The sequence below is a fragment of the Clostridium celatum DSM 1785 genome, assembly GCF_000320405.1.
Classification (GTDB): domain Bacteria; phylum Bacillota; class Clostridia; order Clostridiales; family Clostridiaceae; genus Clostridium; species Clostridium celatum.
Genome location: NZ_KB291647.1, coordinates 1 through 50,853, shown reverse-complemented (window position 1 = coordinate 50,853; position 50,853 = coordinate 1). Strand labels below are relative to the sequence as shown.

The window sequence follows — 50,853 nt, the reverse complement described above, 5'->3', positions numbered from 1 at the left end:
TGTTGCCCATGCTGGGCACACACAAAAAAAAGCCATGTAGTCATATATCCCACATGGCTTCAAATAAATTATGATTTCACTTAATTTATCATTACCAGAGATACAATCCTACGCTAATAGACTTGTATCTGCTTTTTAATAAATTAATTATCTAGCATAATATACTTCTTACTTCTTCAATAATTTTTTCAGCTGTCAATCCATACTTATTCATTAATTCATTAGGAGTTCCAGATTCACCAAAGGTATCTTGAATACCTACCATTTTAACTTTAGTTGGATACTCACTACATACAACTTGCGAAACAATAGCACCAAGCCCACCAATTATAGAATGTTCTTCTGCAGTTACTATTCCCTTAGTTTCCTTTGCTGCCTTTATTATTATTTCTCTATCTATTGGCTTAATTGTTGACATATTAATAACTCTTACATTAATACCTTCTGCCTCTAAAGCTTTTGAGGCTTCTATAGCCTTTTGAACCATCATACCAGTTGCAATTACTGTTACATCATTACCAGCTCTAAGTTCTGTTCCTTTTCCTATTTCAAAGTTATAATCATCACCAAATATATCTTCAGTATTGCATCTTCCAAATCTTAAATAGACTGGACCATATATTTCTGCAGCTGCCTTTGTAGCTTGCATTGCTTCTCTATGATCTGCTGGCACTATAACAGTCATATTAGGAAGCGAATTCATTAAAGCTATATCTTCAATAGATTGATGTGAACCACCATCCTCACCTACTGTTATACCTGCATGAGTTGCTGCTATTTTAACATTAACTTTAGGATAACATATTGAATTTCTTATTATTTCAAAGGCTCTTCCAGTTGCAAAAACTGCAAATGTACTTGCAAAAGGTACACATCCTACATTAGCTAATCCTGCTGCCATTCCCATTAAGTTTTGTTCAGCTATTCCAACATTAAAAAATCTATTACTAAACTCTTTCTTAAAATCTGCTGTTTTTGTTGATTTAGAAAGATCCGCATCTAACACTACAACATTTTTATTCTCTTTTCCTAATTCAACTAGTGCCATTCCATATGATTCTCTTGTTGCTTTTCCCATCTTTAGATCCTCCTAATTATTTATATCAATTAACGCTTTTTCAGTTTGTTCCTTATTAGGTGCTTGTCCATGCCAACCTGCTTCATTTTCCATAAATGAAACACCCTTACCTTTTATAGTCTGCGCAATTATTATACTTGGCTTTCCTTCTATTCTATCTGTTATATTCATAGCTTCATGTATTTCATCAAAATCATGACCATTACAAGTAACTACATTAAATCCAAAGCTTTTAAACTTTTCATCTAATGGACTTACTCCCATTACATCCTCATTATTACCATCAATTTGTAATCCATTATTATCTATAATAACTACTAAATTATCTAGTTTATAATGAGATGCTGCCATTGTAGCTTCCCATACTAATCCTTCCTGTAGTTCTCCATCACCTAAAACTGTATATACCTTCGCTGTACTTTTCTTATACTTAAGCCCTAATGCCATACCTACAGCATTTGATACACCTTGTCCTAATGATCCTGTAGATACATCAACTCCTGGTATCTTTTTAGCATCTGGATGTCCTTGAAGCATTGCTCCAAGTTTTCTTAAGTTTTTTAATTCTTCTTTATCGAAAAATCCTTTTTCAGCCAGTACTGAATAAAGTGCTGGAGCTGCATGTCCCTTACTTAATACAAATCTATCTCTATTTTCATCTTTTGGATTATTTACATCAACATTCATCTTTTCATAATAAAGATATGTAAGTATATCTGCACAAGATAATGATCCCCCTGGATGACCAGACTTTGATTCATATAACATTTCTATAATATTTGTTCTAATATCTTTTGATTTAGAAATTAACATTTCCTTATTCATTTTATCCACCAACCAATCTATCTTATTGTCTTTCTCTCTACTAAATACGGACTCAAATTTATTATATGTTTTGATTTATTTTTCTTATTTATTTCATTCATCAATAACTTACAAGATTCTTCTCCCATCTTGTATATAGGTTGAGCTATTGTAGTTAATTCAGGCTCAATAAAAGAACAAATCCCTATATTATCATATCCTAGTATTCCTATATCATTAGGTATAGAGTACCCTTTTCTAAGCAAACATTTCATGCCTCCAATTGCCATAACATCACTGCTGTAGAATATTGCATCAATTAATTTATTTTTCTTTATTAAATTTTCTGTTGCTCTTATTCCACCTTCTAATGAAAATTCCTCTTCTAATATAAGTTCTTCATCAAATATTTTATACTCTTTCGCTGTTTCACAAAAATATTCTAATCTCGAATTAGCTAATACTCCTTTATTATTTCCTCCAACAAAAGCTATATTTTTATATCCTTTTTTAATTAAATACTCTATTCCAAGTTTTATTCCACTTTTGTTATCACAAAATACTCCATTAATATTTTCTTGCTCATCAATATGCCTATCTAATATAACAAAGGGAATTTCATTACTCTTTAATAATTCTGTAGAATTATTTTTTTCCCCACTTGATGCAATTACTACCCCATCTATAAGCTTGCTTATAAGTAGCCTTACATATTCCTCTTCCTTACTTCCATTATTAAAAGTGTTACAAAGAATCATACTATATCCATACTTTTCTGCTTCAGATTCAATAGCCTTTGCCATTTCTGAAAAGAATGGATTTTCTATATCTGGAATTATAAAACCAATAGTGTAAGTCTTCTTAGTACTAAGACTTCTTGCCAAAGAATTGGGTATATAATTCAATCTTTTTGCGGCCTCTAATATTTTATTTCTAGTTTCTTCAGATACATTTATATCTTTTTTATTTAATACCATAGATACTGTTGTTTTTGATAAATTTACTTCTTTTGCAATATCTAATAGTGTTGTTTTGCTCATAATCTACACCTCATAAACTAATGCCCTAAATCATAAATTTAGTTTTAGTAGGCTATAAAGCTTAATAACTTTATTTCCCCTAAGCTATATATTACACCATTTTAATAAATTGCGAAGCAATTTATTTAGGTAAGGGTCTAGAGTTAGCGAAAGGTTAAGAGTAAAGAAATAAAAGTGAAAAATTAATGTTTAAACCTCTTAATAATTTTCTAAAATCTATTTTTTAAATTCAGCATGGCTGAATTTATTCATTCCCTCTTCACTCCTAACTTTTACTTATTGACTTACAATTTTTAAGTCGGCTGCAATCTCCTTATCAACCTTTTCACCATTATATATTTTTTCTGCAAGTTGAACTCCTAATGCTCCAATTAGATCTGGTTGTTGAGCTACTGTTGCTGTCATTTCTCCCTTTTCTATTGCATCTAAAGCATCATCTCCACCATCAAAACCTATAATAATTGCATTTATATTACTAGCTTTAATAGCTTTTGCTGCTCCTAGTGCCATTTCATCATTATGAGCAAATACTACCTGTATATCCTTATTACCTTGTATTACATTTTCCATAACTGAAAGTCCTTTTTGTCTATCAAAATCAGCTGCTTGACTAGATACAAAACTTACATTTGAATTATAATCTAAAATGCTGTGGAAACCCGCTCCTCTATCTCTTGTAGCTGAAGCTCCAGGAATACCTTGCAGCTCAACTACATTTATCTTTTCTGAATCTCCTAATTGTTCTAATGCAAATTCAGCTGCCATAGCTCCGCCTTTAACATTGTCGGAAGCTATATGACTTGTTACTTCTCCACCATTTGCTTGTCTATCTAGAGTTATTACTGGAATATTACTTTCATTTGCAACTTCTACAGCCTTAACAACAGCATCACTATCTGTTGGATTTATTAGTAATGCTACAACACCTAGTTGTATCAAATCTTCTACATTTGATCTTTCTTTTACAGGATCATCTTGTGAATCTAATACTATTAGTTCATATCCTAATTTTTTAGCTTCCTCCTCTGCTCCATTTTTCATAGTTACAAAGAAGGGATTATTTAAAGTTGATAATACTATACCTATCTTTTTACTATCTTCATTTTTTGAGCATCCCATAAATGAACCCATTGCCATAATAGTTACTAACCCTAATGCCAATATTCTTTTTAAACTTTTCATGGTATATCCTCCCTTATTTGTAATTATGCTTTTTTTCTGCTTTTCTTATCTAATAATACAGCTATTAATATAACTAACCCTTTTACTATTGATTGATAGAATGGTGATACATTCATTAAATTTAATCCATTATTTAATACACCTATAATAAGTGCACCAATTATAGTTCCTGTAATTCTACCTTCTCCTCCAGCTAATGATGTTCCTCCAATAACAACTGCTGCTATTGCATCTAATTCAAAGCCTGTACCTGCATTTGGTGAAGCTGAACCTATTCTACTTGCTATGATAACCCCTGCAATTGATGATGCAAAACCTGAAATAACATATACAAGTGTCTTTACTTTAGTTGTATTTATACCTGATAATCTTGCTGAATCTTCATTTCCACCTAAAGCATATAAATATCTACCAAATCTTGTTTGTGATAAAACATATATAGCTATTATTAAAACGATTACAGTAATAATGACTGGAATTGGCATAAATCCTATTTTTCCGTTTCCTATGTTTACGAACTTTTCTGGTAATTTAGATATCGGAGTTCCATTTGTAAATACTAATGTTGCACCCCTAAATATTGTCATAGTTGCAAGTGTTGCTATAAATGCTTGTAACTTTCCTTTTGCTATTAGTAACCCATTAATTAATCCTATTACTATTCCAACTGCTCCTGCTGCTAAAACTGCTAAAAGTACATTGTTCGTTGATTTAATTATAGATGCTGCTAATGCTCCACTTATAGCTACTGTTGAACCTACTGATAAATCTATTCCTCCTGTTAAGATAACAAAAGTCATACCTACAGCAATTATTGCATTAGTAGAAACTTGAGTAAAAACATTGGTTATATTTGATAAAGTCATAAAAGCTGGTGATACAAAAGTTATTACTGCACATAATATTACTAACCCTATAAGAGATTTGTATTTATCTAAGTTTTCTTTAAATTTACCGTTCATATTAAATTCCTCCCTAACCATTAATTCATTCCAACTGCTAATTTCATAATACTTTCTTGTGATGCTTCACTTCTACTTAGCTCGCCAGATATTTTCCCTTCACTCATTACCATAATTCTATCACTAATTCCTAAAACCTCTGGTAAATCTGATGATATCATTATTATCGCTTTACCTTGAGCTTTAAGTTCATTTAATAATTCATATATTTCTTTTTTAGCACCTACATCTATCCCCCTAGTTGGCTCATCTATTATAAGAACTTCTGGTGATAACATTAACCATTTTGCTAAAATTACTTTTTGTTGATTTCCTCCGCTAAGGTTTTTTATTAATTGATCTCTATTTGGAGTCTTAATCTTCATTTTTTTTATGTAATAATCTACATCTTCTTTTGCCTTATTCTTATTTATTACTTTAAAAGAGTTCTCGTACTTTTTAAGGTTTGACAGTATCATATTTTCTGCCACTGATAAACTAAGAACGCAGCCTTCCTTTTTTCTATCTTCTGATAAATAACAAATTCCATAATCTATGGCTTCCTGAACACTCTTAATATTTACTTCTTTACCATTTAATTTAATCGTTCCTGAATCCTTTTTGTATTCTCCAAATATAGTTTTTGCAAGTTCTGTTCTTCCTGAACCCATAAGACCTGCAACCCCTAATATTTCTCCTTCTTTTACATTAAAGTTCGCATTATTAACTCCAGCTTTTGAAGTTAAATTTGAAACCTCCAGTATTTTACTTCCCTTTTTAGTTTCTCTATATGGAAATTGATCTTCTATAGTTCTTCCAACCATCATTGCAATTAACTTATCATTATCAATATCCTTAATTAATGCATTTCCTGCATACTTACCATCCCTTAAAACTTCTACTCTATCACATATTGCAAATATTTCTTCCATTCTGTGGGATATATAAATAATTGCTATACCCTTTCTCTTTAAATTATCTATAACTTTAAATAAATTTTTTGTTTCTACTTCTGTTAATGCAGTAGTAGGCTCATCCATTATTATTACCCTTGCATTTTTAGTTAAAGCTTTTGCTATTTCAATCATTTGTTTTTCACCAACATTAATGCTACCTACTAGCCTATTTGGATCTATATTACATCCTATTTGTTCTAGAAAAAGCTTGCTTCTCTCAACTAATAATTTCTTATTAATCTTTCCAGTAAATTTATTAAACTTTTCATTTCCTAAAAATATATTTTCAGCCACTGTTAAATTATTAATAACACTCATTTCTTGATGTATTATTGTTACACCATACTCCTCTGCTGATTTTATCCCCTTTATTTTAGCTTCTTCACCATCAATAAATATCTTCCCCTCATCTTTTTGGTAAACCCCACTTAATATTTTCATTAATGTTGATTTACCTGCTCCATTTTCACCCATTAGTGCTGTAACTTCACCACCGTAAGCTTCAATATGAACATTATCTAACGCTTTAACACCTGGGAATATTTTAGATACTCCCTCCATTTTTAACATTGGTATTTTTTTACTCATTCTAAATACCTCCCTTTACCTAATAACTAAAATACAACTCCTGATTTTAAAATTATATTTGCATATGGTGTTTGTTCACCAGTTCTAACTACAGCTTTACATTCCTTTAAATTATTCTTTAATTCTTCATGAGATATAAATGTTATTTTTACATCACCTATAAGTTTTTTTATTTCCTCAAATGTTTCTGGATTTATCTCTTTAGTTTCATTTGCTATAAGTACTTCTTCAATTTCTAATTCCATTAAGGTTACTTTCAGTGTTTCTAAAAATGTTGGTACTCCTGCAATTAAGGCTAAATCTATTCTTTCAGTTTCATTTGGTATAGGTAATCCACAATCTCCTATAGCTAACTTATCTGTATGTCCCATCTTTGAAATTACTGTACTTAAATTACTATTTAATAATGATGTCTTTCTCATAACTAATCCTCCGCATAAATCTCTTCTATTTCCTTTAAATATGGAATTGATGGCTGTGCACCTTTTCTTTGAACTGATATTGATGATACTTTATTTCCAAAGTTTACAGCCTTTATTAAACTTTCTTTATTTATATTTTTAAAATCTAACTTAGAGCTTAACCCCCCAATAAAGCTATCACCAGCTGCTGTTGTATCTATTGCATTAACCTTATATGCTGGTACTAATTCACAAAAATCTTTTCCTATTACAGCTGCTCCTTTAGAACCTAAAGTTATTATTACAAAGTTAACTCCCTTTTCCAAAAATGCTTGTCCAGCTTTATTTGCATCTTCTAAAGTTTCAACTTTTATTCCTGTTAATACCTCTGCCTCTGTTTCATTTGGCACTATAATATCTGTTACTTTCAAAAGTTCTTCATTTATTTTCTTTGCAGGAGCTGGATTTAATATTGTTATCTTTCCAAGCTCCTTTGCTTTTAAAAATGCTTTTAAAGTCATTTCTTCAGATGTTTCAAATTGAGATATCAATATATCATATTCTTTAATCTTTTCTACTGAAGCTTCAATTTCATATTCATCTATTGTCATATTTGAACCTGCTACAACTATTATTGAATTATTGCCATTTTCATTAACCATAATAATTGCCATTCCCGTTGCTTCTCTTTTATCCTCAAAAACATATTACATCTATATTATCTTCTATTAATTTATCTTTAAGAATTTGTCCATTTTCATCTTTTCCTATTTTAGCTATCATGGCTACTTCTGCACCACATCTTTTAGCTGCAACTGCTTGATTTGCACCTTTTCCTCCAGCTATCTTTTCAAATGATTTTGATAGAATAGTTTCTCCTACTCTTGGTATATCATTAACCTTTACAACTAAGTCCATATTCATACTTCCAAGTACACATACCTTATTCATAAATTCATCACCTCTATATTTATAACTCTATTTACCTACTGAATCGGTTTACTAAATCGGTTAACTTTATAATACACCTTATGTAAACGTTTTGCAATAGTTTTGAAAAATTTATTTTATTCTTTTTAAATTCTTAAATATCATTTCTTATTTAAACAAAAAAGATATTTTCAAGCTGATATAACTCACTCAAAAATATCTTTTATTTAATAATCTAATCTATAAGCTCTTCTTTTCCATTATGAATACTTATTAATTCAAATATTCCTTCAAAAATAAGTTCAAATCCTAATATTAATATATGCTCTGTAACCTTTCCTAATGGATCAAAAATTAATAAAATTGATAATGTGAATTCTATTATTGCTTTTATTAATGATAAAAATCCATTTTTCCCTTTATAAAAATAATATAATGCTTCATTTAAATAATTTGCTGATTTATTTAAACCAGATAACCCCCAAAATATACAAACTACAACTAAAGCATTATCTAGTTGAAGTAACATAGCAATAGCAACTGCTATTATTACAATTGATCTCTCTAATTTTTTCTTCTCTAAACTTGCATAATCCTTTTCCTTAATGCCTTCAACCATCTTTATTGTTCCCTTTATTAAAAGCACTATCGCACATATACTAGGCAACCATACATATATTTCTTGATGATAGATAGTACAAATAACACCATTTATAATTATTAATATTGTTGATATATAATCCCATATTTTATTATTCATATTATTTCCACCTTTCAAATTCATGTATAATCATTAGTTTACACAAGTTTACCAAAATTTATTGTTTTTTTATATAAATATATAGTAAGTTTTTTATAAAAAAACCATGTAGGCATATACCCACATGGTTTTAAAATAATTTCAATAAAATGTTAAACTATTAACCATTTTGTATTTCTCTTACATTCCACTTAATAAATAACATAAGTCCAATATTAAATATAGCAGTTACTATAAGTATTATTCCGATTGGTATTCCCATATCAATAACCTGTCCAAACAACAATTGACCTGGTGCCACACTTACAGTTGCTACTGCTGTTGAAAATGCTGATACACGACCTAACATTTCACTTGGTACTTGTTTTTGTATGAATGTTAATGTTAATATATTCGATAATGCTAAAGATAGCATTATTGCTAAACCTCCAAAGGCAAAAAGCCCTGCTAACGCATAATTATTTAACTTTATAAACCCTAGCGTAGACATTAAGATAACTCCTGCTATCATAGGAAAATATGTATAATGAACTTTTTTCATTGAAAACATATTAGGTTTTATACTTATCACAAATCCGCCTAATATCATTCCTAAAACACATATACCTTCTACTATTCCATAAATCTCTGATGAAAGTCCTAAAAATATATTTATAAAGTATGGTGCAACTATTGATAATATTGGTACTAAGAAAATATTACAAAATGCATAAGAAGCTATAATTCCAAGCACAACTTTCTTTTCCCTTTTTAAATAAATAAAGCTATCTTTCATATCTAAAAATGATTTTTTAATAAAGCTTATTGACAGTAATTTTTCTTTTTCATTATCAATAGCTATTTCATTATTGTTAATATCCTTACTTTTCACTACATCAGGAATATCTAAGAACATTTCCATTATTGCAGAAATTAAAAAGCTTACTGCATTTATTATTACTATTATTTTTATTCCTAATATTCCATAAAGAAGACCTGCCAGTATGGGACCTACAAAATTAACAATTGATCCTACTTGATTTATTATTCCATTTGCAGAAGTAAGCTTATCCTCACTTACTATTTGTGGAATTGAGGATGTTACTGCTGGTCCATATAATGTAGCACATATAGACAATATAAACATAACAGTTCCAACTATTAATGCACTATCATTTCCTTTAAGTAACACAAAAGCATATGCTCCAATTAGTAGTGAACAAAATAAATCTAAATAAACCATTATTTTTTTTCTATTTATATTATCAGAAAGTCTACCTGCAATTGGTGCAAATAAAATATACGGTATTGTTGATATTGCTAATATGTTAGCAAAGGTAGCAGTACTCCCTGTAAATTCTAATAAATATAGAGACATACTAAATCTTTGAATTGCATTTCCAAAAAGAGAAATAATCTGTCCTATAACTATTATTATAAAGTTTTTATTTTTCATCTGTCCCCCTAAATAAGTCATATTCCATACATATTGGATATTGTCCATCTTCACTTATTGTAAGGTTCGCATCTATTCCATATATAGTATTTAAATTTTCTTTATTAATTACATCCAATGGTCTTCCTTGACAAATAATCTTTCCCTTTTTAAGCCCAATAATATTATCTGCAAATCTACAAGCATTGTTAAGTTCATGAAGAACTATAACTACTGTAATATTTTTTTCTTTATTAAGCTTTTGAAGTACCTCTAACACTTCTAATTGGTAAGACATATCTAAATAAGTTGTTGGTTCATCAAGCATTATTATTTCAGTTTCTTGAGCTAATGTCATAGCAATCCAAGCTCTTTGTCTTTGCCCACCTGATAAGTTTTCAACTCCTCTATCAGCAAATTCACTAAGTCCTGTTTCTTCTATTGCCCAATCAATAAGTTCCTTATCATGACTAGTAAGACCACCAATCATTTTTTGATGAGGAAATCTACCAAAAGCAACAAGTTCTCTTACTGTAAGCCCATCTGGACAAACTGGTCCTTGTGGTAAAAATGCAACTTCTTTTGCTATATTTTTTTCTTTTACTTTTTTTATATTTTTATTATTAATGAAGATATCACCGCTTTTAGGCTTATTAATTCTCGCTATAGTTTTAAGTAAAGTTGATTTACCACATCCATTTGCTCCAATTATTATGCTTATTTTCCCTTTTGGTATAGATAAACTCATATCTTCAATTATAGTATTATTTTCATATGCCACACTTAAGTTCTTTACACTAATAGCTTCCATAATTATTTCTCCTTCATCATTAAATAAATAAAATATGGTACTCCAAATATTGATACTGTTATTCCTACTGGAATCTCAATTGGAGAGAATAAGTTTCTTGAAACTGCATCTGCAAGAATAACTATAATAATACTTATCATTGCTGAAACTGTAATAAATTTCTTGTGATAAGGACCAACTAACTTTCTTGCAATATGAGGAGATATAAGTCCTAAAAATCCTATATTACCTGCAAAAGCTGTTGCTGTTCCCGCTAAAATAACTGCAAAAGTTAAGAACTTTTTTCTTTCCTTTTCTAAATTTAAGCCTAATGATATTGCTAACTCATCTGAAAGATTTAAAACATCTAGTTTTTTATGATTTAATAAAACTACCATAAACATTACTGCTACTATTGGAATTATTACCTTTGCATAGCTCCATCCTGATCCCCAAAGACTTCCTGATGTCCAAACTAATACTCTATTGTAGTCTCCAACACCACCTCTAAAGGTAAAGAATGTTATAAATGCATTAAGTCCTGCATTTAATCCAATTCCAATTAACAAAAGTCTTTTAGGCTTTATTCCTTTTCTACTAGACATCATATATATTATAAATGCCGTAACTGCAGCCCCTATTATAGCCATGGCAGGTAATACAAATATTGATAATTGCCCTAGTTCACTATAGTATGCTCCAGTTGAATATGTAATAAATAATACTGCTGCTACAGCTGCCCCAGCATTTATACCTATTATTCCTGTATCTGCTAAATCATTTTTAGTTACAGTTTGAAGAATTGCTCCTGCTGTTGATAATGCAATTGCCACAAAGATACCAACTAACATTCTTGGAAGTCTAATAGTTAATATTGCTGTATTTTGAAGTTTAGTCCCATTTCCCAAAAGAGTATTAATAACTTCTAAAGGTGAAACTTTATATGTACCCCAACATAATGTAACCATAAAAGAGACTACTAATAAAATAATTAAAACTGCTATAACTAGTTTAAATTTTTTCTTATTCATTATCCTCTCTCCTTTCTAGCTACTGATATAAAGAATGGTATTCCTATTAATGCCGTAAACACTCCAATTGGTGTTTCATAAGGATTAAATATCATCCTTGCTGCAATATCTGCAAATGTTAAAAGAACTGCTCCAAGTAAAAATGAACATGGAATATTTCTTCTATAATCTTCTCCTAATAATTTTCTAACTATTTGAGGCACTATAAGCCCTACAAAAGCTATATTTTTACCAACTGCAACTGCTGCTGCACACATTGGTATCATAACCATAAGAGTAATAAATCTTATTTTTTCTGGATTTTCTCCAAGTCCAATTGCAACATCATCACCTAAATTTAATATATTTATCTTTGGTGATAAAAATATTGCTATAATAAGTCCTACAATTCCTACTATAAAGATTAATTTAAAATCTGCCCAACTTGCATTTCTAAAACCTCCAGACACCCAGAATCCTATCATTTGAGACTGATTTGATAAAAGGCCAATTACCGTAGTTAAAGAAATAAAAAATGTACTCATAGCTGTTCCTGCTAAAAGTATCTTTGCAATTGAGTTATTATTTGCTTTTTTTGATATAAATCCTAAAACTATTATTCCAGTTATTAATGCTCCTATAAAAGTAGCTATCATTACATTTTTAGTAGTTATTCCTATTCCTGCTGCATAAAAAATAGCTATTACTAAAGTTGCTCCTTGGCTTATACCTAATATAGATGGTTCAGCTATTGGATTTCTAGTAACACCTTGAATCATTGCACCTGTTACTCCTAATACTCCACCTGTAAATAATACAGCAAGAGCTCTTGGAATACGTACATCTCTAACTAACATAAGTTCTAAAGTTTCACTATAGTTAAAAATACTATCCCAAATATCCGAAAATGTAATATGGACTGACCCTAGCCTAATGGCTAAAGTCAATCCTCCTGCTAAGAGTAACAAACTACAAATTATAAATATTATTGTACGTTTATTACTTTGTTTCATTTAACATTTCACCTATTTCATCTACTAATATTTCTCTTCCGATTGGGCTATATCCTTGGTTAAAGTATGGTGATGATTCTAATATTACTACATTACCCTCTTTAACTGCAGGCAAGTTATTCCAAATACTATTTGCTTCTAATTGAGCTAAATCTTCATCTGTTGCTATTGCAAATATATAATCTGCTTTAATTGCTGCTAATCCTTCATAAGTTACAACTGGTAAACTAATATCAGTTTGTTCCGGCATTCCTTCTGGCTTAGCTAATCCCATATCGTTATATAATACATCACCAAATCCTGCACCATCAAAAATAAAGAATTGTCCACCACTTGCTAAGAATGAAAGATATGTTGTATCTTCACCGTATTCAGCTTTGATTTTATCTCCAGCTTCTTTCGCTTTAGCTTCATAATTAGCTATCCATTCATTAGCAACATCTTCTTTATCAAATACTTTTCCTAAAGCTCTAACGTCATCTTTCCAGTTTAAAGCTTCTAATTGAATCATAACTGTTGGAGCAATTTCACTTAATGCATCATACATTTTTTCTTGAACTGTTGATATAACTATTAAATCTGGATTTAAGTTCATAACAGCTTCTACATCCATAGTATCTTGCATGCTATATCCTAAAATCTCTGCACCTTTTAATGTTTCTTCTAAATATGAAGGGAATTTAGTATAGTCATAAGCATCACTATTTGCAGTCCCTACAACGTCATATCCTAAAATTGACAAAATATCACTATTTCCACTTAAATCTACTATTCTTTGAGGCTCTGCAGGTATTTCAACTTCTCCTCTTACATCTGTAACTGTTACAGTATTTTCAGCAGTTTTATCCTCATTTGTTGTACCATTGCTAGCACATCCAACAAACATCATAGCTGTCATACAAGCTGCCACTATTGTTTTTAACACTTTATTCTTCATTATGTACCTCCATAAATTTATTTATTAATTAACTTTTCTTTTTCTCGTTTGACTTGAGTTAATTGTATATGAGAGTCATTCTCATTTCAACTGTTGCAACTAATTTAATAATTTTATCATCTATAACAATAATTTAATCCTAATATTCTAATTAAAATTATTATACCCACACCTTTTATAAATAATTTCTTATTTTGATAAAAAAGGAGCATCTATTATTTAGATGCTCCTGTTACCTTAACTTTTTGAATTTCCTTTTACTTAAATTTAATTATAATATAAATATTCATAATATAAATGTTTATTTTTTCTTATAAATATTTATAATTATAATATATTTATTTAAATTTGATAGTTATGAACATTGAGGGATATTATGATTGCTAGAACAACAAAAGATTTTCAAAATGCAGTATTAAATAAAATGACTTTTAAACCATATAAAACTCCAAATTATACTGTATATAAAAATGAAGTTAAACCTGAATTAGGATATTTCATTAAGTATACGAGAGAAGGATATTATGATTTTGGAATAGGAGATTACACTATACCTACAGACTTTTCTATATCTTTTGAACACTCAGAAGAAATAATGAGATTTGGTACTGTCTATACCGGTGAAACATCTTTTGAAATTGAAGATAATCCCATTTCTTCTTTTAGTCCATCTTCATTTTTTGTAGTAGAAAAGACAATTCAAGGAAAACAATTTTGGAAAAAAGGTCAACATTTTCATGGTGCGGAAATAACTATTCATAAACGGTACTTTGATGAAATAATTAAACCAAACTTTCCTAACACTATAGATTTTAATAACTTTATTAGTAATTATACTTATAGATATCTTCCTCTAGAAATATCTAAAATTATTCAAGGATTACGAAGTATGTCTGAAGTTGATAAGCTTACTTCCTTATATTTAGAAAGTAAAATTTTAGAATCTATTGCCTTACTTTCTAATGAATTGAATTCTTCACCTGAAAATGTTTTTACTAATCAATTAAATTATGGTGAAATCAAAATAGGCAAAAATAGATATATTACATTAACTGCATCTGATGCACACGCAATACAAAAAGCTCATGATATATTAACAAAAGAAGCATGCAATCCACCTACTATTAAAGCCTTAAGTAAAATGGTATTTTTAAATGAGCAAAAATTAAAAGCAGGTTTTTCAGCAAAATATCATATGTCTATTAGTCAGTATACTAATTCAATTAGAATGACACTAGCAGAAAATCTATTATCTACAACAGAGTTAGGTATTGATGAAATATCTAAACAGCTTGGATATAATTATAGTGGCAATTTCATTAAAATGTTCAAAAAGACTCATGGGAAGACCCCTTTAGCTTTTAGAAAACTTAAAATTTAATTACATAGTATATATTATATGTCATGGAAATAATTTATCTTATATAATTTTCCATGACATATGCTTCTTTAATTATTGATTTTTCTATTGATATATTTATTTCATGTATTTTTCATTAACTTAATTTTTATTGACACATCTTATTTAATGTCTTTCTACTCTATTAATTTCACAATTAAGGCTTAGTATAATCAAAAAAATAGAAAGCTATTATGAATTTATAATTTTTATGCATAAAGCTTTCTCTTTCTAATATACTATCCATGTTATCTCATCTTAGGTATAGTATCCATTATTCTATTTATTATATATACAACTTTATCTGCATCTTCATCACTTATATCCTCTAGCTTATCTGCCCATAAAGTATGATAATCAGTAACATAATATTGATGATATTTCATTCCAAGTTCTGTTAACTTAACTAATATAACTCTCTTATCATCACTAATTGTATACTTTTCTACAACAGCTTTTTCCTCTAATTCATTTATTAATTTAGTTATACTTGGAGTTGTAACGTTTAATTTACTGCTTACATCACTTATTCTAACATCTGACTTTTCCTTTGATAATTGATATATAGAATCTATTACATGTATATGCCTCGGCTTAAAACCCTTTGGAAGCTCTTCCATAGTTTCAGTTATTTTTTTTGCAACAAAGCAGGAATCAATTAATTCTTTAAATTTATCTATATTCATATAAATATCTCCTTATATCTTAACTATCAAAAATCCTTTTATACTAATTATACAGTAAAACTTACTATAAGTAAGTGTCCAACTTTAAATTTCTTAAAACAAACTTTTTAAACAATTCAAAAGTATAAAATTTTCTTTATAAACTATTATTTAAATTCTCTAAGCCTCTTTTAATTCACTATTAGAAACATTTATAGATAAATTACTAAATTCAACTTTTATTAAAATAATAGATAAAATTAAAGCAATAAAATCACTTATTGGTTGAGCAACAAATATTCCATTTATATCAAATAATCTAGGTAATATAAATATAAATGGTATTAAAGCAACTACTTGTCTTATTAGTGTAATAATACTTGAAGCTGTAGGCTTTCCAATAGATTGAAAGAAAGTAGTAGCTAACATAACAAATCCAAGAACAGGTGTAATAATGAAATTCAACCTTAATGCTATAACTCCAATATCTAAAAGTTCACTTCCTCCACCAAAAGTATTTATTATTAAAGCAGGCATGCTCTCAACTATTACCCAAATTACAGTTGTAACTCCAACTGATAATAAAGAAGCTTTAATAAATGTTTCTTTAACTCTATTACCATAACCAGCACTATAATTAAATCCTATTATAGGTTGAATTCCTTGGCTTATTCCACTAGCAGGCATAATTACAAATGTCATTATACTTGAAATTACTGCATATACACTTATAGCTATATCACCACCATACTTTCCAAGTTGACTATTATACACTAAAGCTATAAAGCCCATTGCAATTTGAGCTATCCAAAATGCAAATCCACAAGATAACACTCTATTAGAAATACCTTTATTGATTTTAAATATATTTTTATTAACTTTAACAAGAGTTCTATTTGTAAATACAAGATATAATCCAAAAACCATTGATACTACTGTCCTATAACCGTTGCTAAAGCAGCACCTTCAACTCCCCATCCTAAAGCAACTACAAAAATAGCATCTAGTATTATATTAGTAATCGCTCCAATACCTGTTACAGCCATACCTAAAATAGGATTGCCTGAAACTCTCACAAAATCACAAAGTACTAATGTTAAACCTTGAAAAACACATCCAAATGATACTATTAAATAGTATTTCAATGATAAATCATAAGTCGTTTCGGTTACTCCAAATATCTTTAAAAATGTATTTGAAAAAAATAATAATACCAAAGTTAATAAAACTTCAAAAATCACAGTCATAGTAAATGCATTCCCAAAAGATAAATTAGCACTTACTTCATCATTTTTTCCTCTAAATAGTGTAAATAATGTTGATCCACCCGCACTACACATTAAACCAAATGCTATCATTATAAATGAAAGTGGAAAACATATTGATAATGCTGCCAATGCTGTATTACCAACAAAATTCCCAACAAATATTCTATCAACTATATTATAAATAGCAGTTATTAATAATGATATTGATGCTGGTATTGAAAACTTTAAAATTAGTGGAAATAACTTTCCCTTTGAAAAATCTGCATGTTTCTCCATATAAACTTTTATTCCTTTATTCTTGTACTTACCAAAAGTAATTACTAATAGTAAGTATATTCTTATACATTATTTTTGTCAATAATATGAAAATACATCCCCTATAGTTAATAAGGAAATATACAGGAGTTACTGAAGAATATGAAAAAATAGTTAGTAATATTTTAATCACTAACTATTTTTGTATATTATTTACATACTTTCTTCATCTTCAAATACCTCACTTGGAGTTGTCACATTATTAACATTCCAATAATTTATTGTTGGCATAAGCACTTCTTCATAAGTTTAAATAATGATTTATTCGAATTTATATTTATTATTTTTTATCTACTTCATTTTCTAATATTTTTTCTATTTCCACTACATACATAGTATGATAATCTTTTTCTGGATACCATTGTTCACTAATACCTTTTTCTATAAAACACTCTTCTTTTAATTCTTGAGCATAAAGTTTTCTGCAAATTAAAGTTAACCTAGCTTCTTCAAAATAAGGTACATCATCATAATGTTTTAATGTTAAATTAGCTTTAGAAATCTTATCTTCATCTCTTCCTGATACTGTACCTAAATACCCTAACTCTTTTCTATAGGTATTTGGCAAGACAGAAATTGAAAGCTTCTCTGCTGAATCTACAAACTCTTTTGTATATCTTTGTGGCCTAATAAATATATATGCTACCTTTTTATTCCACATAATTCCTAAGCCACCCCATGATGCTGTCATAGTGTTAGCTTTTCCATCTTTTTCAGCCGTAAATAAAAGCCAATCCTTTCCTATCATATTAAAAGCATTTTCTTCAAATAATTCATGTTTTATTTCTCTCATAATATCCTCCTTTTATTCTTAGTATTTATTGTATTGTGTTAACTTTCATCTTATAACTGGATAAACCCATAGAATAACCTATATATTTTATATACAAGTCATTACTTTTTTTATTTGATACTATCACTTTTCCATAGTATTATATATAAATTACAGTTACTTACTGTTTCTATTCATCATAATTGAAAGTGATTCTACTGCTTCATTAAAGTTATTTACTTCAATTGTCATTGATGGATCATTACAATATTTATCTATTAAATCTAAAGTCATTAAAATATCAACATTTCCATTGTTAAATCCACAATGACTATCCCTTTTACCATCATTATTACTTAAATGTAAATGTCCTATTCTATTATTTAATGATTTAATTATCTCTTCTAATGATTCATTAGAGTAGCAATTAGCATGACCTATATCTAAACATATAGAAAAAATATTACTATTAACTTTATCAACAAGCTCTTTTAAAACTAATAAATCTTTCTCATATATATTTTCAATATGTATCTTTATACTTTCATCCTTATCACTTAAAAACTCTCTCCAAAAGTCTAAAGAGTTGTTTATATATACATCTTTAAAATATATATCTTCATAATAACACGAATGAAAAACTATTCTATCTGCGCCTAATTTTTTTGCTACAAAATATGCTTGATTATATCTAGTTAATGTGGCTTTTTTAATCATATTATCAAAACTTGCTGTATTTAAATCTAAAAATGGTCCATGTATGGATAATGATTTATTTTTTATTAAATCACCCATCTTTTCACAATATTCTGATATACCATTGTCATCCTTATCTAAAGTATATCCTATTCCAAATTCAATTATTTCAATGCCAATATCATAATCTTTTAGTATTTCACTAACTTTATCTTCTGGAAAAAGCTGTGATATATATATTTTTCCCATATCATACTCTCTCTTTTGTTAATATTCTATAATTTCATATATTAATTTTCTGGTAAATAAACTGTTATTCTTGTTCCTATTCCTTTTCTACTTAGTACACTAAAATAGCCTTTATGATTATCAATAATCCATTTTGCTATAGAAAGACCAAGCCCTGTACCTCCATTTTTTCTAACTCTGGCTGTATCAGCTCTAAAAAAGCGTTCAAATATATGTGGTACATCTTCCGCATCCATTCCTATTCCATTATCTTGTACAGAAAAATAAACCTCATTTTTATCATTTTTTCCTATTCTAAGTATTATATCTTCCCCAGCTTCTGTATATTTTGCTGCATTTTCAACCAATATTCTAGCAGTTTGTTTAAGAAGTCCAATATCACCATAAACATTAATTTCTTCTGAATTAATATAGCTATATATATGTTTGTCATCTATCATTTTAGATTCTTCGAGAACCTCACTCATCATATTATTTAATGAAAACTCTGTAATAGTAAGCTGTGTTTTTCCATTAATTCCTCTAGCTAAAAATAATAGCTGCTCAACTAAATTTTTCATATTTTCAGATTCAGATTTTATTGCTGCAATAGATTCATCTAATACACTTTCATCACTTTTTCCCCAACGGTCTAACATATTTGCATAGCCTTGAATTACTGAAATAGGTGTTCTAAGTTCATGTGAAGCATCTGATACAAATCTTGCTTGCTGCCTATATGAGTCTCTCATTCTATCTAATAATTTATTAATGGCATCCTCTAACCCCTTAAATTCATTATCTTGAATATGAATCCTTTCATTGGAGGCTACTGGACTAATTTTTGATATAGCATCTTCTAAAGTGTGGAACTTTTCTTCATCAAATACCATATTGCTAAGTCTTTCCGCAGTTTCTGCTATTTCATTAAGTGGTTTTAAAGTTTTTCTAACCTTTGCTGTACCGAATATTATTTCTTCTAATAAAAATATTAGTTCTATAATTCCTATTACTATACCTATTCTTCTTAAATTATATAAAAACGCACTAGCATCTTTAATCATTATCTTTCCATTATCCCATATTACTGTATAATTTGATGTTTCTATTGGGTAAAAATTAATTGATCTTTGTGCATTTTGTACTAATTCCCCATAAAAGTTTTTTTCAGCATCAATACACCATAATCCTATTAAAATACTCAATAAAATTACATCAATTATAAGAAATTTAAAAAATAAATCTCTTACTTGTAGTGAATTAAGTTTTATTGCAATAGATGTAACATTTTTTGTTTTTTTCTTTCTATTCATCTTTTATTACGTATCCTACTCCACGAACTGTGCTAATTATTTTAACATTAAATTTATCATCAATTTTTGTTCTTAAATATCGTATATAAACATCTATTACATTTGTTTCCCCAACATAATCATACCCACATACCTTCTCCATAAGTATATCTCTAGTTAATACTATATTTTTATTTTCCATCAATATTTGAAGCAAGTTAAATTCTCTATTAGTTAGTTCAATTTGTGTATTATCATAAAGTACTTTATGTTTTAATTTATCTAAATATAGTAAGCCACAGTTTAGTATATTTTCATCCTTTTTTATAGTAATAATTCTCTTTTTCAAAGCATTTCTAACCCTTGCAAGCAATTCTTCAATTGCAAAAGGCTTTGTTATATAATCATCTGCGCCAGCATCTAATCCAGATACTTTATCCATAACAGCATCTCTTGCAGTAAGCATAATTACAGGTATATCAGAAATTTTTCTAAGCCTTCTTAATACTTCAAGTCCATTAAGCTCTGGAAGCATAACATCAAGAAGAACTAAATCTACTTCACCTTTTTCAGCTATTTCAAGACCTTCTCTACCATTATTAACTTTAAGCACCTTATAACCTTCATGAACTAATTCTAGTTCTATAAATCTTGCTATTTTTTCTTCATCTTCAACAATTAAAATCTTAATCATTTCTTTCCCCCAACTTTACCTTTTTCTTTAATGTTCTTTACCTCTTTTGATATTTTATTTAATATATTGTTAACCTTATCCACTTTAACTTCTTTAGATAACATAGAAAATTCTACATTTAAAAACAGTCCAATAACAACAAGAGGTATTAACATCCAGAATCCAAATATTAAAAGAACAATAACTACTGTTAATGGAAGCTTTAAATAGAAATTATTTTCACCTTTTATTTCTACAAAAATATTATTGCATGTATCTATAACCTTACATATAGATTCAAAAATCCCTTCAAAGTTATTATGTGATTTATAATCACTATCCTTTTTAACTTCATCAAAATCCAATTGACTTCTTGCTTCTTCATAACCTTCATTATATTCATTGGTGTAAAATATACTAACAGAAGGTCCTTTTATTTTTTTATTTCTCTCCAAATATAAAATAGAATCAAGCATATCCCAATTATTTATTTCCAAAACATTTTTTGCTTCCTCATAGGTTATACCTGTTTTATCTTTTAACTTCTCCACAAGATTAAGCTTATCCACAAATGTTCCTCCAGTTTTTTATTTAATAATATCTCATTTAAATTCTATCCTAATTTATTAAATTATACCATTTTAAGAATTATTTCTAAACATTTCTTAAAAAGAAAAAAAGCCCTGAATAACCTTCAGGACTTCCTTTATAATATCTTAGTTTCCTTCATATCCTTTTTTAAAATCTTTTTTTATAGTATCTGCTGATTCTGATACTTTTTCAAAAACATCATTAACTCCATCACATTTCATATTAGGACCTGAAACTGAATACTTATATCCACAGAATAAACCTATTACTAATAATATTGCAGTTGGTGGCAAAAAGAATACTAATAAAAGTATTGAAATTGTTAATGATATTCTTATTGGCTTTTCATTATCTTTTTTAACTTCAAAATAATTCTTATTTCCTTTAGCTATAAATTTTCCTAAACATTTAAATATTCTCCCAATAACTTCTCCAATTCCACCATATCTTTCGTCCTTTTTTTTAGTGTTATCCTCTTTCTTTTGATCCTCTTCTTTTACTTCAATAATAACAGTAGTATCATTATTTTCTACTTTTCCACTTCTCTCTAAATATATTATTGAATCTAAAAGATCCCAATTACATTTTTCTAATACTTCCTGTGCTTCTTCATAAGTTACATGAGCCTTTTCCATTAATTTTTTAATCATTTCATTTCTTTCCATTTATATTACCTCCATGAATTTAACTTCTTCGTTCATCATGGTTATATAATACTTCTAGAAAATTAATCTAAAATATAAGAAAGATTAAAATTAGATTAAAATTTAACTTTCACCCATATTTTCTGAATTTATTATTTATTAACTATCTATAATATCCTTAGTAGCTGGACCTTCTATTAATCGTCCTTTATAATCAAATCTTGAACCATGGCATGGGCAATCCCATGTTAATTCATCTGCATTCCATTTAAGCTGACATCCTAAATGCGCACACTTTGTTGATACAATAAATGATTCACCTTCATCATTTTTATAAACACCAACTTTTTCTCCATTGTATTCTACAATTCCGCCATGCCCATTTCTAATATGTTCTATATTACTACTTGGAATATATATTTTCTGTGCAATAAAGTTCTTAGCTGTTTCACTTATATCATTAGCAATATTACTTATTGATAACGATAAATCAAATCTTTTTGGTGAAAAAATTTCTGAAAAATCATTTTCTCTTCCCAATATCATATCTGATATTATCATTGCAGATATCATAGCACTTGTCATTCCCCATTTGTTAAAGCCTGTAGCAACATATATATTAGGAGTTTCATCAGAATATCTACCTATATATGGTATCCCATCTATAGTCATACAATCTTGCGCTGACCAATAATACTTTTCTTTTGAATTTGGGTATAATGATTTTGCCACATCCCTTAGCTTTTCGTAACTTCCACCACTTTCATTTTCTCCAGTTCTTTGACTTATGCCACCTAATAATACTAAATTCTTATACATTCTAAATGAATATCCCTCTGTATCAACATCTATATACATACCATTAATATCAGGTACTCCTTCTAAAGCTATAACATATGATCTTTCTTGATGCATTTTCATGAAATAATATCCCGGTGTATTCATTATTGGATAATGCGTTGCTATAACTATTTGCTTTGCCTTTATAGTACCATTATTTGTAGTTACTGAATCTTCATCAATTTTTACTGCCCTAGTATTTTCATAAATAATTAAATCCTCTGAGATATCTTTTAAAAATTTAAGTGGATTAAATTGTGCTTGATTATTAAACTTAACAGCTCCATTAATTTTAAAAGGAAGATTAATCTTATCTACAAACTCTGCATTAATACCAAGCTTATTAGCAGCCTCCACCTCTTTTTTTATACTCTCTATTTCATTTAAAGAATAAACATATGCAGATTGTTTTTGGAAATCACACTCTATTTTTCTCTGTTCAATTATTTCTTTATATTTTCCTATAGCAAGTTCATTAGCTCTTGCATATTGTTTAGCTTTTTGCTCTCCGAACTCTGATATTAGCTTATGATAAATTAAATTATGTTGAGATGTTATTTTTGCAGTAGTATTTTTAGTATTTCCACTTGCAGTTTCACCTGAATCAATTACAACTACATTTTTTTCATTTTCCTTTAACATAAATGCTATTAATATTCCTGCTATTCCACCCCCAATAACTAAAACATCTGTTTCTATATCTTTATTTAAAGCTTCTCTTTTTTTGAAGTTACAATTTTCACTCCATATTGATTTCATAAACTCACCTCAATATTAGTATTCCATTGTTAGAATTTTATAAACACCATATTCCGTAATAGTTTTTATAAAAAAACCATGTAGAAATATCTTCTACATGGCTATAAAGTTTAAATTACAATAATATTGTAAAATTTTCCGTTATTTAATATAATCTTCTATTCTTAATTTACTAATCCGCCTGATAACACTATTGTAAATTTACTTCCTTTATTAATTTCACTTTCCAGCTTAACATATCCATTATGAAGCTCTACTATATGCTTAACAAGTGTAAGTCCAATTCCACTACTACTTACCTTTGTAGCATTAGTTCCTTCTACTTGTGAGAACCTTTTAAATATAAATTCTTGATCTTCCTTTGATATTCCTATACCTGTATCCTCTACAGTAATCTCAACCTTTTCATTAATCACCTTAATATATACATGAATTTCTCCACCTTCCGGAGTAAACTTAACTGCATTTCCTATCAAGTTAATTACACATCTTTCAACTTCAGTTGCATCACAAGAAATTATCTTTTCTTCTATATCCGGATCAATTATAAGGGTTAACCCCTTTTCTTCAATATATTTACTCATACTAAGAGCAGCCTCTTCCACTATATAAACTATATCATTGTTTTGCTTATTAATTTTATAATGACCTGTTTCTATCTTTGAGCTATCTATAATATCATTTATTATTTTTAATAAACTATCTCAGTTTTTACTTATAATATTCATATATCTATTTGATTTTTCTTTACTTATACTTCCTTCCTTGCTCAAAGCTCTTTCTAGTTGTATTGTTGATGATATAACATTTATTGGTGTTCTAAGCTCATGTGATAAATTTACAAAATAATTATTTTTAAATCTTTCATTATCTATTATTTCTTCACTTAATCTTTTATTCTCTTCTAATTGGGCATTTAATTTCATTGTTTTTTGATTTACTAACTTTCTTAATATCTTAACATAATTTAATATATATAGTACTATTGCACATATTATTAAAACATATATTATACAAGCTAAAGGGCTCTTCCAAATTGGATTTTTAACCCTTATATTCATATGTGCTTCATCTGTTAAATTACCATGTCCATCTCTAGCTCTTATTTTTAGCGTATATTTACCTGGCTTTAAAATCTTAATAGATAAATTATTATTATCGTCTACATATACCCAATCTGAATCAATACCTTCAATCATATATTCATAAGTTATATTATCTAAAGTCCTATAATTAGGTAAAAAATAATCAATAGATAAATCTTTATCATCATACTCTAAAATTAACTCATTACCATCATAAATGGCTTTTTCTTTTCCAATTAAAATATCACCAATTACAACCTTATCATCAGCTTTTTCCGGTTCGACTATTTCATTTGGCTTAAAGTATACAACACCTTTTGTGTTTCCAAACATCATAGTTCCATCTCTACAAATAAGACTAGAGTTTACATTAAATTGGCTTCCATACACTCCATCTGTCTCTGTAAAATTTACTATATCTTTCGTTTCTATATTAAACTTATTTAATCCATTATTTGTACTTATCCAAAGGTTACCGCCTTCATCTAATAATATTGAATTTACAAAATTATTAGTTAAACCTTCTACTATGGTATATGAAGTAAATTCATCTGATTCTATATCCAATTTACTTAAGCCCATATTAGTACCTACCCATAAATCTCCAAAGTTATCAAAAGTAATACAATTAACCTTATTACTAATTAATGATTTTTCATCTGAAGAATCATTAAGATATTGCTTAATAACGCCATGTTTTTTACTATATTTAACTATCCCGGTATCACTTCCCCCTAACCAAAGTATATTTTCATCTCTATAATCTTCTATAATATACTTTATATGACCTGGATTTATATTAAATTCTTTTAGTTTATAACTATAATATGTTTCTTCTCCAGAACTTAAATTATAGGAATAAAAGTTATCTTCTGTAGCTGTCCATATTTCTTTCCCATCATTATATAAATAATTTAATTCTGAGTAATAAGCTTGTTCATATACATCATTGGTATATGTATAATTCTTTGTATCAATTGCTACTAAATTTTTATTAGTTGTAATAATAATAAATTGATTATTTATACTAAACATCTTTTTTACATACCTGTTACTAAAACCCAGTTCATTATCATATGTATTTAAATGCCTAATTAATATTCCATCTTCATTATATATATATACTCCATCAAATTTAGTAGCTATCCAAACATACTCATTATGTTGGACAATAGATACTATATCCTTATCATATATCGCTTTATCACTTCCTATACTAGTCATTGAAGAATTAAATTGTCTATTTTCATTTAATATATTTATCCCTCTATCAGTTCCAACCCATATTACTCCATTATTATCTTCATAAAAACACGTTATAATATTACTTGAAATAGAATTAAGATTATTTTCATCTCTCTTAATCTCTGTTATCTTTGATGTACCCTTAATGTATACCTTTATTCCCTCACTGCTAGATATCCATATATTATCTTTACTATCACTCATAATAAAATTATTATTATATATTTTTATATCTTTATTTTTCTCATCTAAAATCTTGTCCATCCCATCTTCATTTAAATTATATGTTTTTAAACCTTCATTTGATAAAATTAGTATCTGTTTTGATTCAGTACTATTAATATCATATATAATAATTCCCTCTTTAGTGGAAACCCACATATAATCAAAACTATCACTTTCTATATCATGAACAAATAATTTATTGTTGTCTATTTGAGTTTGAGTATATATAACTTTAGAATTTTCATCTAAAATATTTATACCATTTTTTGTTCCCACCCATAGTCTCTTATATTTATCTTCTTTTAAGCAAGTTATATATGAATTAGTTAATGAGTCACTATCATTTTTATCATAAAAAAACTCTTCTACTTCATAAGTTTCAATATTTATTTTTATTAATCCATTTGAAGTACCAACCCACATAATATTTTCTTCATAGTTGCTCTTTAATATATCTGTAATTTCTAATTCACCTAAACTATAATTCTCGATAGTATAATCTTTCAATCTTATCACTTCAAAAGTATTATTTATTAAAATATCTAAACCATAGTTCGTTCCAATCCATATGTTTCCCCTATCATCTTCTTCTATGGCATTTATGTATGTTGAACTTAAAGAATCTTTTCTATTAACATCTGCATTATATGTCTTCACATTTTTACCATCATATCTATTGAGCCCATCTGCTGTTCCTATCCACATATATCCTTTACTATCTTGAAAAATTGATGTTATATATTCATTGGAAATTCCTTCATAAATAGATAACTTTTCAAACTGCTCTGCTAATAATATACTTGCTGATACATTTTTAAAAGTTAAAATATTCATTAAAATACATATTAACACTATAATTATTATCGATTTTGATTTCATTTCTTTACTACCTCATTCTTATATCCCTATTATATGTTAAAATATACCCTGTTATATTATATAGTAAATACATTATTTTTCAACAATATATACATTTTTTTATTATACTGTTAATTTTATGGTATCTTTTTTATATATCTAAAATTATATTTAATTTATTCAAAAATTTAATTTCTCATGAACTATGCTTTCAATAAAACCTTATTATTCTTAAATATATTAGACTTTTCACACCTAATCCTTGTAAATATATAAGATCCTTCAAAAAGCAATCAAAAATATAAGATCATTTAAAGCTTCATGATATCTATGCTTCTAAATTATTAATCTCTTGTTTACGCTATTATTCTTTAAGTTTTATTAGTATTTCAACATATTTTAATAAAAAATAACCCAGATGATTTCTCAACTGGGTTGGGTGTATTTATATTTATATTATATTAACTCTATATTATAAAGCTCCAATTCTCTTAAGTGTATCAGTGATATGTCTACCTTCTTCAACACCTTCAATAATTCTTCTAGCTCTAACACTATCACCAATATTAACAACTTCAACATTAGTTCCAGCAAAGTTTTCTTGAAGAGAAGTCATTAATGGTGAGTATGCTCTCATTCCTAAACATACAAATCCATAATCAAAGTTGATTTCTTCATCTTGCCCATCTTTATTAACTATAAAGCTACTATCTTTAATTTCTAATAATGAAGTTTCAATTCTTACATCTACTTCTTTCTTCTTAAGCATAGTCATAAAATCAAGCTTAGTTATTATATCCATTCCATTTCCTACAGCTGGCATTCTTTCAACTATAGTAACGTGAGCACCTTTGTGAGCGAAGTATTCAACTACATCTAGTCCAACAGCTCCTCCACCGATAACTCCTATTTTCTTTCCTTCTAAGTCCATTTCATTGAACTTTTCAATATTATTTATTAATCCAAAGATTGATAATACTTTTGAATCTTCTTTATCAACTCTATCATGTAATCCTGTAATTGGAGGTAATAATGGAGTTGATCCTGTAGCATTAACAACTACATCTGGTTTTAAGTTTTCTATTGCTTCAATTGTAGCAGTAGTATTTGTAAATATATAAAGATTTCTTAACTTCTTAGCTCTGTTAATTAAGTAATTTGGGAAATCATTAATTCTATCTTTAGCTGGTAATTTAGCTATTTCTCTAGCTAATCCACCTAAGTAAGGTTTAGCTTCAAATAAGAATGTTGTACATCCTACTTCAGCAGCTGTACAAGCAGCTTCTAATCCTGCAGTTCCTCCACCAATAACAACAACATTAACTGGCTTGTTTACTTTCATAGAAGTATGAGCTTCTTCTCCTAAGATAACTTCTGGATTTATTGTACATCTTACTGGTCTATTTATTCCAATTCTATGACCAGCACATCCAATGTTACAAGATATACATTTTCTTAATTCATCTTCTCTTCCACTTCTAACTTTGTTAACCCATTCTGGATCAGCTATAAGTCCACGTCCCATTGCTAATAAATCAGCATGTCCTTCTGATAATATTCTTTCAGCAACTTCAGGATTTCTAATGTTTCCTGATGTTATAACTGGCTTGTTAAACTTTTCTTTGAAAGCTTTTGCCATGTATGAACGCCATCCATCTTTTAAATAGTTAGCATCTATTTGATATTGAAGTGTATCGTTAACTGCGGCTGATACATTTAATATATCAATTTCATCAACAAGGTACTCCATCATTTCTAATGTATCTTCTAATGTATTTCCACCTTCCATAAATTCATCAGCACTAAATCTAAAGCTTATTGGGAACATTGGTCCTACTGCAGCTCTAACTTTTTCTAATACTAATTTAGGGAATCTTACTCTGTTTTCTAAACTTCCACCAAACTCATCAGTTCTCTTATTATATAAAGGTGATAAGAATTGACATAATAAGTAAGAGTGTCCTCCATGAATTTCAACTGCATCAAATCCAGCCATTTGAGCTCTTCTTGCCGCATCTGCATACTTATCAGCAATTGCATATATTTCTTCTACTGTTAATGGTCTTGGAATAGCTCCACCTGTTTTTGATGGTATATTTGAAGAAGATACTGGAGTATTTCCTTCAATTCTTCCTGGTACTGCTGATGCTCCAGAGTGATTTATTTGAATTGCAACACAAGCACCATGTCTATGTAATCTTTCTGTTAATCTAAATAGGTTTGGCATATATCTATCATGATCTAATCTAATTTGAGTTGTTCCATTTGAACCAACTGGGAAATCAACGCAAGCATTTTCTACTATTATTAAACCAATGCCACCTTTAGCTCTCTTTTCATAATATTGAACATGTTCTTCAGTGAAATCACCCATAGCTCCGCCGTAATTTGTTCCCATTGGAGGCATAGCAACTCTATTTCTAATAGTCATATTCTTTATTGTTAATGGTGTAAATATGTTTTTATACTTATTCATCCTACATTCTCCTAATAAATTATATATTGATAAAGTTTTAACTTTTGCTTTCATACTATTACTTAAATAAGTATAACCCCACAAAAGCTATAAATCTAATGAATGTTTTTAGCTTTTTCTATAGATTTAATCTATCAATTTAAATCAAATAAAAAAGGCTGCGCATATTGCAACAGCCATTTTTGCTAAATTCTTACTTATTTCTAGTAATATAATCTTCTAGAGCCTCCATAGCTAAAACATAACCTTTTTCACCGAATCCACACATTTGTCCGATACAAGCTGGAGCTGTTTTAGACTCTTTTCTGAATTCTTCTCTAGCATGTACATTAGAAATATGAACTTCAACTGTTGGAATTCCTGTATTTCCTTTAATTGCATCATGTAAAGCTATGCTATAGTGAGTATATGCTCCTGGATTTATTATAACCCCATCAAACTTTTCAAAGTATGCTCTTTGTAAGAAATCTATCATAGTTCCTTCACAGTTGCTTTGAAGTAGAGTAACTTCGTGTCCTCTCTTTTCGCCTTCTTCTTTTATATATTCACAAATCTCAGTAAAGCTCTTTGATCCATATATTCCTTTTTCTCTAACACCTATCATGTTTATGTTTGGTCCATTTATTACCATGAATTTCATTTTTATTTCCTCCTAGATGCAACTGTGCACCACTATATTTTTTCGTATTATTTTTTTAATGAAATACCTACGCCTGCTAATCATAGGCATACGTTCACTTTTCAAAATTTAAATTTGGAAGCTTACTTATCTCCAAATAAGAATTCTTTCATGTGTTCTATTGGCATTTCTTGTCCAGTCCAGCATTTAAATGCTTCTGCACCTTGGAATAACATCATTCCTAATCCATTGATTGTTGGACATCCAACTTCTTCTGCTAATTCTAATAATCTAGTTTTTGCTGGTTGATATACAACGTCACTTACTATAAGATCTGGCCTTAGCATATCCTTTTCTATGTATGTTTGACCAACGTATGGCTTCATACCCATTCCTGTACCATTTGTGAATATTGCAGAGTCAGCAATTTCTGCTCTTAATGCATCTTTATCTTCTAATCTAAATAACTTAGCCTTACAGTTAGTTTTTTCATTTATCCTTCTTAACTGTTTCTTCTGATCTTTCAAAAAATTCAGCGTCTTGATTGAATATTGAAAGTTCAGCTACTCCATCTAATGCTGCTTGGATACAAATTGCTGTAGCTGCTCCACCAGCTCCAACTATAGTCATTTTCTTACCAATAATATCAAATCCAGCATCGCTTAATGATCTCATGTAACCAACACCATCAGTAATGTGTCCAGTTAAAACACCATCATCATTTATAACTGTATTTACAGCTCCTGCAAGTTCTGCTGCTGGAGTTAATTTATCTAAATATTTATGAATAACAGTTTTATTTGGCATTGATACATTGCAACCTCTAGCTTGCATTGCTTTTAATCCTTTTACTGCATCTTCTAATCCTTCATTTCCAACTTCAAATGCAAGATAAGCATAATCTAAACCTAAATATCTAAATGCTTCATTATGCATCTTTGGTGAACTTGTATGTTTAATTGGTGTTGCTAATAATCCTATTAATGTAGTATATCCTGAAATACGTCTTTCCATTGTATTCTCTCCTTTATATTAAATAGCTTACTTAAATCTTAAGCCATTCCTAATCCATTTAATTCGCTTAGTATTTTTAACAAAATAATGAACGTTAAATATTTAACACTTAATTTACTTTTATTATATTCTAGTATTCTCTACTAATCCAATTGATTTTAGCAACATTATCTATAGATAAAAACTATATATTAATTAATTTACATAATTATCTTTTATGAATATAAAAAAATGATGAATTATAGATAATATATTATCTTAATTCATCATTATATATTATGCTATTGATTCTTTGTTTTTCTTTATCCAATTATAATATTTTTCTTGGCATTCTGTAGAACAAAACTTATTACCATTCCAATAGTCTATATAATTGCAATCCTCGTTGCAAACACTACATTTAAGAGTTGCTTTTACCTTCATCATATTGTATTGCCCCATATTTAATTTATTAAATTTCATTTTTATATGCCCCCTTATAAATTCTATATTATATATATTTTATCACCTTTCCATCTTAATAAGTAATGCTTTTTATAGATATTTTCTATAAATATTATAGTTTTTATCTATAAATTTATTTTCTTAAATCATTCATCTCAATACTATATTTACATAGTTAAATTATTGACATATTATTTTTTCTAATATATATTTATCATAGCGTTAAATAATTATATTCCATTAATAAAATATTCAACACTTAATTTTTAATATGCTAATTTACAACCTTTACATAACTTTTTTATTGATAAACTGTTAATACTATAAATATGTAATTTGGCTTATGAAACTATAATATAAACTTATTTATATATTTTATTTGGGAGATAATTTTATGAAATTTAATTTTACAAAAGGAAAAAATAACTCTGCTCAGCTAGCTATAAGAATGGGATTATCTCTGGTGCTAGCTTTAATTGTCGGTACACTTTTTATATTATTAAGAGAATCATTAATAGCTAATGATAAATCTTCACTTTGGAATATTATTAATAATATTTTATTTCAAGATATAACTACTGAAGAAGGGAAAAATGCTTTTGGTATTTTTTATATATTAGGACAATTATTCATTAATTGTCTTCAATTAATTATAATTCCAATGGTGTTTTCATCTATAGCCTTAGCTATGTGTCATATTAGCGATACAAAAAAACTTGGACGAATATCATCAAAAACACTTTTAGGATTTTTAACTACATCTATATTTGCGTTAGCAACAGCATGTGTTTTTGGATTTACTGCTTATAAACTTGGATTTTTTAATGTCCACCTTTCTACTAATACTACTACATCTGTAACTGTATCTAGTGGAAGTAATCCACTACTTGTAATACTTAATGCTGTTCCAAACAACATAACTAGTGTTATGTCAAATAACTCAATGGTATTATCTATAGTATTTTTAGCTGTAGTTATTGGTTTATGTATTAATGCTCTAGATGAAAAGATTTTAGTGTTAAAGAACTTACTTATTGATATAAATAATATAATCAGCGTATTTTTAGGATTTATAATAACTAAATTTAGTCCAATTGCAGTTTTTGTGTTAATTACAAGAACATTTGCTGTATATGGCATAGATCATTTAAAACCAGCATTAGCTTATATGCTTGTAGTCGCAATAGCTTCAATAATATTTTTAGTGATTGCTTATCCACTATTTGTTTATTTAAATACAAAGTTAAACCCTATTATTTTCATGAAAAAAATTGCTAAAGTTGCTCTTTTAGGATTTTCAGCTGCCGCTTCATCTGCAGCTTTATCCTTAAATGAAAAAACAACTGTTGATGAACTTGGCGTTGATAAAGATATTGCATCTTTTGTTTTACCTTTGGGAATGACAATAAACATGAATGGTACCGCAATAATGCAAGTAATAGCAGCTATTTTTATAGCAGCAAGCTCTGGATATAATCTTACTATTCAAAATGTAATTTTAATTGCAATATTAGCTTTAATAGCTTCTATAGGTACTCCATCTGCTCCTGGTTCTTCTTCAATAATTCTATTTACAGTTTTAACAGGAATGGGATACAACAACGAAGCTACTCTTATAGCTTATTCACTTATAATTGCTATAAATAGACCTATAGACATGTTAATTACTTGCTTAAATGTAATTGGAGATTCTGCTACAGCTGTAGTTGTTGCTAATTCTGAAAACTCTTTAGATAAAGAAACTTATAATAGCTAAAAATATTTTTACTATTTATTTAATATTAAAAAGGCTGTGTTTTCACAGCCTTTTTATTAACTAATAATAAAAAAATTCATATATTTATTTTTTAAAATTATTATAACTTGTAATATCCTTTTGATACTCTATATTATTATCCATTATCTTTTTTCCTTCATATATAGTAAATGTTGTAGGTATAATAGCTAATATCGCTGCTATAACACCTATCCTTCCTATAGGAATTTCTACTTCATAATTTAGGAAATCATTAATTTTTTCTTTAAAGCCCTTATTTTTCACTTCTTTCAGTTCATCTATCATAATTTCTTCTTTTATTTTATTCTTTATTTCATTACTAAGTTTTATATCATCAAAACTATGTTTTATTTTGATTTTTACTTCATTATCAAAAAATAAATCACTATCGTCATTGTACATAATTTATTTCCTCCTTTTCAATAACTCTTCTTAATGCTGCTTTTCCTCGTTTAAGCCTAGTTTTTATAGTATTTTCTTTTTCATTAAGAATAGTTGATATTTCTGATATTTTTAGCTCTTCAAAATAAAACATATATAATAAAACTCTATACTTTTCTGGAATTTTCATTAAAGCTACTCTTATACTTTTTGAAGTTAAATTTTTCAAAATAATCATCTCTGTATCTTTTTCATCCTTAATAAAATTTATATATAAGGATATATCATCATACCTTAACTTATTTCTTTTCTTTAAAATATCAAAGCATGTATTTATAGTTATTTTATAAATCCAAGTATATATTGAAGAATCTCCATTATATTTTTTTATATTTTTAAACACCTTTAGGAATACTTCTTGCGTTGCATCTTCTGCTTCTTCTACATTTCCTAACTGAATAAAACAAAGCCTTAATATTTTATCTCCATAAACATCTATTATTTCTTCCACTACAGCTTCTCTATCACTACTTATTTTACTTAATAACTTCGTCCCCCTTAAGTTATCCATCATCATTCACTCACATACCATTCTCTCAATTTTTTATCAAAACCTGTTTTATTAATTTCTTCTAATCTATTTATTAATTCATCACCAAACTGGATATCTCCTCTTTCATAAGCAATTCTCATTACAGGATAAATATACTCTTTATTCATAGGCTCACTTTTTAACTTTTCACATAACCAATCATAACCTTCATCTATTTTATAATCTAATATAAGCTTTTCACCACGATTTAATTTCTTCTTTTTAATCTTAACTTCAATAGGCGTAGAAGAACTTGATAATATCATTCCTTCCTTATCGTAAGCAACAACATTAATATATAATTTATTTACATCTATACTTCCTAAGTACGATTCTGCTGTTGGTATTAATTCACCATTTTCATCCTCTGTAGCACCCCTAATAGCAAAGCTTTGAAAAGAACCCTTAGTTAATGGAATTTTAATTTCATTTTTGTCTGTAAGCTCATTAACACTCATTCCTACAGCTCCAACTCTTATAACTAACCCATAAGAATATGCCTCAGGATACTCATTATATTTAATAATTATTTCGTCATTTTCATAATCAGTTTTTACTTCATTTACCTTAACTTCATCATTTAAAGTTATATCTACATTAACTTTTTCTCCATCCTTTAAAATTATAGGAGTAACATTTTCTCTCCTTGAAACTTTATCTCCAAAAACTGAAGGTATAGAAGCTATTATTTCATAATCTACACCTGGAAAAGCATGTTTAAATATGAATTCTCCATTTTCATTTGTATATACAGTTTGGCTTTCTTTAAAATCACGAAATGTAAAATCTATTCTACCATTCTCCGGATTAAAGCCTATACCTCCATATTGTTTATTTAAAAATACTGCAGTGTTAGCTATAGGCTTCCCTTTGACTGTAACTCTTCCAGTTATTTCTCCAAAATTTATATCATCATCAATTTCAACTTTATCATATATCTCTATAGGTCTAATAAAATCTATGTCCTTTAATATATTAGCAGAAACTAAAAATCTATTTTTTCTACTTTCAATACTTAACTCTTCATTATATTTATCAATATCATCTATTCCTTCATACATATCATTTACTTCTATTTTATCAATATCACCTTTAAGATAATTTATAGAATTTTTATATCTCTTTAGAAGTGGTAAATACTCTTCATTATCTTCACATAATTTTAAAGCCTTATCATATTCACCTTGTTTTCCGTAATATACAATTTCATTTACTAATGCAGTTTGATAAATCACTTCTTTTTCACTATCTTTAGCATTCATTATAAGTTCAAAAGCCCTATCTGTATTTCCTAAAACCATCTCTAAATTTATTAAAGCATTCAAATTATTTATATAATAATTATCATTTTGTCCTAATGATACACCTTTTTCAAAATACTCTTTTGCTATTAGTGCCTGTTCCATATTTCCATTTTGGGTTGAGTTAACCATAGTTCCACTTGAGTAATAATATAATACTTCATGAATATAATCGTAGTTACTCATTCCAAGAATATAATAGGTCCTACCCATGTCTATCTTGAATGTGGGATAATGTTCATATAACTTTAAAAAACCTGCTGTATATATCTTAATACCTCTTCCATTTACTATACCATCTGATTGAAATCCTAATACCCCAATAAAATAAAATATATATGGAATAGTACAAAATAAAATTAATACTGTTACTATAATTGTTTTAACTTTTATTTTTATTACCTTCATTAAAATTGTCCCCCTTTTTATCATCTATAATTTTAGACTTAAATTTTTTAAAAAGGTTTCATAATTTCAAAAAAATTATTTGATAAGATAAATTAACATATTTTATTGTATAATATAACTATTATTATTTTAAAAACTAAGGGAGTTATTATTGATGAAAGAATTAGAAACTAGAGTAATTGATATTGATGTTGATGATATTAGATATAAAATGACTACTTTAGGTGCTACTAAAGTAAAAGCTGAAGATCAGGTTAATGAAATATACGATTTTGAAGATGGTAGACTTTTAGCTTCTAAAGGGTATGCTAGAGTTAGAACTACTATTGATAGAATAACAGGTAAAGAAACTGTATTTATGACTACAAAAAAAATGTTAAGTCAAGGTACTTTTAAAGTTATGGAAGAAAATGAAACTATAGTTGAAGATGCAGAGATGGCAAGAAGAATATTTAAGTCATTAGGTCTTGTTCTTCAAGAATCTATATCTAAATATAGAGAAAGCTATAAAATTGATGATTCTTTAATTGAAATTGATATAAACGATAAAAGCTTTTGTCCGTTCCCATACTTAGAAATTGAAACTACTTCTGAAGAAAAACTTGAAGAAATATTAAAATTAATTGGATATACATTAGCTGATACAACATCTAAAACTATTTATGAAATATTAGCTGAAAGAGGTATTGAAGGTAAGATTAAAGGAAGATAATTCTTTATTAATTTATATATCTTCTTTGTTTAATATATATTCTATTATTGATACTTATTGTAAAAAATGTGCTTACTAATATAACAACAAAAAAACCTAAGATTTATTACTTAGGTTTTTTGTTTACTTGTATATTAAATTATTAGCTTTTTATTCTATAAACTATTCAGGTAAGGCTTTATTACTGTCTTTTAATTCCTTTATTCCTGATAAGACTCCCCTTATACTTGCAAAAATTATCTTATTATCAATTCCTTTTGCTATATTTATATGTTCTTCTACATCTTTTATCGTATTGTCTATATTTATATTTGATACATTTGATAACTTTTTTAAATCTTCAATCATATATTCATTATTTTGTTTAATTTCGCTTCTTTTTACTAATGTATATAACTGATAAATATCAATTATTAAAATTCTTACTTTATCAAAGTAACCATTATCTTCTTCTGTAATAAAATCACTATTATTAACAGCTAGCCTTTCCTCTATCATAGTAGTTACAAGCAATAATGTATCCATTTTATGAGTATTGTCATTTTGGTTAATTGCTTCTTCATATACTTCATTTAACATTCCATAAAGTACATCTCTATAGGTTCCTAAAAGTTCTTCATTTGCATCTTTCATTCTTACAGGTAATACAAATCTATTAATAATAATAGCTATTATAGTTCCTAATATAACAAATAGTATTCTATTGATAGTTAAAACTACTGCTCCGCCAGACATAGCTACTGCACCAATTGCACATATTGTAGTGTAAATAGTTCCATATCTGTATGTTGAAGTATATGCTCTTAAATAACCTGCAGCCATTATTATTAACATTCTAACTAAAACATTTTTAAATATAGTAAATAATAAAACTATTATAACTCCACCAACTAAAGTGGCAAACATTCTATCTTTTAGCTTTTTCTTTGATAATTCATATATAGGAATTATTATTGCAAATGTTGTAAAGTAAATCCATCTTCCTTCTGCAAATTTGAAATAATCTGCAATAAAAGCAGAAATAGTTATTCCTAGTGATACTCTAATAGCATAAGAAAACTTTACTGATTTTTTATAAAATTCCTTCTTATGAATATTAACCATTTTATACTTTTCTGGTATATCTTCACTGGCTTTTATAGTATTATAATTCTCTTTACCTAATGATTTTAATTCTTCTAAAGATATACTTAACATATTAATAGTATTTAGTATTCTTAAAGTAACTAAATCCTTAATATCCTCTTTTTTATATTTTTTTATTAAATTATTTATTTTATTATTAATATCTTTTAAATTATCTTCTTTTCCTAAACTAAGTTTTAATTCTTGTAAACAAATTATTAAATCATTTAATATTACTTTATTATTGATCTTTTCATCTAATAAATTTGATAACTTTTCTAAAATTATAACAATATTTAATTTTATTCTTCCTTCTTCTGTTACATAGAAATTATCTTTTCTATTATCATAAACAATCTTTCTAAATTCATTAGCATTACTTTTTATTGATTTATTTATATCGTCTTTATTCTCATTACTATTTATCTTTTTTATAAGATTATCGCAAATACTACCTATTAACTTATTTCCAACCTTAGTGGTTTTATTTTTATTAATAATAAATTGTACTATCATAATTCGAACTGGTGCCACTAAAAGTGAGAGCAATCTCATTGGCAATTCAGCTGCAGTAATAGGAGTAGATAGTAAAAATAAATATTGTAATGAAAATGGTAAATATACTGGTGACTTTAAATTATAATAAAAGGTATACGCTATTATAAATATACCTATGAAATTTATAGGTATAGCTAACCATATATTAAGATTTGCTAAATATGTAAATATGCCTATTCCTAAATTTATTATAATCAACTTTAATAAATTTTTTCCTGGAGAAATAGTAAGATTAATTTGTGTAAGCATTAATATTGCTGTTATACCCATTACTCCAACTAGTGTGTTTTTATCTCCAAAAATAGATTTAAATGCTATTACAAATGCCATTATAAAAACATATAAAACAGTCTGTGATATAATAAATTGCTTAGTTATTTTTGTTTTCCCTGCCAAGATAACCACTCCTTTTCCAGATAAATATACAAGAAACAATTCTACTCTAAATTTCACCTTGTATCAACTTTAATTTTTACCAGTATTTTCTTGTATTAATCCTATTTTCTAATCAATAAACGATTTCACTTATATTATTATCTTGTATCTGTAAAATTATTAGTATTTTTACTTATAAATGCTAAAAAGATGGCTGATATTAACTATATCAGCCATCTTTTTAAATTAATCTATTATAATTTTTCTCTTCTTACAGAAGATTTAATAAATAACTCTCGCAAAGCCTCTTTATCTTCATTCTCCAAACAACTTTTTATTTTATCTAATTCCTCTTCAAAATTATAAATTGCTTGTAATAAGTTTTCTTTATTTCCTAAAAATAATTGACTCCATAAAGTTTCATTTATATTTGCAATTCTAGTTAAATCCCTATAACTATCTCCTATAAATTCTCCAGTATTTCTTCCTTCAATATCACTATTAATAAGTGCTACTGCTAAAGCATGAGGTAATTGGCTAGTAAATGCTATCATTTCATCATGGTATTTAGGACATATTCTTTTCACATGCTTAAATCCCATTTTATATGCTAACTCTTCAATTAACTCTAAGCTTTCAATCTTATTTTTATCTGTTACTGTTATTAAGAAATTAGCATCCTTAAATACAGTATTTGTAGCATAATCTATCCCTTTTTTTTCTCTACCAGCCATTGGATGAGCAAAAACAAAATCTATATTATCTGGTAGTATATCCAATACTTCATTAATAAATAACTGTTTTATTCCTGTTACATCTGTAATTATAGCATTGTCTTTAAAATTTTCTTTATTATTACTTATAAAACTTTTAACTAAATCTGGATAAACAGCTAATACAATTAAATCTGCTTCAGAAACTATTTCCTTCCCATCTTCATATCCTTCTTTAATAATTCCTAAAGCCTTAGCTTTATTTAATGTGTCAATATTTTTATCTATACCATAAACCTCATTATAACCTGCTTCTTTAAGTGCCATTGCATAGGAACCACCAATAACACCAAGACCTACAATAACTATTCTCATAATATCCCCCATTTACAGCTATAAACTAGTAGTATTTAATTAGAAGTTCATTAATTTATTCATAAATTTCTAATTTTTACCTTCTAGCTTCTAACTATTTTTTTCCCTTCCATTTCAGCTAATATTTTTACTTTTTTCATTATTTCATCGAAAAGTTCAGGTTTAACTGATTGTTGACCATCACTTAATGCGCATTGTGGATTGTTATGAACTTCTATCATAAGCCCATCTGCACCTGCTGCTATAGCAGCCTTAGCTAATGGTTCAACTAAATACCAATATCCTGCTGCATGGCTTGGATCCACTATTATTGGTAAATGAGATAATTTTTTAATTACTGGAATTGCACTTAAATCTAAAGTATTTCTAGTATATCCTTCGTAAGTTCTTATACCTCTTTCACAAAGAATAACATTTTCATTTCCTCCAGCCATTATATATTCTGCACTCATAAGCCATTCTTCTATTGTAGCTGATAAACCTCTCTTTAATAAAATTGGCTTATTAGTTTTACCTAATTGTTTCAATAAATCAAAGTTTTGCATGTTTCTTGCACCAACTTGAATTACATCTACATCTCTAACAAATTCATCTATATAATCAGTTGACATTATTTCAGTAACTATTGATAATCCTGTTGCTTCCTTTGCTGCTTTCAGTAATTTTAATCCTTCAAGCTCTAATCCTTGGAAGCTATAAGGTGAAGTTCTTGGCTTAAAAGCTCCCCCTCTTAAAAAGTTTGCTCCTGATGCTTTAACAGATTTTGCAATCTTTATTATTTGTTCTTCACTCTCAACAGAACATGGTCCTGCCATAATTCCAAGATTATTTCCTCCAACTAAAGTTCCATTAACATTAACTATAGTATCATCTGGTTTAAATAACCTATTTGCTTTCTTAAACGGTTCTTCAACTTTTAATATTTTGTCTACTCCATCGAAAGTCAAAAGTTTGTTTGGATCTAAAGCTCTCGTTTCACCTACTACACCTATTATACAGAATGTTTCTCCTTGTGATAGATGTATTCCTAGCCCTAACCTACTTAATTCATTTTTTACTTCTGATACTTCTTTTTCACTACTTTTAGGATTCATTACAATAACCATATCTACCATACCTCCATACTACTGATTTTAAATTTATTATACATTTCAAATTTCCTCTTTAGTTCTTTATATTAAATATAAAATTTTTACATTACAGTTGATATTATAGTATCTACAACATCATCTAAAGTTCCTACATTAGGAATTTTATAATCACAATATTTTTTATATAACTCATATCGTTCATCATATAATTTATATAATACTTCTTTACCATTTGCTAGTAAAGGTCTCTTTTCAACTTCAATATCACTTAAAATATTTTCTACTGGTCTATCAATAAAAACTACAATTGAATTTCTTTTAATAAATCTATATTTATTGCCTTTTTGATAACTCCACCACCTGAAGATATAATAGTCTTACTTTTTTGCCCCAATACCTTACAAGTTTCAGTTTCTATGGTTCTAAAATAATCTTCACCATTTTTAAATATTTCGATGATAGTTTTACCTTGCTCTTCTTCAATATAATTATCCATATCTATGAATGCATAATTCAATTTTTTGGAAAGCAAATCTCCAATAGTACTTTTTCCACAGCCAGGTAATCCTATTAAGGTTATACTTTTTTCATTCATAAATTCACCCCCTAATTAAATGTTTTAGACAACTCTTTATATATATAATCTATTAAATCCTTCTTTATTTCCATATTATTAAATATAGCTTGACTCTTAACCGCTTGCCCCACTAACATATGTAATCCTCCAATGGCAATTTTACTTTCCTCTTTTGCCATTTTTAAAAACTTAGTTTCTGTAGGATTATATACTAGATCAACAGCTATATCGAATTTTTTTACTATTTCTCTATTAACTGCACAACTGTCAATATTAGGATACATTCCAAGAGGCGTTGTGTTAATTATTAACTCTCCCTTTATATCTAATAATTCATCATAATTTATTACTGATACGCGCTTATCTAAAATTCTTAGATTAATCCCTTCAGGGTTTCTACTTACAATATAAATATTTTTAACTTCATTGTCTAATAAATAAGTAATAACAGCCTTACATGCTCCCCCTGATCCTAAAATAATTGCAGTTTTATTCTTAACATCTATATTTCTACTATTAAGCATTACTTTAATTCCAAAATAATCAGTATTATACCCATAAAGTTTATCTTCTTTTAGCATTACAGTATTTACTGCACCTATTCTCTTTGCTTCGTCTGATATATAATCTAAATGCTGCATTATACTTTCTTTATATGGAATAGTAACATTAAATCCTTTTACTTTTAATAACTTAATGGCCTCTACAAAATCTTCAAGCCTACTTTTTTGAACTTCAAATATCTTATATGCACCATCAATATGATTCTTTTCAAATATCATTTTATTAATTGTTGGAGATAGGCTATGGCTTAGCTTCTCACCTAATAATCCGTAAAAATCCATTACACCATTCCCTCAATCTTCTATCTTTTTATAACATCCAAGTAATTTAAAATACTCACTTTGATCATCAATTAAATTTATTGCCTTTTTAACATCATCATTCTTAATATTTCCTTCAAAATCTACATATAAAAGATATTGCCACGGCTCATTCTTACTTGGTCTTGATTCTATTTTTAGCATATTAATATTATTTTCAGCAAAGTGCCTTAGCAATTTATATAATGTACCAGCTTTATTATCTAATGAAAATACTACTGTTACCTTATTACATTCTTCATTACACTCTAACTCTTTTCCAATTATAATAAACTTAGTATGATTATCATTTTTATCATTTATTTCTTCTTTAATTACATCTAAGCCATAAAGTTCAGCTGCTCTTAAGCTTGCAATAGCAGCCTTTGATTTATCATTAATCTCTGAAACATATTTTGCACTAATTGCAGTATTATGAAATGGTATAAGCTTTAAATTACTAAATTCATCTAAAAACTTTCTACTTTGTTCAAACCCTTGTGGATGTGAATATATTTCTTTTATATCCTCTAACTTTGTCCCTTTTACCCCAATTAAATTTTGGTCTATCTTTATACATTCCTCACCTACAATATTAAGTCCATACTTAACTAATAAGTCATAAACAGTAGTTATAGCTCCAGTACATGAGTTTTCAATAGGTAATATTCCATAATCAATTTTATTATTTTTTAAAGCTAAAAATACATCTTCAAACTCTTCATAATCACTAGTTATATGGTTTTCACCAAAATATTTAATCATGGCCTCTTCACTAAAAGAACCCTTAACCCCTTGATATCCAATCTTAATATTATCTAGTTTTTTTTTATCTTCACTATTTATTTTATACTCTGCTAATACTCCATTAGTAGCTTCATTACTATTGATTAGTTTAGCTTGAAGGCTTCTACTAAGCTCCATTAAGTTAACAAAGAACTTCTCTGTCAATTCTGAATACTCTTTATTGCTAAGTCTATTAACATTCTTTTCAATAACTTCAGCTTCTCTAGTAGTATTAAGAATTGGAATATTATTTTTCATTTTATATTCTGCTACCTTTATTGCAACATTCATTCTTCTCTCAAATAGTTCAACTAACTCTTTATCTATATTATCAATTTCTTTTCTACATTCTGAAAGATTCATAATCTCACCTCTCTTCTAAATTTACTTCACCATATAATATAATTATTTACTAACCTAATAACTCTAAAATTCCTATTGCAGTAACTGCCTCTATAACTGGAAGCGCTCTTTGTACTATGCATGGATCATGTCTTCCTTCTATACTTAAAATAGTTTCTTCCATAGTTGCTATGTTTACTGTTTTTTGCTCTTTAAATATAGATGCTGTTGGCTTTATTGCCACATTAAATACTATTGGCATTCCATTAGTTATTCCACCTAAAATTCCACCATTATTATTAGTACTTGTTTTAATATCTTTTCCATCTAAATAATATTCATCATTAGCCTCTGAACCTTTCATTTTAGAAATTTCAAAGCCTTTTCCAAATTCAACTCCTTTAACGGCTGGAACACTAAACATTAAATGAGCAATGTTGATTCCACAGAATCAAAAAATGGATTACCAATGCCTGGTTTTATTCCAAACACTGCACACTCTATAGTTCCACCAATAGAATCTAAATTATTTCTTGCACTTATTATTTCATTTCTCATAATTTCTTCTAATTCTTTATTTATTAATGGTAATTCTTTACCTTTAAATGAGTTAATTAAATCTAATGTTATTTCATCATCTAAAAAACTCTTATCTTTAATATTTCCTATAGAATTTATATGAGCTGCAATAATTATCCCTTTAGTCTCTAATATTTGCTTACAAATAGCTCCTGCAAATACAAGTGGTGCAGTTATTCGTCCTGAAAAATGACCTCCACCTCTATAGTCGTTAAACCCATTATATCTGATATTTCCAGTATAATCTGCATGACCTGGTCTCATTACATCTTTCAACTTAGAATAATCTTTAGATTTAGTATTAGAGTTACGTATTATTGCACAAAGCGGAGTGCCTGTAGTTTTTCCTTCAAAATATCCACTTAATATTTCAGGAATATCTCCTTCTTTTCTAGTAGTTGATAATGGACTTTTTCCTGGTGCTCTTCTTGACATTTCAAGCATTACTTTATCCATATCAATATTAAATCCAGAAGGTAATCCATCAATATTAATACCTATTGCATTTCCATGTGATTCTCCAAATATAGATATTCTTATATTCTTTCCCCACATTCCACTCATCTACTTTTCCTCCAACCTTTCTATTTTTCCACCTAAGCTAACAAAGTCATCAAAGAAATTTGGATAAGATTTTGCTATACACTCATAATCCTTTATTACTATTGGCTCTTCGCACTTAGTTGAAGCTATAGCTAAAGTCATTGCAATTCTATGATCCTTATGACTCCAAACCTCTACGTTACCTTTTAAAATTTCTACACCAGTAACTATTAATCCATCTTCTTGTTCTACTATCTTAGCACCTAACTTATTAAGTTCAGATGTTACTGCAGCAAGTCTGTCAAATTCTTTTATTCTAAGTCTTCCTGCATTTATTATTTCTGTTTTTCCTTTAGTTAAAGCAGCTACAGCTGTAAGCACTGGTATAATATCTGGACATTGACTTCCATCAATTATTGTACTAACTAATTGGCCACTAGTAGTACCCTTTACTCCTATAGCACTTGCATTAAATATAACATTCATTCTCTCTAAAATATCTATTACTTCTTTATCACCTTGAAGAGAATTTAAATCTAAATCCTTACATAAAACATTATTCCCTAAGCTATCAGCACAAAGGAAAAATGCTGCTTGAGAATAATCTCCCTCAACTCTATAATTTCTAGCCTTATATCGTTGATTTCCCTTGATTATAAACTCTTTATAATCATTATTAATTACCTCTATTCCAAAATCACTCATTGCTCTTAAAGTTAAATCAATATATCCCTTTGATTCCATTTCAGTAGTAATAATAATTTTAGAATCATCATTTAATAATGGTAAAGTAAATAAAATACCAGTTATAAATTGAGAACTTACATTTCCTTCTATTTCGAAAATCCCTGGTTTCAGCTCACCACTTACTATTAAATTAAGCTTACCTTCTTCATAAGAATATGTAATATCTTGTTTTTCAAAAATATTATAATAAGTAGTCAATGGCCTTTTTCCTAAATTACCTCTTCCTATAAATTTATTCTTACCTTTAAATAATAATGAAATAGGAACTAAGAATCTTAAAGTTGATCCTGATTCATTACAGTCAATTACTCTAATATCTTCTATATCAGCAGAGTTCCCATATGCACCTGTTACTTCAATATAATCCTTATATTTAACTATTTTAGCTCCTAAAGAGTTCATAGCATCGATAGTTGCTATAATATCATCTGAATAATCTATATTTTCTATTTTGCAAAATCCATCACTTAAAGCTGCACAAATAATTGCCCTATGAGCCATACTTTTTGAAGGAGGTATTTTAACCTCTCCCTCTAATATTGATGGATATACTTTTAAATCTGCCATACTTCCTCCATTCTGCCCCAGGGGTAAACCTAATATTTTACAATCAGTTGCAAATAGCTATTCTTCTAAAAAGAATCTCTCTTTACATTATTTGGTTTTACCCCTGAGGTATTATATAAAAAACTCTGTTGTAGTTTTATAAATTTCTGAATTTCCTATTTCTTTTAAAATTATGAGATTTAAACTTTTCCCTAATTTCTTTTTATCTAAATTAATTGTATCTAAAATCTCTTCTATATTTACATCCATTTTATATGGAAGGTTATATTTAATTAAAATTTCTTTAATTCTTTCCGCAGTACCTTTAACTGTTAATCCTTTGGCTTCACTTATCTTAGTTATTTCATACATACCAATAGCGACAGCTTCCCCATGAGTATATTTAGTATAGTTATAATACTGCTCTATAGCATGACCTAAAGTGTGTCCAAAATTTAAAAGCATTCTTTCACCTTTATCCTTTTCATCACTTTCCACAACAATTCTTTTAATATCACAACATTTATGGATAACTCTTTCCATATTATCTATGACATCCGAATTATTTTCCATTTCATATAAAAATTCAAAGAACATTTTATCTTTTATACAACCATACTTAATAACTTCTGCCATTCCATCAATAAAAAATCTATTATCTAAAGTGTTTAATACTTCTGGATCTATTAATACTGCTTTAGGATGATAAAAGCTACCAACAAGATTTTTTCCTCTTTCTAAATCTACAGCAACCTTTCCTCCAACACTACTATCTACTTCAAGAAGTGAAGTTGGAACTTGAATAAAATCTATTCCTCTTAAATAACTTGAAGCTACAAATCCTCCAAGATCTCCAATAACTCCTCCCCCTAAAGTAATTATTAAATCACTCCTAGTTAAATTAAAGTCTAGAAGTTCATTATAAACCATAGGTAATGTATTAAAATTCTTAGTTTCCTCTCCAGCTTTAAGTGATACTAATTTAACATCAAAATATTCACTTAATGCAGAAACAACTTTTTTACCATAATATTTATTTACATTTTCATCAGTAAGTATAAATATCTTTTTTCCCTTATAAACATTTTTTACTTTCTCTGAAATTTGTATCTATTAGTCCTTTTTCAATTATTATAGGATAACTTCTTTCCTTTAAATCAACTATTAACTCCATACTAACACCTTTCTAAATTTCACCAAGTGAAACTTTATAAAATCGTATAATAACTATATCTCACGACCAATTGCATTTGCAATAACTTGTAACTCTTTCATTAACTTCGCAAATACTTCTGGCTTAATTGATTGTTGTCCATCGCATAATGCTTTTTGTGGATCATTGTGAACTTCTAATATAAGTCCATCTGCACCTACTGCAATTGCTGCCTTTGCAAGAGGTTCTACCATCCACCACTTTCCTGTAGCATGACTTGGGTCTACAACTACTGGTAAGTGACTTAATTTTTTAATTGCTGGTACTGCACTTAAGTCTAAAGTATTTCTTGTATATGTTTCAAAAGTTCTTATTCCTCTTTCACAAAGAATTACTTTCTCATTTCCTCCAGCCATGATATATTCTGCACTCATCAATAATTCTTCTATAGTAGCAGATAAACCTCTTTTTAATAGTATTGGTTTATCTATTATTTCCTAATTCCTTTAATAAATCGAAGTTTTGCATATTTCTTGCCCCAACTTGAATTATATCAGCTTTTTCTACAAAAGTTTCAATATCATATGGTGACATTAATTCTGTAACTATAGGAAGTCCAGTTTTTTCTTTCGCAATGTTTAAAAGATCTAATCCTTCATATTTTAACCCTTGGAAACTATATGGTGATGTTCTTGGTTTAAATGCTCCACCTCTTAAGAAAGTAGCCCCATATTTTTTAACTTCTTCTGCAACTAAAGTTATTTGTTCTTTACTTTCAACAGAACAAGGTCCTGCTATCATAGCAATCTTATTTCCACCTATTTTATATCCATTAATATCTATTACAGTATCTTCTGGATGGAATAATCTATTTGCTTTCTTAAAAGGTTCTTGTACATGCATTACTCTCTCAACATTAGGATTTGCTTCAATATATGATGGATCTATTTTTGTTGTATCTCCAACTAATCCTAATATACTAAGTTCTGCTCCTATTACTGGATTTACTATAACACCTAAGCTTTCTAATTCTTGTGTTAACTTTGCTATTTCGTTACCGTTTGTTTTTGGTTTTAAAATTACTACCATATTTTTTGCCCCCTTAATTTCAGCTAAGATACTTTAATTTTTTTGCTCTTAACTGTCTTTTATTTATTTTTAAATAACATATATAGATTAATATTATTTACTATTTAAAATTTTAGAATATAAAAAAAAGAGAACCCTTAATGAGTTCTCAATTATATAATCATTCTTTAAATATACTTTCACTATTAAAACATATAAAAGGATTAATTAATACTCATTAAAAAAGAATTATTTTTATTTTTGCAAAAGAAATAGCCAGCGCTAAAATAAAAGCCCCAGAATATAAAATAAAAAAATCTATTAAATTTTGCTATTAAATTCTTCTCTAATCCCTTCATAATAATTACCTCTCTGTCTACTTAAAATTGATAGTTAAATTTCTCTCTTAATTCTAAACCATTTTTTTCTAATTTGTCAATGTTTTTACATTATTTATTTTATTTTCACATTTTTAACTTTTAAAATATCATTCACTTTATAATATTGGTGATAATAATCTTATTAAAGATTCTTTAACTTTTAAAGCTTTAGATCTCTTTTCATACTCCTCTTTTATGACCAATTTAGATTTTTTTTGATCCTCATAAAAAATTTTCTCTTGCTCCTTAGCAAATTTTTCATTATAGATGAATGCATTAACTTCAAAATTTAATTTAAAACTTCTTATATCTAAATTGGCAGTTCCTATGCTACAAACTTCACCATCAGCAACAATAGTCTTTGAGTGAATAAATCCATTTCCATATCTATATATTTTTATTCCGTAATCAATAAGTATACCTATATTAGCACTTAGCATCCATTCCATGAAGAAATGATCCGGTTCACCTGGAACTATAAGTCTTACATCTACTCCTGATAAAGCTGATATTTTTAACGCTTCAAGCATTGGACTATCTGGAACTAAATATGGAGTTTGAATATAAACATAGCTTTTAGCATTATTTATAATTTTCATATATCCATTTTTTATATACTCCTCCATATGATCAGGACCAGAAGATACTATCTGAATTCCAATATCCCCTTCACACTTTGGAACTGGGAAATACATTGACATATTTCCGATATTTTCATCAGATGCATAATCCCAATCTAGAATAAATCTTTTATTTAACTCTTGAACAGCTTCACCCTTAATTCTTATATGAGTATCTCTCCAAAATTTAAATTGCTTTCCTTTATTCACATATTCATTACCAACATTAAATCCACCAACATATCCAACTTTACCGTCTATTACAACTATCTTTCTATGATTTCTATAATTAATACGTGTATTTATATGTGGTAATATTCCTGGGAAAAATACCGAAACCTTTATTCCTAGTGACTCTATATATCTAATTATTTTTTTCCCTATTCTTTTAGAGCCCATTCCATCTATTAATAACCTTACCTCAACACCATCTTTAGCCTTTTCTGCAAGTTCTTTTATAAGTGCCTTTCCTAAATCATCAAATCTAAATATATAGTATTCTATATGTATAAAGCTTTTTGCACTTCTTATATCATTAAATAAGTCTCTAAATTTATCTTCTCCATTTATATATGTCTTTATATCGTTTCCAGTAGTATACGTTGCCCCTGAATGATTATAATTCATTAATATTAAATCCTCATAATTTTCATTTATACCACTATAATCACTACAGGTTTCACAGTTAGCTCTTAATTTATAACCTTTAATTTTATCCGTAATCTTTTTTTCTCTAAATATTTTTTGACGGCTCAAATTTTGTCCAAGTAATAAATATAGTATAAAACCAACGCCTGGTAATATAAGAAGTATTATAAGCCATGCCCATGTTGTCGTAGGTTCTTTTCTTTCTATAAAGATTAAAGATACTGCTGACAATATATTTAATAATAGTATCATTAAAACTAATATAAAATATGCCATTTAATTATAACTCCTTGTTATCCTAATTATTAATATTATTATACATCACATCCTTCATTATTAACACTATAGAATTATATTGCTAATAATCATGATGTGGAAATTTTCATGATGTTATCTTTAGATGTTATTATAGCTTCATTAAGCATATAACTTATTAATTAATTATATCAATTTAAAAATATTATATGAATTTTTTTATTAAATTTAGCCCGTAATTTAATTACAAGATGCAAAAAAGAACTGATTTGCATCAGTTCTTTTCTAAGTTAAACTATATCTTAACCAAAGTATCTGTTTAATAATCCTTCGAAAGCTTTTCCGTGTCTAGCCTCATCTTTAGCCATTTCATGAACTGTATCATG

General features: G+C 27.8%; 41 protein-coding genes and 7 pseudogenes. 3 read left to right on the top strand and 45 right to left on the bottom strand.

Annotated features, from left to right (window positions below; genetic code table 11):
- Positions 1-151: 151 nt before the first annotated feature.
- From HMPREF0216_RS08960 to HMPREF0216_RS08895, 14 genes and pseudogenes are all read right to left on the bottom strand, one after another.
- Entirely contained in the window at positions 152-1,078 is a 927-nt protein-coding gene (locus HMPREF0216_RS08960; RefSeq protein WP_005213722.1) for a transketolase family protein, read from the bottom strand.
- Between the two features lie 12 nt (positions 1,079-1,090).
- A complete protein-coding gene (locus HMPREF0216_RS08955; protein ID WP_040419537.1) occupies positions 1,091-1,903 on the bottom strand; it encodes a transketolase in 813 nt (270 codons plus the stop codon).
- A gap of 17 nt (positions 1,904-1,920) precedes the next feature.
- On the bottom strand, positions 1,921-2,922 hold the full coding sequence (locus HMPREF0216_RS08950) for a LacI family DNA-binding transcriptional regulator (RefSeq protein ID WP_005213720.1): 1,002 nt from the start codon (positions 2,920-2,922) through the stop codon (positions 1,921-1,923).
- A gap of 276 nt (positions 2,923-3,198) precedes the next feature.
- Positions 3,199-4,104, bottom strand: a complete 906-nt coding sequence (gene rbsB / locus HMPREF0216_RS08945) for a ribose ABC transporter substrate-binding protein RbsB (RefSeq protein WP_005213719.1) — start codon at positions 4,102-4,104, stop codon at positions 3,199-3,201.
- A gap of 23 nt (positions 4,105-4,127) precedes the next feature.
- Positions 4,128-5,066 (bottom strand): ABC transporter permease, encoded by a 939-nt coding sequence (locus HMPREF0216_RS08940; RefSeq protein ID WP_040419535.1) that lies wholly within the window; start codon positions 5,064-5,066, stop codon positions 4,128-4,130.
- A gap of 20 nt (positions 5,067-5,086) precedes the next feature.
- Positions 5,087-6,589: a sugar ABC transporter ATP-binding protein gene (locus HMPREF0216_RS08935; protein ID WP_005213717.1), complete on the bottom strand. Its 1,503-nt coding sequence runs from the start codon at positions 6,587-6,589 to the stop codon at positions 5,087-5,089.
- A 26-nt stretch (positions 6,590-6,615) separates the two neighbouring features.
- Positions 6,616-7,011 carry a D-ribose pyranase gene (gene rbsD, locus HMPREF0216_RS08930; protein WP_005213716.1) on the bottom strand — a complete coding sequence of 132 codons (396 nt, stop codon included), beginning with the start codon at positions 7,009-7,011 and terminating at the stop codon, positions 6,616-6,618.
- A gap of 2 nt (positions 7,012-7,013) precedes the next feature.
- Positions 7,014-7,941, bottom strand: a pseudogene (rbsK, locus tag HMPREF0216_RS08925) (ribokinase).
- Positions 7,942-8,155: 214 nt separating this feature from the next.
- Entirely contained in the window at positions 8,156-8,680 is a 525-nt protein-coding gene (locus tag HMPREF0216_RS08920; RefSeq protein WP_040419533.1) for a DUF308 domain-containing protein, read from the bottom strand.
- A 160-nt stretch (positions 8,681-8,840) separates the two neighbouring features.
- Positions 8,841-10,115: an MFS transporter gene (locus HMPREF0216_RS08915; RefSeq protein WP_005213712.1), complete on the bottom strand. Its 1,275-nt coding sequence runs from the start codon at positions 10,113-10,115 to the stop codon at positions 8,841-8,843.
- Positions 10,105-10,905 (bottom strand): ABC transporter ATP-binding protein, encoded by an 801-nt coding sequence (locus tag HMPREF0216_RS08910; protein ID WP_005213711.1) that lies wholly within the window; start codon positions 10,903-10,905, stop codon positions 10,105-10,107. The genes HMPREF0216_RS08915 and HMPREF0216_RS08910 overlap by 11 nt, the downstream gene beginning before the upstream one ends.
- A gap of 2 nt (positions 10,906-10,907) precedes the next feature.
- Complete coding sequence (locus tag HMPREF0216_RS08905) at positions 10,908-11,915, bottom strand: FecCD family ABC transporter permease (protein WP_005213710.1); 1,008 nt, start codon at positions 11,913-11,915, stop codon at positions 10,908-10,910.
- Complete coding sequence (locus HMPREF0216_RS08900) at positions 11,915-12,907, bottom strand: FecCD family ABC transporter permease (RefSeq protein ID WP_005213709.1); 993 nt, start codon at positions 12,905-12,907, stop codon at positions 11,915-11,917. Before HMPREF0216_RS08900 ends, HMPREF0216_RS08905 begins: the two co-directional genes overlap by 1 nt.
- Complete coding sequence (locus HMPREF0216_RS08895) at positions 12,894-13,844, bottom strand: iron-hydroxamate ABC transporter substrate-binding protein (protein WP_005213708.1); 951 nt, start codon at positions 13,842-13,844, stop codon at positions 12,894-12,896. Before HMPREF0216_RS08895 ends, HMPREF0216_RS08900 begins: the two co-directional genes overlap by 14 nt.
- Positions 13,845-14,220: 376 nt before the next feature.
- Here HMPREF0216_RS08895 and HMPREF0216_RS08890 point away from each other — a divergent pair, with 376 nt between their 5' ends.
- Complete coding sequence (locus HMPREF0216_RS08890) at positions 14,221-15,225, top strand: helix-turn-helix domain-containing protein (RefSeq protein WP_005213707.1); 1,005 nt, start codon at positions 14,221-14,223, stop codon at positions 15,223-15,225.
- A 266-nt stretch (positions 15,226-15,491) separates the two neighbouring features.
- Here HMPREF0216_RS08890 and HMPREF0216_RS08885 read toward each other — a convergent pair whose 3' ends face one another.
- The 16 genes and pseudogenes from HMPREF0216_RS08885 to HMPREF0216_RS08820 form a co-directional block, all read right to left on the bottom strand.
- Complete coding sequence (locus tag HMPREF0216_RS08885; protein WP_005213706.1) at positions 15,492-15,929, bottom strand: MarR family winged helix-turn-helix transcriptional regulator; 438 nt, start codon at positions 15,927-15,929, stop codon at positions 15,492-15,494.
- Between the two features lie 159 nt (positions 15,930-16,088).
- Entirely contained in the window at positions 16,089-16,835 is a 747-nt protein-coding gene (locus HMPREF0216_RS17505; protein ID WP_005213705.1) for an MATE family efflux transporter, read from the bottom strand.
- A gap of 5 nt (positions 16,836-16,840) precedes the next feature.
- A complete protein-coding gene (locus HMPREF0216_RS17500) occupies positions 16,841-17,452 on the bottom strand; it encodes an MATE family efflux transporter (RefSeq protein WP_005213704.1) in 612 nt (203 codons plus the stop codon).
- A gap of 319 nt (positions 17,453-17,771) precedes the next feature.
- Positions 17,772-18,284, bottom strand: coding sequence for a flavin reductase (locus tag HMPREF0216_RS08875; RefSeq protein ID WP_005213703.1), 513 nt, complete (start codon positions 18,282-18,284; stop codon positions 17,772-17,774).
- Positions 18,285-18,440: 156 nt separating this feature from the next.
- Positions 18,441-19,208, bottom strand: a complete 768-nt coding sequence (locus tag HMPREF0216_RS08870; RefSeq protein WP_005213702.1) for a sugar phosphate isomerase/epimerase family protein — start codon at positions 19,206-19,208, stop codon at positions 18,441-18,443.
- A gap of 41 nt (positions 19,209-19,249) precedes the next feature.
- Positions 19,250-20,500 carry a sensor histidine kinase gene (locus tag HMPREF0216_RS08865; protein ID WP_005213701.1) on the bottom strand — a complete coding sequence of 417 codons (1,251 nt, stop codon included), beginning with the start codon at positions 20,498-20,500 and terminating at the stop codon, positions 19,250-19,252.
- A complete protein-coding gene (locus HMPREF0216_RS08860) occupies positions 20,493-21,173 on the bottom strand; it encodes a response regulator transcription factor (RefSeq protein ID WP_005213700.1) in 681 nt (226 codons plus the stop codon). Before HMPREF0216_RS08860 ends, HMPREF0216_RS08865 begins: the two co-directional genes overlap by 8 nt.
- Complete coding sequence (locus tag HMPREF0216_RS08855; protein ID WP_005213699.1) at positions 21,170-21,721, bottom strand: UBA domain-containing protein; 552 nt, start codon at positions 21,719-21,721, stop codon at positions 21,170-21,172. The genes HMPREF0216_RS08860 and HMPREF0216_RS08855 overlap by 4 nt, the downstream gene beginning before the upstream one ends.
- Positions 21,722-21,868: 147 nt before the next feature.
- Entirely contained in the window at positions 21,869-22,408 is a 540-nt protein-coding gene (locus HMPREF0216_RS08850; protein WP_005213698.1) for a UBA domain-containing protein, read from the bottom strand.
- Positions 22,409-22,546: 138 nt separating this feature from the next.
- A complete protein-coding gene (locus tag HMPREF0216_RS08845) occupies positions 22,547-23,986 on the bottom strand; it encodes an FAD-dependent oxidoreductase (RefSeq protein ID WP_005213697.1) in 1,440 nt (479 codons plus the stop codon).
- A 164-nt stretch (positions 23,987-24,150) separates the two neighbouring features.
- Entirely contained in the window at positions 24,151-24,570 is a 420-nt protein-coding gene (locus HMPREF0216_RS16335) for a sensor histidine kinase (RefSeq protein WP_051040685.1), read from the bottom strand.
- Positions 24,571-24,690: 120 nt separating this feature from the next.
- Positions 24,691-27,420 carry a ligand-binding sensor domain-containing protein gene (locus HMPREF0216_RS16330; protein ID WP_242824719.1) on the bottom strand — a complete coding sequence of 910 codons (2,730 nt, stop codon included), beginning with the start codon at positions 27,418-27,420 and terminating at the stop codon, positions 24,691-24,693.
- 451 nt (positions 27,421-27,871) lie between these two features.
- On the bottom strand, positions 27,872-29,875 hold the full coding sequence (locus HMPREF0216_RS08835; RefSeq protein ID WP_040419530.1) for an oxidoreductase: 2,004 nt from the start codon (positions 29,873-29,875) through the stop codon (positions 27,872-27,874).
- A gap of 193 nt (positions 29,876-30,068) precedes the next feature.
- Entirely contained in the window at positions 30,069-30,515 is a 447-nt protein-coding gene (aroQ, locus tag HMPREF0216_RS08830) for a type II 3-dehydroquinate dehydratase (RefSeq protein ID WP_005213693.1), read from the bottom strand.
- Between the two features lie 122 nt (positions 30,516-30,637).
- Positions 30,638-31,508 (bottom strand): annotated as a pseudogene (locus HMPREF0216_RS08825) (shikimate dehydrogenase).
- Positions 31,509-31,784: 276 nt separating this feature from the next.
- On the bottom strand, positions 31,785-31,970 hold the full coding sequence (locus tag HMPREF0216_RS08820; RefSeq protein ID WP_005213690.1) for a hypothetical protein: 186 nt from the start codon (positions 31,968-31,970) through the stop codon (positions 31,785-31,787).
- A 376-nt stretch (positions 31,971-32,346) separates the two neighbouring features.
- On the opposite strand from HMPREF0216_RS08820, the gene HMPREF0216_RS08815 reads away from it, so the two are divergent.
- Positions 32,347-33,708, top strand: coding sequence for a dicarboxylate/amino acid:cation symporter (locus HMPREF0216_RS08815; protein WP_005213689.1), 1,362 nt, complete (start codon positions 32,347-32,349; stop codon positions 33,706-33,708).
- A gap of 84 nt (positions 33,709-33,792) precedes the next feature.
- Here the strand turns inward: HMPREF0216_RS08815 and HMPREF0216_RS08810 are convergent, their stop codons facing one another.
- The 3 genes from HMPREF0216_RS08810 to HMPREF0216_RS08800 are packed head-to-tail and all read right to left on the bottom strand — an operon-like array spanning position 33,793 to position 36,411.
- Positions 33,793-34,131 (bottom strand): hypothetical protein, encoded by a 339-nt coding sequence (locus HMPREF0216_RS08810; protein ID WP_005213688.1) that lies wholly within the window; start codon positions 34,129-34,131, stop codon positions 33,793-33,795.
- Complete coding sequence (locus HMPREF0216_RS08805; RefSeq protein WP_169317574.1) at positions 34,121-34,681, bottom strand: RNA polymerase sigma factor; 561 nt, start codon at positions 34,679-34,681, stop codon at positions 34,121-34,123. Before HMPREF0216_RS08805 ends, HMPREF0216_RS08810 begins: the two co-directional genes overlap by 11 nt.
- A 2-nt stretch (positions 34,682-34,683) precedes the next feature.
- Positions 34,684-36,411, bottom strand: a complete 1,728-nt coding sequence (locus HMPREF0216_RS08800) for a carboxypeptidase-like regulatory domain-containing protein (protein ID WP_040419523.1) — start codon at positions 36,409-36,411, stop codon at positions 34,684-34,686.
- Positions 36,412-36,565: 154 nt separating this feature from the next.
- Here HMPREF0216_RS08800 and HMPREF0216_RS08795 point away from each other — a divergent pair, with 154 nt between their 5' ends.
- The gene (locus HMPREF0216_RS08795) at positions 36,566-37,123 is read left to right on the top strand and encodes a class IV adenylate cyclase (protein ID WP_005213685.1); all 558 of its coding nucleotides are present in this window, start codon (positions 36,566-36,568) and stop codon (positions 37,121-37,123) included.
- 162 nt (positions 37,124-37,285) lie between these two features.
- Here HMPREF0216_RS08795 and HMPREF0216_RS08790 read toward each other — a convergent pair whose 3' ends face one another.
- From HMPREF0216_RS08790 to HMPREF0216_RS16790, 12 genes and pseudogenes are all read right to left on the bottom strand, one after another.
- On the bottom strand, positions 37,286-39,202 hold the full coding sequence (locus HMPREF0216_RS08790; RefSeq protein ID WP_051040684.1) for an FUSC family protein: 1,917 nt from the start codon (positions 39,200-39,202) through the stop codon (positions 37,286-37,288).
- Positions 39,203-39,435: 233 nt separating this feature from the next.
- On the bottom strand, positions 39,436-40,269 hold the full coding sequence (locus HMPREF0216_RS08785) for a prephenate dehydrogenase (protein WP_040419520.1): 834 nt from the start codon (positions 40,267-40,269) through the stop codon (positions 39,436-39,438).
- 83 nt (positions 40,270-40,352) lie between these two features.
- A complete protein-coding gene (gene aroF, locus HMPREF0216_RS08780; protein ID WP_040419517.1) occupies positions 40,353-41,375 on the bottom strand; it encodes a 3-deoxy-7-phosphoheptulonate synthase in 1,023 nt (340 codons plus the stop codon).
- A gap of 86 nt (positions 41,376-41,461) precedes the next feature.
- Positions 41,462-41,955 (bottom strand): annotated as a pseudogene (locus HMPREF0216_RS08775) (shikimate kinase).
- An 11-nt stretch (positions 41,956-41,966) separates the two neighbouring features.
- The gene (gene aroE, locus HMPREF0216_RS08770; protein ID WP_005213680.1) at positions 41,967-42,782 is read right to left on the bottom strand and encodes a shikimate dehydrogenase; all 816 of its coding nucleotides are present in this window, start codon (positions 42,780-42,782) and stop codon (positions 41,967-41,969) included.
- Between the two features lie 12 nt (positions 42,783-42,794).
- Positions 42,795-43,952, bottom strand: a complete 1,158-nt coding sequence (pheA, locus tag HMPREF0216_RS08765; RefSeq protein ID WP_407080853.1) for a prephenate dehydratase — start codon at positions 43,950-43,952, stop codon at positions 42,795-42,797.
- Between the two features lie 46 nt (positions 43,953-43,998).
- Positions 43,999-45,071 (bottom strand): annotated as a pseudogene (gene aroC, locus HMPREF0216_RS08760) (chorismate synthase).
- Positions 45,072-46,364, bottom strand: a complete 1,293-nt coding sequence (gene aroA / locus HMPREF0216_RS08755; protein ID WP_005213675.1) for a 3-phosphoshikimate 1-carboxyvinyltransferase — start codon at positions 46,362-46,364, stop codon at positions 45,072-45,074.
- Between the two features lie 111 nt (positions 46,365-46,475).
- Positions 46,476-47,517, bottom strand: a pseudogene (gene aroB / locus HMPREF0216_RS08750) (3-dehydroquinate synthase).
- Between the two features lie 53 nt (positions 47,518-47,570).
- A pseudogene (gene aroF, locus HMPREF0216_RS08745) lies at positions 47,571-48,585 on the bottom strand (3-deoxy-7-phosphoheptulonate synthase).
- A gap of 475 nt (positions 48,586-49,060) precedes the next feature.
- Positions 49,061-50,488: a cardiolipin synthase gene (gene cls / locus HMPREF0216_RS08740; protein WP_005213670.1), complete on the bottom strand. Its 1,428-nt coding sequence runs from the start codon at positions 50,486-50,488 to the stop codon at positions 49,061-49,063.
- Between the two features lie 281 nt (positions 50,489-50,769).
- Positions 50,770-50,853 (bottom strand): annotated as a pseudogene (locus HMPREF0216_RS16790) (NADH peroxidase); the annotation flags it as partial.

What these genes read in the sequence shown, in the direction of transcription:
- HMPREF0216_RS08960 (WP_005213722.1), bottom strand. Translation starts at nt 1,078, where the DNA reads ATGGGAAAAGCAACAAGAGAATCATATGGAATGGCACTAGTTGAATTA.
- HMPREF0216_RS08955 (WP_040419537.1), bottom strand. Translation starts at nt 1,903, where the DNA reads ATGAATAAGGAAATGTTAATTTCTAAATCAAAAGATATTAGAACAAAT.
- HMPREF0216_RS08950 (WP_005213720.1), bottom strand. Translation starts at nt 2,922, where the DNA reads ATGAGCAAAACAACACTATTAGATATTGCAAAAGAAGTAAATTTATCA.
- rbsB (WP_005213719.1), bottom strand. Translation starts at nt 4,104, where the DNA reads ATGAAAAGTTTAAAAAGAATATTGGCATTAGGGTTAGTAACTATTATG.
- HMPREF0216_RS08940 (WP_040419535.1), bottom strand. Translation starts at nt 5,066, where the DNA reads ATGAACGGTAAATTTAAAGAAAACTTAGATAAATACAAATCTCTTATA.
- HMPREF0216_RS08935 (WP_005213717.1), bottom strand. Translation starts at nt 6,589, where the DNA reads ATGAGTAAAAAAATACCAATGTTAAAAATGGAGGGAGTATCTAAAATA.
- rbsD (WP_005213716.1), bottom strand. Translation starts at nt 7,011, where the DNA reads ATGAGAAAGACATCATTATTAAATAGTAATTTAAGTACAGTAATTTCA.
- HMPREF0216_RS08920 (WP_040419533.1), bottom strand. Translation starts at nt 8,680, where the DNA reads ATGAATAATAAAATATGGGATTATATATCAACAATATTAATAATTATA.
- HMPREF0216_RS08915 (WP_005213712.1), bottom strand. Translation starts at nt 10,115, where the DNA reads ATGAAAAATAAAAACTTTATAATAATAGTTATAGGACAGATTATTTCT.
- HMPREF0216_RS08910 (WP_005213711.1), bottom strand. Translation starts at nt 10,905, where the DNA reads ATGGAAGCTATTAGTGTAAAGAACTTAAGTGTGGCATATGAAAATAAT.
- HMPREF0216_RS08905 (WP_005213710.1), bottom strand. Translation starts at nt 11,915, where the DNA reads ATGAATAAGAAAAAATTTAAACTAGTTATAGCAGTTTTAATTATTTTA.
- HMPREF0216_RS08900 (WP_005213709.1), bottom strand. Translation starts at nt 12,907, where the DNA reads ATGAAACAAAGTAATAAACGTACAATAATATTTATAATTTGTAGTTTG.
- HMPREF0216_RS08895 (WP_005213708.1), bottom strand. Translation starts at nt 13,844, where the DNA reads ATGAAGAATAAAGTGTTAAAAACAATAGTGGCAGCTTGTATGACAGCT.
- HMPREF0216_RS08890 (WP_005213707.1), top strand. Translation starts at nt 14,221, where the DNA reads ATGATTGCTAGAACAACAAAAGATTTTCAAAATGCAGTATTAAATAAA.
- HMPREF0216_RS08885 (WP_005213706.1), bottom strand. Translation starts at nt 15,929, where the DNA reads ATGAATATAGATAAATTTAAAGAATTAATTGATTCCTGCTTTGTTGCA.
- HMPREF0216_RS17505 (WP_005213705.1), bottom strand. Translation starts at nt 16,835, where the DNA reads ATGGTTTTTGGATTATATCTTGTATTTACAAATAGAACTCTTGTTAAA.
- HMPREF0216_RS17500 (WP_005213704.1), bottom strand. Translation starts at nt 17,452, where the DNA reads ATGGAGAAACATGCAGATTTTTCAAAGGGAAAGTTATTTCCACTAATT.
- HMPREF0216_RS08875 (WP_005213703.1), bottom strand. Translation starts at nt 18,284, where the DNA reads ATGAGAGAAATAAAACATGAATTATTTGAAGAAAATGCTTTTAATATG.
- HMPREF0216_RS08870 (WP_005213702.1), bottom strand. Translation starts at nt 19,208, where the DNA reads ATGGGAAAAATATATATATCACAGCTTTTTCCAGAAGATAAAGTTAGT.
- HMPREF0216_RS08865 (WP_005213701.1), bottom strand. Translation starts at nt 20,500, where the DNA reads ATGAATAGAAAGAAAAAAACAAAAAATGTTACATCTATTGCAATAAAA.
- HMPREF0216_RS08860 (WP_005213700.1), bottom strand. Translation starts at nt 21,173, where the DNA reads ATGATTAAGATTTTAATTGTTGAAGATGAAGAAAAAATAGCAAGATTT.
- HMPREF0216_RS08850 (WP_005213698.1), bottom strand. Translation starts at nt 22,408, where the DNA reads ATGGAAAGAAATGAAATGATTAAAAAATTAATGGAAAAGGCTCATGTA.
- HMPREF0216_RS08845 (WP_005213697.1), bottom strand. Translation starts at nt 23,986, where the DNA reads ATGAAATCAATATGGAGTGAAAATTGTAACTTCAAAAAAAGAGAAGCT.
- HMPREF0216_RS16335 (WP_051040685.1), bottom strand. Translation starts at nt 24,570, where the DNA reads ATGAGTAAATATATTGAAGAAAAGGGGTTAACCCTTATAATTGATCCG.
- HMPREF0216_RS16330 (WP_242824719.1), bottom strand. Translation starts at nt 27,420, where the DNA reads ATGAAATCAAAATCGATAATAATTATAGTGTTAATATGTATTTTAATG.
- HMPREF0216_RS08835 (WP_040419530.1), bottom strand. Translation starts at nt 29,875, where the DNA reads ATGAATAAGTATAAAAACATATTTACACCATTAACAATAAAGAATATG.
- aroQ (WP_005213693.1), bottom strand. Translation starts at nt 30,515, where the DNA reads ATGAAATTCATGGTAATAAATGGACCAAACATAAACATGATAGGTGTT.
- HMPREF0216_RS08820 (WP_005213690.1), bottom strand. Translation starts at nt 31,970, where the DNA reads ATGAAATTTAATAAATTAAATATGGGGCAATACAATATGATGAAGGTA.
- HMPREF0216_RS08815 (WP_005213689.1), top strand. Translation starts at nt 32,347, where the DNA reads ATGAAATTTAATTTTACAAAAGGAAAAAATAACTCTGCTCAGCTAGCT.
- HMPREF0216_RS08810 (WP_005213688.1), bottom strand. Translation starts at nt 34,131, where the DNA reads ATGTACAATGACGATAGTGATTTATTTTTTGATAATGAAGTAAAAATC.
- HMPREF0216_RS08805 (WP_169317574.1), bottom strand. Translation starts at nt 34,681, where the DNA reads ATGGATAACTTAAGGGGGACGAAGTTATTAAGTAAAATAAGTAGTGAT.
- HMPREF0216_RS08800 (WP_040419523.1), bottom strand. Translation starts at nt 36,411, where the DNA reads ATGAAGGTAATAAAAATAAAAGTTAAAACAATTATAGTAACAGTATTA.
- HMPREF0216_RS08795 (WP_005213685.1), top strand. Translation starts at nt 36,566, where the DNA reads ATGAAAGAATTAGAAACTAGAGTAATTGATATTGATGTTGATGATATT.
- HMPREF0216_RS08785 (WP_040419520.1), bottom strand. Translation starts at nt 40,269, where the DNA reads ATGAGAATAGTTATTGTAGGTCTTGGTGTTATTGGTGGTTCCTATGCA.
- aroF (WP_040419517.1), bottom strand. Translation starts at nt 41,375, where the DNA reads ATGGTTATTGTAATGAATCCTAAAAGTAGTGAAAAAGAAGTATCAGAA.
- aroE (WP_005213680.1), bottom strand. Translation starts at nt 42,782, where the DNA reads ATGGATTTTTACGGATTATTAGGTGAGAAGCTAAGCCATAGCCTATCT.
- aroA (WP_005213675.1), bottom strand. Translation starts at nt 46,364, where the DNA reads ATGGCAGATTTAAAAGTATATCCATCAATATTAGAGGGAGAGGTTAAA.
- cls (WP_005213670.1), bottom strand. Translation starts at nt 50,488, where the DNA reads ATGGCATATTTTATATTAGTTTTAATGATACTATTATTAAATATATTG.